The organism is Sphingomonas sp. 320_CC (assembly GCF_059691795.1).
The window spans coordinates 169,661-224,865 of sequence record NZ_JCAWAE010000003.1 but is presented as its reverse complement, the minus strand read 5'-3'; the positions used below and the strand labels follow the sequence as shown (position 1 = coordinate 224,865).

The following is a 55,205-nucleotide window of genomic DNA, read 5'->3' as shown; positions in this document are numbered from 1 at the left end:
CCTCGCCAAGGAGATGAACGACAGTTTGAAGGACTCGCCCGAGGTGGCGAAGGTGCTGCTGGTGGATCGTAATGCGCGCTGGGCTGAATGGGTGAAGACTCGCCTCGGGACGCCGGGGACTGTGTTTGTCGCGGTCGGTGCTGGGCATCTCGCGGGCAAGGACAGCGTTCAGGCGCAGTTGGCTAAGCTTGGGGTGCAGGCTGAGCGGGTTCGGTATTGAGCCATCGAGTCCCTCTCCCCTCGGGGAGAGGGAGGGAGGAGCCCTTGCGACGGAAGGGTGAGGGGGAGTTGGGATAAAACGTCCCGAGCCTCACCGCCCCTCACCCTCCCACGTGCAAGCGCACGCGGGCCCCTCCCTCTCCCCGGAGGGGCGAGGGTTTAGTTGATTCTGACCTCGCTTTCCGCTATGCGCCCGCGCTTCCGGTCCATGGTCATCCCTGGAGGCGTGGGCGGGAAGGACAACAAACGAGTTTCGGAGAATACAGATGAGCGACCAGTTGACGCTCGCAGCCGAGACGCGTGACCGGGTTGGCAAGGGAGCCTCCCGGGCGCTGCGTCGTGATGGCCGCGTGCCTGCCGTGATATACGGCCTGAACCAGGAACCAACCTCGGTTCACCTCGAGGAAAAGGCGCTGATGAAGGCGCTGATGACCGGCCACTTCATGAATTCCGTCGTGATGGTCAACGGCGTGCGCACGCTGCCGAAGGACGTGTCGTTCCACCCGGTTTCGGACCGCCCGATCCATGTCGACTTCCTGCGCATCGGCGAGCATTCGACCGTCACCGTCGCGGTGCCGATCGCGTTCACCGACGAGGACGACGCACCGGGCATCAAGAAGGGCAAGGGCGTCCTCAACATCACGCGTCACGAGATCGAGCTGGTCGTCGACGCTTCGGACATCCCGAGCGAGATCACGATTTCGCTCGCCGGTCTGGAGATCGGTGATTCGATCCACATCAGCGACGTGAAGCTGCCCAAGGGCGCCACGCCCGCGATCGACGACCGCGACTTCGCGATCGCCACGATCGTGCCGCCGACCGTGCCGACCGTCGAGGACGAAGAGCTCGAGGCTGAAGTCGCCGAAGCTCAGGCTGCCGAGGCTGCTTCGGACGAAGAGCCGGTCGTTGAGCCTAACGACGATGACAACGACGACGACAAGATCACGCCGCAGAAGAAGGACTGAGGGTTCAGCCCTTCGTGTTAGGATGATCTGGCGGGCGGGAAAGCTAGGGCTTTCCCGCCCGTTTCGTTTTGCAAGCCGTTCGCCTACCCAAAAAACCGTCATCCCCGCGCAGGCAGGGATCCAGACCCTCGGACCTTTCCTGTTGAATCGAGGGGTTTGCCAGTATGGGTTCCCGCCTCCGCGGGAATGACGGTTTGGGGCGCGGACAACGATCGTTTTTGGAGAATCACACGTGCAGATCTGGGCGGGACTCGGCAATCCGGGGGCGCAATATGCGATGCACCGGCACAATGTCGGGTTCATGGTCGCCGACGCGATCGCCGAGGTGCACGGCTTCGGCGCGGTCAAGAAGCAGTTCCAGGGCTGGACGCAGGAGGGGCGGATCGGCTCGACCAGGATCCTGCTGCTGAAACCCGCGACCTTCATGAACGAGAGCGGCCGCGCGATCGGCGAGGCGCTGCGCTTCTACAAGCTTGGCGTCGAGGCGCTGACGGTGTTTCACGACGAACTCGACATCGCACCGTTCCGTGTGAAGGTGAAGACCGGCGGCGGGACTGCGGGGCATAACGGGCTGCGCTCGACCGACCAGCATCTGGGACCCGAGTTTCGCCGCGTGCGGCTGGGGATCGGGCATCCGGGGCACAAGGATCGCGTGACCGGATACGTGCTCGGCAATTATGCGAAGGCCGAGATCGAGCCGCTGTCCGGCATGCTCGGCGCGGTGGCGGCGGAGGCCAAGTGGCTGGCGGAAGGCGACGACGTCCGCTTCATGAACGATGTCGCATTGAGGATGCAGCCATGACCACCCGTTCCCTGTTTGCCACGCGGTTCTACGAGGCCGATCTCGGTGACGACGATCTGGTCGAGGAGCTGGAGGACGCCGCGCTCGAACTGGCGAAGGCGGATCGCGCCGGGGTCGCGTGGTCGAAGGCGCATGGGTATCGCGGGTACACGTCGTATGCGTCGTTGAACGACCTGCCACTCCGCGATCCGCGGTTCGGGGATCTGGTTCGGGTGTTGAACAAGCACGTCGCGCAGTTCGCGAAGGATTGTGCGTTCGATCTGGGCGGGCGGAAGTTGAAGCTGGATAGTCTTTGGGTGAACGTCCTGAAGCCCGGTGGCGCGCATTCGGGGCATATCCATCCGCATAGCGTCGTGTCGGGGACTATGTATGTGGCGATTCCGGACGGGGCTGGGGCGTTGAAGCTGGAGGATCCGCGGTTGCCGATGATGATGGCGGCGCCGACCCGGCTGGAGGATGCGGCGGAGGATCTTCGGACGTTCGTGTATGCCGAGCCTAAGCCGGGGAGTGTTTTTCTGTGGGAGAGCTGGTTGCGGCATGAGGTCGTGCCGAATGCTGCCAAGGGTGAGCGGATTAGTATTAGTTTTAACTATCGGTGGTGATGGGGGCGGCTGAGACAGCTCGGCACGCAGAGTACCACCCCGGCGCAGGCCGGGGCCCAATTGGGGAACGTCGCTAACTGAGGACTGCCCTTCATCAGCTTAGCCTTCCCACTTGGGCCCCGGCCTTCGCCGGGGTGGTAGTGTTTGGGGGAGCGTTCGGCACCTTCTTACCCCCTCCCCTTCAGGGGAGGGTTGGGGTGGGGCTTGGCCGCATAGGTTAGCCTTCGTGGCACTGCCCCACCCCGACCCTCCCCTGAAGGGGAGGGAGTTTGAGGCGGCGCTCGTTGAGCACCGCCCCTGCCCGATTACGCCGTCTTCATTGTCGCCATGTCGATGACGAAGCGGTATTTCACGTCGCTCTTCACCATGCGCTGATAGGACGGCTCGATCTCGTCCATGCGGATCATTTCGATGTCCGACACCAGGCCGTGCTCGTTGCAGAAATCGAGCATCTCCTGCGTCTCGGCGATGCCGCCGATCAGCGAGCCGGCGATCGCGCGGCGCTTGAAGATGAGGTTGCCGACCGAGGGCGACGGATGCGCGTGCTCGGGGACGCCGACCAGCGTCATCGTGCCGTCGCGCTTCAGCAGTGCGGTGAAGGTGTCGAGGTTGTGGCTCGCTGCGACGGTGTTCAGGATGAAGTCGAAGCTGTTGGCGTGCTCGGCCATCGCGGCTTCGTCCTTCGACACGATCAGGTCCTTTGCGCCGAGACGCTTGGCGTCCTCGCGCTTGTTCGGCGAGGTCGAGAAGACATAGACCTCGGCGCCCATCGCGTTGGCGATCTTGACGCCCATGTGGCCGAGACCGCCGAGACCGACGATGCCGACCTTCTGGCCGGGGCCGACCTTCCAGTGCTTGAGCGGCGAATACGTCGTGATGCCGGCGCAGAGCAGCGGCGCGACCGCGGCGAGGTCGGCTTCGGGATGCGAGACCTTCAGCACGAAGCCTTCGTCGACGACGATCTTGTCCGAATAGCCGCCGAAGGTGTGGCCACCGAGCACGGGATCGGGGCCGTTATAGGTGCCGACGAAGCCGGTGGTCTCGCAATATTGCTCCTCGCCGTCCTTGCACGATGGGCACTCGCCGCAGCTGTCGACCATGCAGCCGACGCCGACGACATCGCCGACCTTGAACTTGGTAACATCGCTGCCGACGGCGGTGACGTGACCGACGATCTCGTGGCCGGGGACGCAGGGGTAGAGCGTGCCTTCCCACTCGCCCTTAGCGGTGTGGAGGTCGGAATGGCAGACACCGCAGAACGCGATATCGATCGCGACGTCGGTCTTGCCGGGTTCGCGGCGCTCGAAGCTGAACGGTGCGAGCGGTGTTTCGGGGGATTGCGCGGCGTAGCTGTGGGCGGTCGTGGTCATGAAATTCCTGATCTATCTCAAGCTGGGATCGGGATATAAGCGTCGACCATATGATAACTACCGACCGGTATGATTATTTTGCTGCACTGCGGCAATCGAGTGGTTCGATCAGCGCATGCGCCAGTCTGATCCTCCCCCGCCAGGGGGAGGTGGCGCGAAGCGACGGAGGGGGAGGAACATGCCACGCCGGTTGCGCGGGCCTCCCCCTCCGTCAGGCAAGTGCCTGCCACCTCCCCCTTGCGGGGGAGGATCAAGGGAATGGCGTCCTTGCTGGCCTTCCGGACCGCCCTGCCCTAAAGCGCCCGCACATTCTTATACCAAGGGCATATCATGGGTTTTCGCTGCGGCATCGTGGGGCTGCCGAACGTCGGCAAGTCCACTCTCTTCAACGCGCTGACCGAGACGGCCGCGGCGCAGGCGGCGAACTATCCGTTCTGCACGATCGAGCCGAACGTCGGTAACGTCGGCGTGCCCGACAAGCGGCTCGACGCGCTCGCGAAGATCGCCGGATCGCAGAAGATCATCGAGACGCAGTTGGGCTTCGTCGACATCGCCGGCCTCGTGCGCGGCGCGTCGAAGGGCGAAGGGCTCGGCAACCAGTTCCTCGGCAACATCCGCGAGGTCGACGCGATCGTCCACGTGCTGCGCTGCTTCGAGGACGGCGACGTGACGCATGTCGACAACAAGGTCGATCCGATCGCCGACGCCGAGACGGTCGACACCGAGCTGATGCTGAGCGATCTCGAAAGCCTCGAGAAGCGCGTGCCGAACCTCGCCAAGAAGGGCATGCAGGGCGACAAGGAAGCCAAGATCGGTGCCGCCGTGCTCGGCCAGGCGCTCGAACTGCTCCGCGAAGGCAAGCCCGCGCGGCTGACCGTGCCGAAGGACGAGGACGAGGCGCGCGTGTTCGCGCAGGCGCAGTTGCTGACCGCGAAACCGGTGCTGTACGTGTGCAACGTCGACGAGGGCGATGCGGCGAACGGCAATGCGCTGTCGGCACGGGTGTTCGAGAAGGCGAAGGCCGAGGGCGCCGAGGCGGTCGTGGTGTCGGCGGCGATCGAAGCGGAAATCGCGACGATGCCCGCCGAGGATCGCGGCGAGTTTCTTGGCGAGCTGGGGCTGGAGGAGACTGGCCTCGCCCGCGTCATTACCGCCGGGTACAAGCTGCTGCATCTGCTGACGTTCTTCACGGTCGGCCCGAAGGAGGCACGCGCCTGGACCGTCCACGAGGGCGCGACCGCACCGCAGGCCGCGGGCGAGATCCACGGCGATTTTGAAAAGGGCTTCATCCGCGCCGAGACGATCGCGTTCGACGACTTCATCGCGCTGGGTGGCGAGTCGAAGGCGCGCGAGGCGGGCAAGCTGCGCGCGGAAGGCAAGGCGTACGTCGTCCACGACGGCGACGTGATGCACTTCCTGCATAGCTGACGGCTTGGCGGCGGGTCAGCGATAGTTTTCGCAGGCTATTCCGTCGCCGTCGCCGTCCATGCCGGCGCGGTAGCCCGGCTGGCCGCGGTGGAGCGGCGCGGCCCCCGCCGCCCGCACTTCGCCACACCCGCTGTAGAATACCGAGCTTTCTGACTGAGAACTGGTTGAAGGGCGGGCCGGTGGCGATGATCCCAAAGCCGGCCGAACGACGTTGTAGGGCTCGGCGTCAGCGACTCGTCGTACAGGCGCGACAACGTGTCGCCGCACCACCGGCGGCGCGACAATCGCCATATTGGGGACCGCCTTGGTATCGACGATAGTCGGGGCAGGAACGGGCTGCGGCTCGGTGGCTTTCCAGACACCGGCAAACATCAATGTCGAGGCGATCGCCGTGACCGCGATAAAGGAACGCTCCATGACGCCACTATACGGGCGTACTAGTTGACGAATATTATCGATGGTTGCTGCCTTAACTGCCGAGACAGTAGATTACACGATTTCCATTGCGGCAGATTAGCCCCGGTTCAGCACGGACCATGCCAGAACACACCGCGGCTTGGTTCCGAGTAGCAAGCTGCGGGCATCGGAAGGTTCGCTTTGCTGACCGGCACATCGTAGCCATAGCCACCATCGAAATATGCTTTGGTCGTGATATCCACGCCCCAGGTGTGGACCGTTACATCTTCAGGGTAGAGGTCGGCGATAGCCGCAGGCCATTTTCCCTTCGAGATTTTTCTCCAGTTTTTTGGTCGTTCCGCCGGGTATTTTTTCATCAGCGCCTGAGCCCCGGCTCGAATCGCCTCAAGTTTGTTGGCATCGGAAATGGGCCGGTTGCAACCACTGAGAAGCGACATAACCGCCAACATGGTAAGCATAGTTGTCGCGGATCTCGATCTGTCCATCAGGTATCCAAGCACATCCATCAACCGTCCACTATCAGCCGTTAGCCGTTGCTCTTGGTAAGATCAGGCAATGCCAATGGTCGTCTTGCGGCCTTGCGACTTGCTGCGGCGACTATGACGGCGCTGGACAGGAGGATGCTGGACACTAGCGCGCCGACTGACAGCAGGCCGACGGTTGTTACCGAGGCGTCGAAGGTGGTGCGCTTGCCGATCCGGATCGAGACTTTGGCGGCGGGAGTGCTCGGGGTTTTGGTTCGTTCGGGGTGCGTTGGGGTCTTCATGGGCGGAGGCTGAACCTTTCGCGGCTTTCGGGCAAGGCTGCGATTTGGCGCGACCGCGGCTTTGAGGGTTCGAGAAACCGTGAGGTTGTCGCGGGTCGTGCGTGGGGTTAGACCGGCGGCATGCTCGCGCGCCTGATCTTGGCCTTGCTCCTTGCTGCGTTTGTGTTTCCTGCGGTGGCGCCGGCGGCGTGTCATGATGCGTCTGCTTCGCGCGGGCATGCCGTTGTCATGGACATGGCGGCGATGGGCGGGACGCACGAGGCAATGTCGAGCCATCGGCCGGATCACGAGGCGCCCGACCGGAAGGCTACGCCGCTGCATGGATGCATCGGGTGCGTGCCGCCTTCGAACTGGAATACCGCCCGGGTGCTCGGCATGGCGTTGCGGGAGCCGGCTATGGTGACCGAGCGGGCGGCGGTGCTGGATCTTGGGGCTGGCGTCGCGCCGGCTTTGCGGCCTCCGCGAGAGGCTTGATCGTCGGGTGTTGAGGCACCGTGATTTTCAGGCTTTTCCAAGGATATAATTATGACTCGATCGAGGTTGCTCGCGGCTGGTGCCGTGAGGGCGATGCTGCTTGCGGGCGGTGTCGTAGCGGCGGTGGTGCCGGTTGGCGCGGTGGCGCAACATGCCATGGCCATGCCGGGCATGACGATGCCGGATACGGCTTCCACGAAGATGGTGAAGAAGACCAAGTCGCGGCCGATGGCTAAACGGTCGGGTGCGCGTTCGGCTGCTCCGGCGGCTCAACCATCGCAGTCTGGCGGTATTGTCGATCATTCGACGATGGACCATTCGGCGACGGGGCACCCTGCTCCGGTCACGCCGCCGGCTCCGGCCGCACCGGCTGCGATGCCGGACGCCATGCCGGGGATGGATCATGCGCAGATGGATCATTCCGCGATGCCTAAGATGGCGATGGATCATGGCGCGATGGGGCATGCGATGATCGCCGATCCCACCTACCGCGAGGCGTCCGATGCGGCGCTGGCGCAGATGCCGGCGGGCTCGGCGATGGCGGGGATGGCGATGGGGACGTCGGCCGGGTTCTACAGCCAGGGTAGCGGGACGTCGCGGCTGCCGGCGGCCGAGGGGCCGATGCGCGGGTATATGGCGCAGGTCGGCGAGTGGATGCTGATGGCGCATGGCTATGCGTGGGGCGTCGCGACCGACCAGGGGGGCCCGCGCGGGAAGACCGAGGCGTTCGTGCAGTCGATGGCGATGCTGATGGCGGATCGCGACCTGGGCGACCGGTTTCATATCCAGTTGCGGACGATGAACAGCCTCGAGCCGCTGATGGGCGCGCGCGGCTACACCAATCTGTTCGCGACGGGTGAGCTGGCGAACGACCAGCCGCTGGTCGATCGGCAGCATCCGCACGACCTGTTCATGGAGCTTGCCGCGAAGGTCGATTATCGGCTCGGGAACGGCAACACGGTGTTCCTGTATGGCGGGCCGGTCGGCGAGCCGGCGCTGGGGCCGAGCGCGTTCATGCACCGCGGGTCGGCGCGGTATCAGCCGATGTCGCCGACCACGCATCACTGGTTCGATTCGACGCACATCACCTACGGCGTGGTGACGGCGGGGTATGCGACGCCGGCGTTCCAGCTGGAGGCGTCGGCGTTCAAGGGTCGCGAGCCGGACGAGCATCGCTGGAATATCGAGACGCCGCGGCTCGATTCGTGGAGCGTGCGGGGGACGTGGTCGCCGTCGCCGTTCTGGGCGGTGCAGGTGAGCCATGGCCATCTGAAGGAACCCGAGGCGCAGCATCCGGGGGAGGACGAGAACCGCTCGACCGCGAGCGTGCAATATGCGCGGGCGGGGCTCGCGACGACGTTTGCGTATAGTCTCAAGGACCGGGTGCCGGGGGAGAAGCTGAGCGCGTTCCTGGCGGAGGCGACGTATGAGCTTTCGGCGCGGCATGCGGTGTTCGGGCGAGTCGAGAACGTGGCGAACGACGAGCTGTTTCCCGACGAGGGCGATCCTTTGCACGATCGGAAGTTCCGGGTGACCAAGGCGGAGGTCGGGTATGCGTACCGGGTGCCGATCGTCGGGCCGCTTGGGTTGGCGCTTGGCGGGACGGTGGCGGCGTATGCGAAGCCGGCGGCGCTGGAGGCGGCGTATGGGAAGACGCCGGTGAGTTGGACCTTGTTCAGCAAGCTGGCGGTGGGGTTGTAGGCTGCATAACATCGGACAGCACCTCTTGTTCTCCCGTGAAGGCGGGAGCCCAGTCTGGGTCCCCGCCTTCGCGGGGAAACAAGCGAGGATAAGTTCGCCCCGCACGGATCGCTTTCTCTCATCGTTCGTGCCGAGTAAGGACCGCGCGAAGTCGCCACCTGGTCGGGACGAACGGTTATGATGAAGAACGCGCTGGCTCTCCTCGGTTCTGCACTCGGGCTGACGCTCGCCGGGTGCGCCTATCCATACACGCCCCCTGCCCTTGCGCCGATTACCGCGCCTCCTCCGACCACGACGGCCGCCGCGGCGATGCCGGGCGAGGTCCGGGCGCCGGTCACGATCCTTGTGTCGATCGACGGGTTTCGGCCGGATTATCTCGATCGTGGCGTAACGCCCAACCTCAACCGGCTGCGTGCGGGCGGGGTGTTCGCGAGCATGCGGCCGTCGTTTCCGAGCATTACCTTTCCCAATCACTGGACGCTGGTGACGGGGCTTCGGCCCGACCGCAGCGGGATCGTCGGCAACAAGATGGAGGACCCGGCGCGGCCGGGGGAGACGTTCACGATGGCGACCGACGATCCGTTCTGGTGGAGCGAGAGCTCGCCGATCTGGGTCGATGCGGAGAAAGCCGGGATCCGGACCGCGACGATGTTCTGGCCGGGCGCGAATGTCGCCGTCGGGGGCAAGGTGAAGCCGGACAGCCACGGCGCGATCGACGGCGGCACGCGACCGGAGGACTGGCAGCAGTTCAATCAGCAGGTCTCGGGGACGCAGCGGGTCAACGCGGTGCTCGACTGGATGCGGCGGCCTGCGGCGATCCGGCCTAAACTGGTGACGCTGTATTTCGATACGGTCGACAGTGCGGGTCATGCGGGCGGGCCGGAAAGCGCTGGCGTGACGCAGGCGGTGGCGGATGTCGATGCGAGCATTGGCGCGCTGGTCGATGGGCTTGCCGCGCTGGGGCAGCGGGCGAACCTGGTGATCGTCGCCGATCACGGGATGGCGGCGACTAGCAGTACGCGGGTGGTGGCGCTCGACGCGATCGCGGACAAGGCGGACTATCGTACCGTCGAGACCGGGCCGTACGCGACTCTGTTCGCGGTGCCGGGGCATGAGGCGGCGCTGGAGGCGCGGTTGCTGACCCGCCACGATCATCTGCAATGCTGGCGCAAGGGGGAGATTCCGGCGCGCTTTCATTATGGACGCAACCCGCGCGTGCCGAGCTATCTGTGCCTTGCCGATGTCGGCTGGCGGGTCGATCCGAGCGCGCCGACCAAGGCTTCGGTCGGCGGGATGCACGGCTATGACAACATGGCGCCGGAGATGCGGGCGCTGTTCATCGCCAACGGGCCGGCGTTTGCGCGCGGCAAGACGATTGCGAGCTTCGACAACGTTGCAATCGAGCCTTTGCTGCGCGATCTGATCGGGTTGCCGGCCGAAGCGGGACTGGACGGCACCGACGCACCCTTCCAGAAGGTGCTGCAACGATAAGAGGAGAGGTTGTGCAGTATTTCGAGGATATCGAGGTCGGTCGGACCGCGTCGTTCGGTTCCTACGCGGTCACGCGCGAGGAGGTGATGGACTTCGCCGCGAAATACGATCCGCAGCCGTTTCATCTGTCCGACGAGGCGGCGGCGCAGACGCATTTCGGGCGGTTGTCGGCGAGCGGCTGGCATACGTGCGCGATGGTGATGTCTATGGTCGTCGCGAACCTCAAGGAGAACCAGCAGGCGGGGCTCGGGTCGCCGGGGATCGACGAACTGAAGTGGGTGAAGCCGGTGTATCCGGGCGACACTTTGCGGTGCGAGACCGAGATCCTGGAGAAGCGGGTGTCGGCAAGCCGGCCGGAGATGGGGATCTTCAAGAGCCGGATGCGGGTGTTCAATCAGGACGACGTGATGGTGATGACGTTCGTGTCTAATGGGTTAGTGGCTACCCGCCCTGCTGGCACGCCGACCGGTTGATTGGCGGTCGATCGCCCCTCACGTAATCCGGCTCTTCGTCTGACGTTGGTGTTTTTCACGCGAAGGCGCGAAGGCGCTAAGAGAAGATTTGTTCACGCGGAGACGCGGAGACGCGGAGGCGCGGAGAGATTTGGGATGGCAGAGCTTCGTCGTGGACTTCCCTGTCGCGATGAGTGGACCGTGCCGTTCCTGAGCTACTCTCCGCGTCTCCGCGCCTCCGCGTGAAAACTAGTCCTTCTCTTCGCGCCTTCGCGCCTTCGCGTGCACCAAACCTGCTCTAGTTACTGCGCCGGACGACCGCCGCCGCGGTTGCCGCCGCCCTGACGACCGCCGCCTTGCCGTCCGCCCCCGAAACGCTGGCCGCCGCCGCCGCGATTGCCTCGGAATGCGCCGTCGCCGCGATTGCCGCGGAAGCCGCCTTGCGCTTGTGGCTGCTGGGGGTTTGTGACCTGGCCGGGCTGAGCAGGCTGCCCGGGCTGACCGAACTGGCCGCGATCGGGACTACGGCCACGATCCCAGCCTTGGCCGGGACCTCGCCCGGGACGGCCGTTGCCGAACTGGCCCTGACCGGGGGTGCCGGGGTTGCCCTGGTAGCCCGGGCGATTGCCGCGCCAGCCGCCGTCTCGGCCGCCATTGCCGCGGTTGCCGAAGCCTCCCCAGTTGCCGCGACCGCCGTCGTTGTGGTTGCCGCGATACTGCTGGCGGCCCTGCCAATAGCGCTGCTGGTTGCCGTTCCAGCGGTGCGGACGACGGTAGCGGTCGTAGACGTACACGCCCGAGCCGGGATAATAATAATCGCCGCTCCAGCCGTAATAGGAGTTCAAGCCGCCATAGCCTGCGAAGCCGTCGTAGCCGCCGCCGTAGCCTGCGCCGTAATAGCCGTCGTAGCCGCCGCCGTAGCCTGCGCCGTAATAGCCGTCGCCGTAGCCACCACCGTAATAGGGATCGCTGGCATAGCCGACGCCCGCGCCGCCATAGCCGTACCCGTCGGTGCAGCCTGCGACGCCTAGTCCGAGACCCAAGGCTAGGCCGATAATGCCGAAGCGCTTCAAAAACATGGAAGTTCTCCCGTACGTGGAGAGCGGACACAACGCGCCGCCATTCATCGCATAACGGAGTCGGTATGTCGCAAGTTCCATGAATGGGGTCTGACGGGGTTTCGTTTGGTGGTGAGCGCCTGTGCGGGCTAGGCGCACTCCCCTTGCTGTTTCCTCGCGAGCGCGGGGGTCCAGGGTGACGGTATGCTACGGTATTTAGCTGGGCCCCCGCTTCCGCGGGGGAACGGCTATGTGGTTATGTCTTCCGAGCCGTCAGTGGCCGGGGAAGTGGATCAGGGCGGTTGCTTCGATGCCATCCGAGCGGAGCGCGTCTGTTCCGCCGAGGTCGGGAAGGTCGACCAGGAACTGGGCTTGCGTGACCACGGCGCCGGCCTTGTGGAGCAGGCGGACTGCCGCGCGGGCGGTGCCGCCGGTGGCGATCAGGTCGTCGACCAGCAGGACGCGTGCGCCAGGGGCGAAGGCGTCGGCGTGGATCGCGATGCGGTCGGTGCCGTATTCGAGCGCATAGTCCTCTGCGATGGTGGCGCCGGGCAGCTTGCCGTCCTTGCGGATCAGCAGGACGCCGGCCTTTAGCGGGGCGGCCAAGGCGGCGGCGAAGAGGAAGCCGCGGGCTTCGATTCCGGCGACTAGGTCGACGGTGCCGGAGACTGCTTCGACCATCCGTTCGATCGCGGTCGCCCAGCCTGCCGGGTCGAGCAACAGTGTGGTGATGTCGCGAAACTGGATGCCGGGCTTGGGGAAGTCCGGGATGGTGCGGATCAGGGCTTTCAGGTCGGCGTTGCGCGCGTCGGTATCGGACATGGGCGTTCCCTTCTCTCCGCACGGGGCGGTGGACGTGCCGACACGCGACGCTGCGCTACGGCCAAAACGAAAGCGGCGGATCAGGCTATTTGCCCGTCCGCCGCTCCCTTATCCGTGCGCCCTTACCGCGGGAGCCGGGCCGTCATCAATGCTTAACGTCGCGCCAGACGTTCTGGTAGGCGCCCCAGGCCAGGCCGCAGAAGATCAGGATGAAGATGATCGACGCGAACCCGGCGGCATGGCGCGCCTCGAGATTGGGCTCGGCGGTCCAGGTCAGGAACGCCGAGACGTCGGTCGACATCTGCTCCTTCGTCGCCTTGGTCCCGTCCGCGTAAGCGACCTGGCCATCCGACGTGAGCGGTGGCGGCATCGCGATGTTGAGGTTCGCGAAATACGGATTGTAGTGGAGCCCGGTCGGCGTCTTGATGTCCGGGAACTCCTTCAGCAGCGCGGCGGGCTGCGTCGTGTAGCCGGTCAGCAGCGAGTGGACATAGGCGGTGCCGTCCTCGCGCGCCTTGGTGATTAGCGACAGGTCGGGCGGCAGCGCGTTATTGTTCGCGGCGCGCGCGGCGATCTCGTTGGCGAACGGCGACGGGAAGCGATCCGACGGGATGTTCTTGCGCGTTGCCGGCTCGCCGGTCTCCGGGTTGATCGACGGCTGCTCGATCACCCACTGGTTGGCGATCGCCTTAACCTCGGGGTCGGTATAGCCGATCTTGGTCAGATCGCGGAACGACACGAGCCGCAGCGAGTGGCAGGCCGAGCAGACTTCCTTGTAGACCTGGAACCCGCGCTGCAGCTGGCGACGGTCGAACTTGCCGAACACGCCGTTAGAGGCGAGCTCGATTTCCTTGGGGTGCTTGTGCGCGACGCTCTCCGCGGTCGGCGCGACGGGGTCGGTGATGACTCCCGCCACGCTGCCGAAGAGCGCGATGCCGAGCACCAGCACGAAGGCCGCGCCGACGATGGAGGCGATGAGACGAACCATGTGTGTGTCCTCTAGTTCGTATCAGTGCGCGGCGTGCGGCGCGGAGGGCGCACCATGCGACGTGGGCGCCGTCGACAGCGCGGTTTTGGCCGGGCTGGTGCCGCCATGCTTGTTCAGCACCGCCTCGGTGATCGAGTTCGGCAGCGGCCGCGGACGCTCGGAGCGCGAGATGATCGGCAGGATGATCAGGAAGTGCGCGAAATAATAGGCCGCGCAGATCTGGCTGAGGATCACGTAGAACGCGTTGGCCGGCGCACCACCGCAATAGCCGAGCACGAAGATGTCCGCGACCAGCACCCAGAACGCGATCCGCGCCTTGGGACGGTAGTTCATCGAGCGAACCGGCGAGCTGTCGAGCCAGGGCAGGAAGAACAGCAGCAGGATCGAGCCGAACATCGCCAGCACGCCCCAGAGCTTGGCCGGCAGGATGAAGTCCGCGGTGAAGGCGCGCAGGATCGCGTAGAACGGCCAGAAATACCATTCGGGAACGATGTGCGCGGGCGTCGAGAGCGGGTTCGCCGGGATATAATTATCCGGGTGGCCGAGATAGTTCGGGAAGAAGAACAGCAGGCCAGCGAAGATCAGCATGAAGATGCCGAGCCCGAAGCCGTCCTTCGCCGTGTAATAGGGGTGGAACGGGACGGTGTCCTGCTCACCCTTGACGTCGACGCCGGTCGGGTTGTTCGAGCCCGGGATATGCAGCGCCCAGATGTGCAGGATGATGACGCCCGCGATCACGAACGGCAGCAGGTAATGCAGCGAGAAGAAGCGGTTGAGCGCGGCGTTGTCGGGCGCGAATCCGCCGAGCAGCCAGATGCGGATGGTGTCGCCGACCAGCGGGATCGCCGAGAAGAACCCGGTGATGACCTGCGCGCCCCAGAAGCTCATCTGGCCCCAGGGAAGCACGTAGCCCATGAACGCGGTCGCCATCATCAGCAGGAAGATGACGACGCCGAGCAGCCACACCATCTCGCGCGGCGCCTTGTACGAGCCGTAATAGAGCCCGCGGAAGATGTGCGTGTAGACGACGATGAAGAACATCGAGGCGCCGTTGGCGTGGGCGTAGCGCAGGAACCAGCCGGCGTTGACGTCGCGCATGATGCTCTCGACCGAGTCGAACGCGACCCCGCCGTTGGCGGCGTAGTGCATCGCCAGCACGATGCCGGTGACGATCTGGATCGCCAGCGCGGCGCCGGCGAGGACGCCGAAGTTCCAGAAGTAATTGAGGTTGCGCGGGACGGGATAGCCGCCGCCGAGTGAATTGTAGACGAGCCGGGGAACGGGAAGCCGCTCGTCCAACCACCGCGTCAGCGGCAGCTTCGGTTCGTATTGCTTGGCCCAGGGAAAGCTCATGTCGTTTTCCTCAGCCTACCGTGACGACGGTGTCGGAGTTGAAGGCGTAGTCCGGAACGTGGAGGTTCGACGGAGCGGGGCCTTTGCGGATGCGCGCGGCGGTGTCGTAGGCCGAGCCGTGGCACGGGCAGAAATAGCCACCGAACGGCCCTTTGTTTTCGCCCTCGCCCGCGCCGAGCGGAACGCAGCCGAGATGCGTGCAGACGCCCAACGTGATCAGCCAGTTCTTCTTGCCCGCCTTGGTGCGCTGCTCGAGCGTCTGCGGATCGCGCAAGGTCGAGATGTCGACCGCGTCGGCTTCCGAGATTTCCTTCGGCGTCAGGTTGCGCACGAAGAGCGGCTGCTTGCGGAATGACGTCTTGATCGCCTGGCCGGGGAGGATCTTCGAGAGGTCGATCTCGGTGGTCGACTGCGCGAGCACGTCGGCGCTCGGGTTCATCTGGTTGATCAGCGGCAGGACGATCGCGACCGCGCCGACACCGGCGAAGGAGACGGCTGCGATGTTGATGAAATCACGGCGGCGAGGATCATGGGCCTCTTCGTGAAACGGCTCTGGCGATTCGCCGGGGGGAACCATGTCGTCGACTATCGCCATTCATCTCGCCCTTGCACGTTATTTTTTTCGTGGCCTGGCGGGGTTTTCGGTTTCGACGAACCGTTGCCCACCCTGCCCGACCGTCCCCACGGAGGCTGGCCTTTGATAGACGGCGGGGTGCGGGTTTGCCAACTGCATTTTGCTTTGGGTTACCACCCGGCCCTCGGCACGCTAAGGGATCGGGCATGAGAATTGCCCTGTATCAGCCCGATATCGCCGGAAATGTCGGCGCGATCCTGCGGACCGCCGCGTGCATGGGGATCGGCGTCGACCTGATCGAACCGATGGGATTCACCTGGAGCGAGAAGGCGGTGGCGCGATCCGGGATGGATTATGTCGGCGCGGTCGACGTGGTGCGGCATGTCGATTGGGATGCGTTCCTGGCGCAGGTGCAGGGGCGGATCGTGTTGCTGACGACGAAGGGCGCGGTGCGGCTGGATGTGGCCGAGTTTCGTAGCGACGACGTGTTGTTGATGGGGAGCGAGGGGACTGGGGTGCCCGAGGACGTGCATGCGCGCGCCGATGTGCGGGTGCTGATCCCGATGCGGCCTGGGTTGCGGTCGATGAATATCTCGGTGGCGACGGGGATCGTCGCGGCGGAAGCGTTGCGGCAGACTGGCGGCTGGCCCGCCTAACGTCTGTGGGTGCGGGGCGCTCCGTCGCCAACGCCCGTCATCCTGACGAAAGTCAGGATCCAGAGCCACAAAAGGCCGCGTTCGTTACCCTGGATCCTGACTTTCGTCAGGATGACGGAAATTCGGGCACGGTCGCGCTTCCAGGCGGCCTGCCCCCTCCCCGTTCCGGGGAGGATTTGGTAGAGACCCGCGCATGACCGATCTCGACCCCCAACAAGCCGCCGCCCGAACCTGGTTCGAATCCCTGCGCGACCGTATCTGCGCGGAGTTCGAGGCGATCGAGCGGGAGGCGGGCTCCGACGCGTCGTTCGAATACACCCCCTGGGACCGGATCGATCCATCGGGCGAACCGGGTGGTGGTGGCGTGCGCGGCGTCATGAAGGGCAAGGTCTTCGAGAAGGTCGGCGTGAACGTCTCGACCGTCGGGGGCACGTTCGAAGGCGACTTCGCCAAGTCGATCCACGGTGCCGGCGACGACCCACGGTTCTTCGCGACCGGGATCAGCCTGGTCGCACATATGACCAACCCGCATGTGCCCGCGGTGCACATGAACTGCCGCTTCCTCAACACCACCAAGCGCTGGTTCGGTGGTGGCGGCGATCTCAATCCTCCCTTGCCGATCGAGGAGGATACGGCCGACTTTCACGCGACGATGAAGGCAGCGTGCGATGTGCACGACCCGGCCTATTACGAGCGGTTCAGGGAATGGGCGGAGACCTATTTCTACATCCCGCATCGGAAGGTGAGCCGCGGCGTCGGCGGGATTTTCTTCGATCATCTCGACGGTGATTTCGAGAGCAATTTCGCCTTCACGCGCGATGTCGGCGAGGCGTTCATCGACGCCTATCCGCGGATCGTGCGGCGGCGGATGGATACGCCATTCGATGCGGCCGAGGAGGCTCAGATGCTCGAATGGCGCGGGCGGTATGCCGAGTTCAATCTCGTCTATGACCGGGGGACGCTGTTCGGGCTGAAGACCGGCGGCAACATCGATGCGATCCTGATGAGCCTGCCCCCTCGCGCTACGTGGTCGTGATCCGGTGGCGCTGATCCCGGTTGCCGACGACGTCCTTGCGACGATCGTCACGACGCTGGAGATGCGGACGCGGCCACCGCTGCGGCCGAGCCCGGGATCGCGGTTGCGGCTGGTGAAGTGGGAGCGGCCGGCGCTGGAGAAGTATCGCGCGCTGTTTCGGCGGGTGGGGAGCCCGTGGCTGTGGTTCTCGCGGCTGGTGATGGCGGACGACGTGCTGGCGGGGATCGTCCATGATTCGGGGATCGCGGTGTATGCGGTGCTCGATCCGGCGGGGATCGAGGTCGGGATGCTCGAGCTCGATTTCCGCGAGGCGGGCGCGTGCGAGATTTCGTATTTCGGGTTGATCCCGGAGCTTGCGGGGCAAGGTCATGGGCGGTGGCTGATGGCCGAGGCTTGCGCGCGGGCCTGGGCGAAGGGGGTGGAGCGGGTCTGGCTGCACACCTGCACGCTCGATCATCCTAGCGCGCTGGGGTTTTATCGGGCGCAGGGGTTCGTGGCGGTGAAGCGGACGATCGAGACGTTTCCCGATCCGCGGGCTTCCGGGTTGTTGCCGCCGGAGACGGCGCCGCAGATTCCGTATTTGGCTAAGCGGGGGTAGGCAGAAAGACATGTTTCCCCGCGAAGGCGGGGACCCAGACTGGGCTCCCGCCTTCGCGGGAGAACAAGAGGCAGAGGGTTTACTGCCTTGGCAAACGCTGAGCCCTGCGCCTTACCTGGCCAAGCGGCGGTAGGCGGAGATCGCGATCAGGGCCATCGCTATACCGGCCGCCATCGCCGCCACCGCAGCGCCGGCATCGACGATCGCCAGCGCGACCGGGTTGGCCTGCCCGCCGTCGCGCAGCGCCTTGTCGGCCATCATGAACGGCGCGCCGACGAGCCAGCCGCTGATGTAGCTGAACGCTGCCAATCCCATGAGCGGGAGCCCCGAGCCTCGGCTAAGCGTGAAGCTGCGTCGGATCGCAGCCAGCGCACCAAGCGGGGCTTCGGCGAACATTGCCGGGCCGGTCAGCATCGTCCGGCCGAGGATGTAGAGGCCGGGGATCGCGTATAGCAGCAGCCCTGCGCCGGCCGGCAGCGACACGATCACCATCGCGAGCAGGAAGCGCGGGAAGATCCGCAGGCACCGCGTCAGGCTTGCACGCAGGTCGAGATGCTCGCGATCGAGATACAGCGCGTAGAACAAGGACGTGCCGAAGAAGCTCATTACATAGGCGAGCAGGTACCAGCCGCCATGCGCCGCCGCCCAGGTCTGCACCGCATCGGCCCAGACCATCGCCTGGGCTTCGTTGTTGCCCGCCGCCGCGTCGGGCATCGGCGGATCGGGCACGACCAGCGCGAGCGCGAACGCGGGCAGGAACAGGAACGGTGCGGCGATCCGTAGCAACAGGTCGCGGTCGCGCTTGAACAGCGTCCAGGCGTCGGTGAGAACAGTCGCGAAATCAAGCTTCATGGGACGGCGTGTTTCTCTCTGGTCGCGACATAGAGCTGCGCGGTGAAGACGGCGGCGAGCGCCGTGAAGGCGGTGGTGACGATCGAGCCTGCAACCCCCGCAAGGAAGGCCGCCGTCGCGACCGAATCCGCGCCTAGCACGAGTCGGAAGACGATACCCGTGACGGACTGCGCCGCACCGGTCGCGACCAGCAGCACGATGCAGAACAGCACCAAGACGCCGATGATCCGCCAGGTCATCCCCTTGGTCAGCTGGATCGACCGACGGATCGCGCCGACACCGAGGCGTTCGTTGAGAATGACCGGATTGAGCAGCACCAATCGCGCGCCGATCCAGAGCAGCACGAGTAGATAGGCCAGACCGTAGAGCGCGGTGAAGCTGGCGGCACCGACGCTAGGCGACGTCATCTGCGCGCTGGAGCCACTGGCGGCGGCAGCGAAGTCGAAACCGGACTGGACCAGAACGACGATCGGCGGCACCGCGAGGAGAGCCGCGACAATCGTCAACAGGACGGTGATGCCAAGCGCCGGCACGACGCGCGCGCTCCCTTGCCGACGTGCGGACGCGGCTTCAACCGCCGGATCGGTCGCGATCGCGACGATCGAGAGTTGCGCCCAGATCATCGCGACGAGCGCGCCGATCGTCAGGACTGCGCCAACCAGCATCGAAACCGGATTTGCGCGCGACGTGAACGCAACGAATCCGTCCCGCACGACCGTCGGCAGCAACATGCCGAGCACCGCGATCCGCGCGATCATGCCGGTGCGCCCGTTGAGCACCTCGACCGTGCGATCCCAGACCGTTCCCATCTTCACGCGTGCGTTGACTATGCCCGTCGTCGCGCCTGTCGTCGCCATGCCTGTGCTCCCGCCATTCCCGTTCCTGCGCGAGGTAGCCCAAGCCCTCGCGCTTGACCACATGGTTGAAACGCTCGCCGCGGTTGCAACTTCGGATGCGGGTGCGCAATTGGGATCGGTGACCACCCGTACCCTCTCCGATATCGAATGGCGGACCAGCGTCGGCCTTACCCCTTACGCGGACGCGCTGGCCCAGATGGAGGCGCGGGCGGTAGCCGTCGGCGTGAACGAGGCGCGCGAACTGCTGTGGATGCTCGAACATCCGCCGGTCTACACCGCGGGCACCAGCGCCGAGCCGGGCGACCTGATCGACGCGCGCTTTCCGGTGATTCCGACCGGGCGCGGCGGGAAATACACCTATCATGGGCCGGGGCAGCGGATCGGCTATGTCGTGCTCGACCTGACCAAGCGCGGGCGCGACGTGCGGTGCTACGTCCACGCGCTCGAATCCTGGGTGATCGCAGCGCTAGGCGAGCTGGGCGTCGAGGCGTTCGCGGTCGATGGCCGGGTCGGCATCTGGACGCTCGATCGGGGTCGCGAGGCCAAGATCGGGGCGATCGGGGTGCGGGTCAAACGCTGGGTGACGCTCCATGGCTTCTCGGTCAACGTCGACCCGGACCTGTCGCACTTTGGTGGTATCGTGCCCTGCGGCCTTCCGGAATACGGCGTTACCAGCCTGCAATCGCTCGGCATTCCGGCCGACCTTGCAACTTTCGACGCGGCCCTGGCGTTGACGGCCGATGCTTTCCTTGAAACAGTTTCTTGTCCTTGAGAAAACGAGGCTTGAGGGCAAAGCGTTATCGGATTAATGTCCACTACGATTTGGGTATTAAGGGCGAGCAGCCAGCCAAATCCTCTATCTAGGGAGCTTCCACATGCGTGCACTCATTTCCAAGGTTCTGACCGGTTCGCTGATCGCCAGCGCAGCACTCGCTGTTTCGGCTTGCGGTCCCAAGACCGAGACCACGACCGACAACACGATGGTCACCGACATGAACGCCACTGAGGGCATGGACACGATGTCCGACAACATGACCGCAGTCGACGGCGCGTCGAACGGTGGCATGATGGCCAACGACACCATGATGGCGAACGACACGATGATGTCGAACGACACCATGATGACGAACAACGCGATGACCACCAACGCAATGTAATTTCCGCAAGGAAACTACGACGTTGTGGAGGGCCGCCCGGGCAACCGGGCGGCCCTTTTCGTTATTGGTGGTGCGCGATGGGTTTCGGCGATCGAAGCACGTGCGGGAGCACCCCCACAGCTCCGCTGTCGAGCGATCGTTTCGGCGCCGACGGATTTCTGACGTTCCCACCCGGCAACGGCGTCGGACGACAGGTCGAAAAGGTTAAAATCGCTTGGGAGTTTCACGGAAACGCTTTAGATTCGATCACTTGGAATGCCCTGGGGAGGTTGGAATGAAGGTGTTGCGTACCGCGCTCGCGCTCTGCGTGGCGTCGAGTGGGCTCGCTGTGGCGCAGTCGGCGTCGGCGCAGTTCTTTTTACAGTCGCGCGATTTCTCGGGCGCAGCCGTCACCGGTGAAGAATCCGACCTTGGCCAGGCCCTGCCCGGCGCGACGTCGGCGGAGATGCGGGCGGCGTTGGTGTGGCACATGCGTGCGGCGCTCAACGTCGCGGCGTTGCAGTGCCAGTTCGAACCGACGCTGTTGACCGTGCCGAACTACAACTCGATCCTGGCCGATCACGGCGAAGAGCTGAAGGGGGCGTTCGATACGCTGACCAAGTACTTCGTGCGCGTGAACAAGGCGGCGGGCCCCAAGGCCGGCCAGACAGCGCTCGACCAGTTCGGGACGCGGACCTATTCGAGCTTTGCCACCGTGGCCGCGCAATACGGCTTTTGCCAGACCGCAGGGTCGATCGGGCGTGATGCGGTGTTCGCACCGCGCGGTCATTTCGCCGACGTCGCACTGGCGCGCTCGCGGGAGTTGCGCAACAGCCTGATCCCGTGGGGGGAGCAGCGCTTTCCCCGGTACATCGGTCGCGAACGGGGAGCACCGATGATGATCCGCCTCGATCCGATCTGCTGGAACAAGAAGGGCGAATGGGTCGTGAAGAAGTGCGGCGCGCAGAACTGGCCGCCGGTCGGTTTGGGTATGGCGACTCGCTGAGAGGGCTGGCTCGGGGGTTGAGTGATCTGGAGAAGTACCTCCCAGTCCTCACCCTTCGCACCTGGCAACCGGCCGCCGGGCCTTCCCTTTGTTCAACATCCTGATCACCTAGCGTTACGCAATACCCACGCGAGAGCTGGAGTGGTGCGTGAGGCTAGGGTTAGCGCAGACCGAGCAGCTTGTGCGTCTGGAGCGACAGTCGCCATTGCGGGCGTTCCATCACCAAATCTACGCACGCCTCGCGGTTCGCATCCGCCCGCGGATCGTCGAGCGGCTGGAGCAGGAAGTTCTCGAAGTCCCAGGTTTCGACTTCCTCAATGTCACTGCCCGGCTGCGGCCAGACGAGCTTCAGCTCGTGCCCGGCGCGCTGGACGACGATGCTGCCGGCCTTGGGGCTGATGCAGATCCAGTCGATTCCCGGATGCGCCGGGATCGTGCCGTTGCTCTCCATCGCGATGCGGAAGCCGTACGCATGCAGCGCATCGACGATCGCGTCTTCGATCTGGAGCATCGGCTCGCCACCGGTCAGGACGACGAATCGATCGTGCACCCCTTCTCCCCAGAAGCCCGCTACCGCTGAAGCCAAAGCTTGCGCGTCGGCGAACTTGCCGCCGCCAAGCCCGTCGGTACCGACAAACTCGGTATCGCAGAACTTGCACACCGCGGTCGCGCGGTCCTGTTCGCGGCCCGACCACAGGTTGCAGCCGGCGAACCGGACGAACACTGCGCGGCGACCGGCGTTGACGCCCTCCCCCTGCAACGTGAGGAACATTTCCTTGACGGCGTAGCTCATGTCAGGCCGGCTTGACGGCGTAGCGCGTCGGATCGGCGATCCCCGCCTCGTCGAAGCCGCGCGAACGCAGGCGGCAGCTGTCGCACTCGCCGCAATGCTCACCGGCGGGCGTCGGATCGTAGCACGACCAGCTGAGGCCCAGATCGAGCCCGAGGCGCGTGCCTTCGCGGACGATATCCGCCTTGGTCATCATCTGGAGCGGCGCCTGGATACGGAACGGTTCGCCTTCGACGCCGGCCTTTGTCGCGAGTTCGGCGAGCCCTTCGAACGCAGCGATGAACTCGGGACGGCAATCGGGATAGCCGGAATAATCGAGCGCGTTGACGCCGATATAGATGTCGCGCGCGCCGGCCGCCTCGGCCCAGCCGAGCGCGAGGCTGAGGAAGATCGTGTTGCGTGCAGGGACGTAGGTGACGGGAATGCCACCGCCGTCTTCGGTACCAGCGCCGTCCTTCGGCACGTCGATGTCGGCGGTCAGCGCGGATCCGCCGAACGCGGACAGGTCCATCGGCAGGACGATGTGGCGCTCGGCACCGAGTGCGCTGGCGACGCGGCGTGCGGCGTCGAGTTCGATCCGGTGACGCTGGTTATAGTCGAACGATAGCGCGAGCACGCGCTGGCCGGCTTCGCGCGCGAGCGCGGCGGATACCATCGAGTCGAGCCCGCCCGAGACGAGGGCGACCGCAAAGGGAGCAGGGGATGTCATGATGCGTGTTCGCTAGGCCAGCGAGCGCAAAAAAGAAAGGGGCCGCCCGGCGGAGCGGCCCCGAGTTTGGCGCGGACGCGCGCCACAAGGGAGAAACGTGCTGAATAAGAGCACGTGACCGGAAATAGGGGCGAGGCGTAAAAACGCCGTTAACGCCGCACTTCCCCTCTCCCCTGGGGGGAGAGGGAGGGAGGCGCCGTAGGCGACGGAAGGGTGGGGGGTAGTTGGGACTAGTGTCCTGAGCCTCACGCCCCTCACCCTCCCACGACTACGTCGCGGGCCCCTCCCTCTCCCCTGTAGGGAGAGGGCTTAGTCCTCCACCGCCACCGGGAACTTGGTCGCGCAGAACGCGCAGTCGACGATGATAAAGCCGGTTTCGTCCGCCATCGAGCGCCGTTCTTCGATAGGAAATTTCGAAATCACGCCCCGGATATAATCCGGATCGCAGCGGCAGCCGCGCATGATCGGGATGTCGGCGAGGATGCGGACGTCTTCCTCCTCGTTGAACAGGCGCCAGACGAGCGTTTCCAGCGGCAACGTCGCATCGGTGAGTTCATCGACGCCCATCGTGTTGCCGAGCGTGGCGACATGCTCCCATTCCGGATGATCGAGCTTGGTATGCAGGCGCTCGCGCCCGTCCTCGCCCTCCGGGAGGTGCTGGAGGAACAGCCCGCCCGAGATACAGCGGCCGTCGGGGCCTTTCGCCATCCCGGTGCGGATCATCGTCGGAATCTGCTCGGACTGCGTGAAATAGCTCTGCGCGGCCTGCGACAGTGTGTCGCCATCGAGCGGCACGATGCCCTGATAGCGCTCGTTGCTGGTCGCCATGTCGAACGTGATCGCGAGATAGCCGGCGCCGAACAGCGCGAACAGCGATGGTTCGGCAGGCGCTTCGGCGAGCTTGCCGGCATCATATTCGATGTAGCCGCGCACTTCGCCGCCGCGGTAGTCGCAGACGAGCAACTGGACGACGCCGTTGTCGGTGCGCGTCTGCATCGTCAACTGGCCGCTCGAATCCTTGAGCGTCGAACCGATCAGCGCGGCGAGCGTCAGCGCTTCGGAGAGCAGCTTCTCGATCGCGGGCGGATAGGCATGCGCGGCGAGCACTTCATCGAGCGCGGTGCCGAGCCGGACGATCCGACCGCGCGCACTGCGCGCGGGGATCGCGAAGGCCAGCGCGCGGTCGAGATCGGTCACATTGGGGTCGAATTTTGGCGTATCGTTCATCGTCCGCCAGATGGTGACCCTGCCCGTTCAGGTCAACCGATCTGCCCGAAGCACCAGCGCAGGACAGACTTCTGCGCGTGGAGGCGATTTTCGGCCTCCTGCCAGATCAGCGACTGCGGGCCATCGATCACGTCGGGCGTGACTTCCTCGCCGCGATGCGCGGGGAGGCAGTGGAGGAACTTCGCGTCGGGCTTGGCAAGCGCCATCAAGGCGGTGTCGACCTGGTACGGGGTCAGCGCCTTCAGCTTCGCTTCGGCATGCGCCTGCCCCATCGAGATCCAGGTGTCGGTGACGACGATATCCGCGCCTTCGACAGCCTCCCGCGGGTCGGCGACGACGCGTGCCCGGCCGGAGGCGCGGACGATCGCCTCCTCTTCGGGTTGGAACCCCTGCGGGCAGGCCGCGACGACGTCGAACTGCATCAGCCCGGCGGCCTCGACGATCGAGGCGAGCACGTTGTTGCCGTCGCCGAGCCATGCGACCTTGAGGCCGGGCAGCGTCTTGCCGCTCTCGATGATCGTCAGCAGGTCGGCCATGATCTGGCACGGATGCGACGCGTCGGTCAGGCCATTGATGACCGGGACGGAGGCGTAATGCGCCATCTCCTCGATCTTGGCATGATCGTCGGTACGGATCATGATCGCGTCGACATAGCCCGACAGGATGCGCGCGGTGTCGGCGATCGACTCGCCGCGGCCGAGCTGCATCGAGCCGCCGTCGGACACGATCGAAGTGCCGCCGAGCTGGCGGATCGCCATGTCGAACGAGAAGCGCGTGCGGGTGGAGCTCTTCTCGAAGACCATCGCGAGCGTGTGGCCGGCGAGCGGCGTGTCGGCATCGACGCGGCCCTTGGGGAAGCCGGCGCGCGCCGCCTTGCGGTCGAGTGCGTCGGCGAGCATCGCGGCGATGCCGTCGGCTCCGGCGTCGGTGAGATTCAGGAAATGGCGCATAATTCCTCCCCGGCACGGGGAGGGGGACCGCGCTCGCAGAGCGGGGTGGAGGGAGTTTCAGGCCGGATCACCCCCCGGGTGATCCTAGAACATGCGGGGCATATTCTACCTGAAACTCTCCACGGGCACTGCGTTGCGGGGAAGCCCCCCTCCACCATGCTTCGCATGGTCCCCCTCCCCGTATCGGGGAGGATTTAAATCAATCGTCGGCGGCGGGCACGTAGACGCGCGCGGCGGTCGACAGCTTGTCGATGCACTCGGCGATGTGGCTCTCGTCGATCACCAGCGGCGGCAGGATGCGAACGACGTTCTCGCCCGCCGACACCAGCAGCAGATTATGGTTGTCGCGCGCGAACGCGACGAACGCGCGGCTGTCGCTCTTGAGCTTCAGCCCAAGCATCAGCCCGGTGCCGCGGACGCTGTCGAACAAATGATCGTGGTTGGGGATCATCTGCTCGAGCCCCTGCCGCAACCGGTCGCCCATCGCGGTGACGTTGTCGAGGAACCCGTCCTCGAGCATCACGTCGAGGATCGCCTCGCCCGCCGCCATCGCCAGCGGATTGCCGCCATAAGTCGAGCCGTGCGTGCCGGCGACCATGCCCTTGGCCGCTTCCTCGGTCGCGAGGCAGGCGCCCAGCGGGAAGCCGCCGCCGATACCCTTGGCGACCGCCATGATGTCCGGCGTGATGCCGTACAGCTCGTGCGCGAAGAACTTGCCGGTGCGCCCATAGCCGCACTGGACCTCGTCGAGCACCAGCAGCAGGCCGTGCTCGTCGCAGGCTTTGCGCAAACCGGTGAGGAACTCGTGGCTCGCCTGGCGGATACCGCCCTCGCCCTGGATCGGCTCGACCAGGAAGCCCGCGGTGTTGTCGTCGATCAGCGCCAGCGCACCTTCGAGATCGTTGAACTTCGCATAGGCGAACCCCGGCAGCAGCGGCTCGAACCCGTCGCGCATCTTCGCCTGATTGGTCGCCGAGATCGCGCCGAGCGTGCGCCCGTGAAACGCGGTGTCGAACGTGATCAGCGTGTGACGCTGCGGATTGCCGTTGGCGAAGTGATAGCGCCGCGCAGTCTTGATCGCGCACTCGACCGCTTCCGCGCCCGAATTGGTGAAGAACACCGTGTCGGCGAAACTGTTGTCGACAAGGCGCTGCGCGAGGTGCTCGCCCTGCGGCGACCCGTACAGGTTCGACACGTGCATCAACGTGGCGGCCTGATTGGCGATCGCCTTGGTCAGATGCGGGTGGCCATGGCCGAGCGCGTTGACCGCGATGCCGCTAGCGAAATCGAGATACTGCTGGCCGTCCTCGCCGAAGAGGTACGCGCCCTCGCCTCGGACCGGACGCACGCCACACCGCGGGTAGACGGGCATGAGCGGGGTGATGGTCACGACGGCAAGCTCCTTCAAACAGAGAAGGCGACCCTTAGCGGCCGCCCGAACCGCCTGATACGAGCGCGCGACGCCGGGAGCAACACCGCTTGCATCACCCACCAAAGCTGACCGAGATTATATCGCCGTCACCCTGTCGCATCACCCTAAACAAGCGCATGCATCGGAAGACGCGGCGCCAGGATCCTGTGTGCTTTGATTCGATTCGAATGACCTCGTCGAAGTACAGGGGAGATAATCATGATCAAACTTACAATCGGCGTAGCATTGATATCGACCGCGATATCGCCGGTAGTCGCGCAAGACGTCCTGTCGGGTACTTGGAAGGGTGATATCAGTGCCAGTCAATTGTCCACCAAACCTTCCAGCACGTTGATAGACAAGGGACTATACATCTGCGCCACCTGCAAGCCGGTGGTGAAGGTCGCCGCCGACGGTGGCTGGCATGCGGTGGCTGGACAGCCCTACTACGACGAGATGTCGGTCACCGTCGTCGATCCGGCGGTCGTGAAATACGCGACGAAGAAGGGCGGCAAGATCGTCAGCGAAGCGACCGAGACGGTGTCTGCCGACGGAAAATCGATTGCGACGGCCTTCAGCGAGACGGTGGGCACGACCGGCGTTCCGATCACCGGCACGTCGGTCAGCGATCGCGTTGCCCCCGCCCCTGCCGGCGCGCATGCCACGTCGGGCTCTTGGCGCCAGACCAAGGATGCGCAGGTGTCCGACAGCGGGCTGACGTTCACGTTCGCGCAGGTCGGCAAGGTCGTGACCTACTCGACGCCGATCGGCATCTCGTTCGCCGCGACGATCGGCGGTCCGGCAGTGCCGGTGACGGGCGATCCAGGCTGGACGACCGTGTCCCTGACGCAGCCCAGTGCCCGCACGTTGCACGAGACCGATATGTTCGAAGGCAAGGTGACCGGCAAATTCCTCATGACGGTCTCGCCCGACGGCAAGACGATGACGATCGACGTCAACGATATCAAACGTGGGAAAACGTCGACGCTGGTCGCCTACAAGCAGTAGGTGATCGTTTGAGAGCCATGACGGTGCCCAGCTAGTGTACTCCCGCGAAGGCAGGAGCCCAGGCTGGGCACGAGCCTTCGCGGGTGAACACAGTGGCGGTGGCAAGCTTGGCGAACTCGGGCCGCCTCCGTGTCGTTTTCGGACGGGCGCGACATCGCCACCCGTTCCCTACACGCTCTACCGTTACGTCACGCGTCGATCGCTTCCTCGTCCATCCGACCCGCGTTCTCCTGGATGAACGCGAACCTGTGCGCGGGGTTGTTGCCCATCAGGCGGTCGACCAGGTCTTTCACCTGCGCGCGCTCCTCATATTCCTGCGGGAGCGTGATGCGGAGCATGCCGCGGGTGGCGGGGTCCATCGTGGTTTCGCGGAGCTGGCTCGGGTTCATCTCGCCGAGGCCCTTGAAGCGGCCGACATCGACCTTCTTGCCCTTGAAGACGGTGCGTTCGAGTTCGGCGCGATGCGCGTCGTCTCTCGCATAGACGCTCTTGGTGCCGACAGTCAGGCGGTAGAGCGGCGGTTGCGCGAGGTAGAGGTGCCCGCGGCGGACGAGTTCGGGCATCTCCTGGAAGAAGAACGTCATCAGCAGCGTCGCGATGTGCGCGCCGTCGACGTCTGCGTCGGTCATGATGACGATGCGTTCGTAGCGGAGCGTGTCCGGCGTACAGTCCTTCCGGGTGCCGCAGCCGAGCGCGAGCGTCAGGTCGGCGATTTCCTGGTTGGCGAAGATCTTGGCGCTGGTGGCCGACGCCACGTTGAGGATCTTCCCACGGATCGGGAGGATCGCCTGCGTCTTCCGATCACGCGCCTGCTTCGCCGAGCCGCCAGCCGAGTCGCCCTCGACGATGAAGAGTTCGGTGCCTTCGGGCGAGTTAGCCGAGCAGTCGGTGAGCTTGCCGGGGAGGCGGAGCTTCCGCGCGGACGTCGCTGTCTTGCGCTTGACGTCGCGTTCCTGCTTGCGGCGCAGGCGTTCGTCCATCCGCTCCAGCACATAGTTCAGCAGCGCCTTGCCGCGCTCCATGTTGTGGCTGAGGAAATGGTCGAAGTGATCGCGTACCGCCTTCTCGACGAGGCCGGCGGCTTCGGGGCTGGTGAGGCGATCCTTGGTCTGGCTTTGGAATTGCGGTTCGCGGATGAAGACCGACAGCATCAGTTCGCTGCCGACCATGACGTCGTCGGCGCTGATATCCTTCGTTTTCTTGTTGCCGACGAGATCGCCGAACGCGCGCAAGCCCCGGACCAGCGCCTGGCGGAGGCCCTGTTCGTGCGTGCCGCCATCGGGGGTCGGGATGGTGTTGCAATACCAGCTGTACGAGCCGTCGCTCCACAGCGGCCATGCGACCGCCCATTCGACGCGACCCTGCGTTTCGCCGTTCGCGCTCGGGAAATCCTGCGAGCCCGAAAAGAAGTCCGAGGTCGCGCATTCGCGGCCGGCGATCTGGTCGCGCAGGTGATCGGCGAGTCCGCCGGGGAACTGGAACACGGCCTGGGCGGGGGTATCGTCGCCGATCAGATCCGGTGCGCAGTGCCAGCGGATCTCGACGCCGGCGAACAGATACGCCTTCGAGCGGACCAGCTTGTAGAGACGCTGCGGCTTGAAGTTCAGTTCGGTGCCGAAGATCTCGGTGTCGGGCGTGAACGCGACGCTGGTGCCGCGACGGTTGGGCGTGGCCCCGAGATGCTCGATCGGGCCGAGCGTCAGGCCTTTGGCGAAGCGCTGGCGGTACAGCTGCCGATCGCGCGCAACCTCGACGACGGTGTCGGACGATAGCGCGTTGACGACGCTGATGCCGACGCCGTGCAGACCGCCCGATGTCGCATAGGCCTTTCCCGCAAACTTGCCGCCCGAGTGGAGCGTCGAGAGGATCACCTCGAGCGCGGACTTGTCGGGAAACTTCGGATGCGGATCGACCGGGATGCCGCGGCCGTTGTCGACGATCGTCAGGCGGTTGTTCGCTTCGAGCGTGACTTCGATGCGCGTCGCGTGACCGGCGACCGCCTCGTCCATCGCGTTGTCGAGCACTTCGGCGGCGAGGTGATGCAGCGCGCGCTCGTCGGTACCGCCGACGTACATGCCGGGGCGGCGACGTACGGGTTCGAGGCCTTCGAGCACCTCGATCGAGGACGCGTCATAGGTGTTGGCGGCGGTTTTGCCGGCGCCGGGCGTCGAGGGGGACGCGAACAGATCTTCAGCCATGGCGGGAACGTAGCCGCAGGCGTCGGACAAAGCCACAGGCTCCGTTTGTTCTCCCTGTGATGCAAAAGTCACATTGATATAGATTGTTGCTTTGGGGGGATAACTTTCGCGGAACCGGCCGTTTATGAAAAACCTGTCATGAAGTTTCCGGGAGTGAATATGACTAAGACGATGATGGTGGCGCTTGCCGGCGCCGCTACGCTGGGTTTTGCCGCAATGCCTGTCGCGGCACAGGAGATCACCGAAGACGCACCGTTCAGCGGCATCTATTTCGGTGCGGCCGGTGGCTATGACGTGCAGCCGAACGACGAAGGTTCGTCGATCCTGTTTGATCGCAACCTCGACGGCCGCTTCGGCGATGCCGTCACGACCGCGGCTGGCGCCAACGCGTTCTCGCCCGGCTTCTGCAACGGCGCCGCGCGGAGCAGCACGGCTCCTGCCGTCGGTGGCCGTGGCTGCCGCAACGACAAGGACAACACCGCCTATTATGCGCGCGTCGGCATCGACCAGCAGCGTGGTAACATCGTCGTCGGCGTCGTCGGCGAGTTCGGCAAGTCGAACATCCGCGACAGCGTCACCGCCTTCTCGACCACCCCCGCCTTCTACACGATGACGCGCGACCTCGACTGGGAGGCCTCGATCCGCGGCCGCGCCGGCTATGCGGTCAACACGACGCTGTTCTACGGCACGTTCGGTGCGGGCTATGCGCGCATCAACCGCGATTTCTATTCGAGCAACACCGCCAACGCCTATGCCCAGAGCGGCAAGAAGAACCAGTTCGGCATCACCGGCGGCGGTGGCATCGAGCAGAAGCTCGGCAAGAACATCTCGGTCGGCATGGAATACATGTTCCACCAGTATCAGGACGACGACGCCCGCGTTCTCGTGACGCGCGGCACGCAGCCTGCGAACAACCCGTTCGTGCTCGCGCCGAACACGGCTGGTACCGCGTTCAAGCGTTCGGATGACAACTTCCGCTGGCACAGCCTGCGCGGCACGGTGGCGTTCCGGTTCTGAGGCGAAGGGCGGCCTGCACCAAGCTGGTGCAGGACTCGCCCAAGCCCGGCCGGCGCGGCTAGCCGCGGCCGACGACGTGGGCTTTGCCCATGGCTAGCGTAATATGAAAAAGGCCGCTTCCCAACACGGGGGGGCGGCCTTTTTTGGTTCCATGCAAAGTTTGTTTTCCCGCGAAGGCGGGGATCCAGTCTGGGCTCCCGCCTTCGCGGGAGAACAAGGTGGGGATGCTCGCCCTCAACCTCGTCCACCACCCCGGCGAAGGCCGGGGCCCAATTGGGCAACGTAGTCAACTGAGCGAAACCCGTCATCACCATGACCTTCCCAATTGGGCCCCGGCCTTCGCCGGGGTGGTGTAACAGTCAGAAAAAAAGGCCGCTTCCTCACCCGAGGAAACGGCCTTTTCTACATCACGCTAGCCATGGGCAAAGCCCATGTCGTCGGCCGCGGCTAGCCGCGCCGGCCGCGCTTGGGCGAGTCCTGCGCCAGGTTGGCGCAGGCCGCCCTGCGCCTCACCTGGGCCGCGGTCCGCCGAACGGCAGTGGCGGGGTCGGACGCCGATCGCGACGGGGCAACTGCGCCTGGTAGGCATGCCCGCAATGATCGACGCAATACGGGAAGCCCGGGTTCACCGCCTTGCCGCAGAAATGGAAGTCCGGCTCGCCAGGATGGCCGAGCGGCCATTTGCAGATGCGGTCGTTCAGTTCGAGCAGGCTCGTCTTGTTGGCCATCTCAGCCGACGGCTTGGCGGGAACCAGACGACGCGGCGGGGCTGGCGTGCTCGGAGGCTGCTGCTCACCGGGTGCCTGGCGGAGGAAGCCGCCTGGGCCGACCGAGCGCAGAATTGGCTGCGGCGCGCGGACGGGCGCGGCCACAGCCGGAGCCTCGTCCTCGTCTTCGTCCTCTTCGTCCTCAGGCTCTTCAGCGACCGGCTCCGGCTCGACCGGTGCAGCAGGCTTGGCCGCTGCCACGACGGGCTCTGCGACCGGGGCGGGCTTGGGGGCCTCGACCTCGACCGCCTCCGGTGCCACGACCGGCTCGGGGGCAGCCGCCGCGGCCGACGCCGACGCTTCTGCCGCAGCAGCCGCCTTCGCCTCGGGATCGTTCGGCTTCACCGGCGACGGGCGCGCCTGTAGCTCGAGGCGATGCGCCTTGCCGATGACGGCGTTGCGGCTGACGCCACCCAGTGCTTCGGCGATCTGGCTGGCGGTCTGGCCGGCCTCCCACATCGTCTTGAGCGTCGCGATGCGCTCGTCGGTCCAGGACATGTTCGTTCCTTAGTCTTGCTCAGCCGGGTTGCGGGCGGCAGCGGCAGCGATTACCCGCAACGCCTATGAGCAGCCAGCCCCCAATCGGTGAAATCCATTCGGCGGTGCATTCCGCCCCCGGCGTTCCCGTCATAAAGAGCGTGAACTGGGAGGGATTGCGAACCCTCTATATCAAGGAGGTGCGCCGGTTCTTCAAGGTGCAGCTTCAGACGGTGTGGGCGCCGGCGATCACGACGCTGCTGTTTCTGATCGTGTTCACCATCGCGACGGGCGCGAAAAGCCCGGTTCCGGTCGATGGCCAGATCGTCGCGTTCGCCGATTTCATCGCGCCGGGGCTGATCATTGCGCAGGGGATGATGGGGCCGGCGTTCGCCAATGCGAGCTTCTCGCTGCTGGTCGGCAAGATGCAGGGCACGATCGTCGATTACCTCCAGCCGCCCTTGTCGACGGGTGAACTGCTGGGCGCGCTGGTCGGTGGAGCGGTGACGCGCGCGGTGATCGTCGGGATCGTCGTGTGGGCGGCGATGGCGCTGTATCCGGGCGTGCACGTGACCCCGCATGCGCCGCTTGCGATCATCTGGTTCGGGTTGCTGGGTGCGACGTTCCTCGCGCTGCTGGGCGTGCTGACGTCGATCTGGGCGGACAAGTTCGATCATGCCGCCGCGGTCACCAACTTCGTGATCGCGCCGTTGTCGCTGTTGTCGGGCACGTTCTATTCGGTCGACAAGCTGGCGCCGGCGTTCCGCGCGTTCAGCCATGCGAACCCGTTCTTCTACATCATCTCGGGGTTCCGATACGGGTTCCTGGGGATCGCCGACTCGCCGGTGATGATCGGCGGGATCGTGATTCTGGTGATCGATCTGGTGCTGGCGACGCTGTGCTACCGGTTGCTGAAGAGCGGTTGGAAGCTGAAGAACTGATGCGGGGCCTCGCGCTTTGGCTGGTGGCGTTGGCGGTGGCCTTGCTGCCGGTCGGGGCGGTGGCGCAGGGCGCGGTGGCGGACCCGGCTTTGCGGGCTAGGGCGGATGCGCTGGTCGCGATCCTCGACGGTCGCGGCGCCTACGACACGTATTTCGCGGCGAGTTTCCGCGAGAAGGTGCCGAAAGCGCAGTTTTCGGCGATCACCGCGAAGCTGAAGACGACGCTGGGCGTGCCCCAGAAGATTGAGTCGTTGACGGCGACGTCGGCATGGTCCGCGGATCTGGTCGTTGGCTATGCGCGGGGTACGGCGAGTGTTCGGCTGGTGATCGACCCCGCGGCGCCGCATGCTGCGACCGGGTTGCTGATCACCGGCACGGGGGCGCGCGACGATAGCCTGGCGAAGGTCGAGGCGGAGTTTCGTGCGCTGCCGGGGGCTAGCGGGTTCGGGCTGTATGCGCTCGGCGAGGGTAAGCCCGAGCCGATCCTGGAATACCGCGCGGACGTGGCGGCGCCGCTCGGATCGGCGTTCAAGCTCTGGGTGTTGGCGGAACTGGCCCGGCAGGTGGCGAGCGGCGAGCGGCGTTGGGAGGACGTCGTGAACGTCGGGGCGCCGTCCTTGCCGTCGGGCGTGTTGCAGACCTGGCCCGCCGGGTCGCCGGTGACGGTACAGACGCTCGCGACGATGATGATCTCGATCAGCGACAATACCGCGACGGATACGCTGCTGACGACGCTCGGGCGCGCGAAGGTCGATGCGATCGCGGCGGCGGCTGGCGGGAGCGTGCCGGTGATGACGACGCGGGAGATGTTTGCGCTGAAGGGGGATGCGGCGCTGACCAAGACTTGGGCAGCGGGGTCTGTGGACGAGCGACGGGCGCTGCTGGTCGACAATGCGGTGAAGATTTTGACTGCCAAGCTGGATCCTACCGTGTTCGCCGGGAAGCCTGTGGCGATCGACAGCGTCGAGTGGTTTGCGAGTCCGGCGGCGATGGCAGGCGTGCTCGATCGGTTGCGCAGGGCGGATGCTACGACTCGGGCAGTGCTGGCGGTGAATGCAGGGATCGATCCGGCGATTGCCAAGCGGTTTGGGTATGTCGGGTTCAAGGGTGGCGGCGAGCCTGGGGTGCTGGCCTTGAACTATGTGGTGCAGGCGAAGGACGGGCGCTGGTATGCGGCGACTGGGAACTGGCACCGGGCTGATGATGGCGTGAACGAGGTTCGGTTTGCGGGGTTGATGGGGCGGGCGCTGGCTTTGCTCGCGGCGCGGTAGGTTAGCTGCCGTTTCAGACAGACAGAGAGAGAGAGAGAGAGAGAGAGAGAGAGAGAGAGAGAGCGCGCTCGACTTTTTTGCCACCACCCCGGCGAAGGCCGGGGCCCAGTTGGTGAACGTTGCTAATTGAGGGCGGCGCGCCGTTACGACCACCTTTCCAACTGGGCCCCGGCCTCCGCCGGGGTGGTGTAATCTGGGGAAGGGCGGCGGCTAAGCCCGCCCAGCCGCCTGCCAGCTATCCGCGCAGAGCCCGTAGATCAGGCTGTCGCGTAACCCCAGATGCGTTTCCCACTCGTCGCGCAACAGGCGTTCGCGACGAAAGCCCAGGCGTTCCAACAGGACGATCGAGGCGGCGTTCTCGGTATCGGCATCCGCGAAAACCCGACTCCGGCCTTCTGCGAACAGGCGATCGATCACCGCCGACACAGCCTCCCGCGCGATCCCCCGCCCCCAAGCTTCTCGTGCCAGGATAAAGCCGATCTCCGTAACCCCTGCCCCATCGGCCTCGCTCCCCGAGACCCAGCCGATCGCGCGGTCGTCGCCGGTGCGGGTGATCGCCCAGGTACGCTGGTTGCCCGGCGCGGCTTCCTCGGCGAGATAGGTGCGCACGTCGTCGACCGAGCCCAAGGGGCCGTCGGCGGAATAGGCCATCAGCTCCGCATCGGCGAGCATCGGGTGCAGCGCGGTCGCGTCGCCCTCGACGAGCGGCCGCAGGCGCAGCCGACGCGTCTTCAGCACCGGTGATACGCCGGCGCGCCGTGGTCTGCGTCCGGGTTGCCTCACGCGGTCAGGGCATCCACGAGCGCGCGGACTTTCTTCTGACGCCACTGCGGGAGCGGGGCGACCAGCCAATACCCCCCCTGCGACGGCTGCGACTCGCCGATCAGCCGGACGCGGGCCTGCGCAAGGTCGCGGCGGGCGAGCAGTTCCGGCACCGTTGCGCGGCCAAGCCCCGCCGCCGCCGCGTCAATCGCGAGCCCGGCATCGGTGACGCGGACCAGCGCGACGCCGTCTTCTCCGGACCAGGCAATTGCCGACTCGGTGTCCGTACCGGGCTTGGCGATCGTCACCATGCCTTCGGATTCGAGCGCCTCGCCCTCATGCTCGCCGGGACCATCGCCCCAGCGGATCGCGAGGTCGAGATTGGCTTCGGTGAAGTCGACATTCTCGTCGGCCGTGATCAGCACGAAGCGCAGTTCGGGATCGGCCTCGGCAATCTGCGCAAGCCGTGGCATCAGCCACTTCTCGGTAAGGTCGCGCGGTGCCGCGATCGTCAGCGATTTCGACGACTGCCCGGCTTGCATCGCGCGGACAGCTTCCTCGAACTGGAGGAACCCGCCGCGGAGCGCGCCTAGCCCCGCTTCCGCTTCGGGAGTGAGTTCGAGCCCGCGCGTGGTGCGGCGGAACAGCACGACGCCGAGCGTATCCTCCAGCGCGCGGATCTGCTGCCCGACCGCCGCCGGCGTTACCGCCAACTCGTCCGCGGCACGCGTGAACGACAGATGCCGCGCCGCCGCGTCCAGCACGCGCAAGCCGTTGAGCGGGAGATGCGTGCGCTTCAATTGAGCACCGCGGGGGCGAACAGCGAAAAGCGGGGAATCTCGACCGCGAACACGGCGCCGTCTTCGCGGACCATCTGGTAGCTCCCCTGCATCGCACCCGACGGGGTCGCGAGCGGGCATCCGGAGACGTAGTCGAAGCTGGCGCCCGGTTCGATCACCGGCTGTTCACCGACCACGCCTTCGCCCTCGACCGAGTGGCGCGCGCCGCGACCGTCGGTGATCACCCAGTGGCGGGTGAGCAACTGGACGGTCTCAGTGCCCTCGTTCTCGAGACGGATGTGATACGCCCAGAACCAGCGGCCCCGCTCGGGCTCGGACTGTTCGGGCAAATAGCTGACCGAGACGCGCACCGTCACCCCATCGGTCGTCGCCGCGTTGGGGAACAGCGCCTTCACAGGCCCGCCTGGCGCAGCGCCTGGTCGAGGTCGTCAATCACGTCCTGCACGTCCTCGAGCCCGACGTTGATCCGCAACAGCCCCTCGGTCACGCCCATCTCGATCTGCTTGTCGGGCGATACGCTCGCGTGCGTGGTCGAGGCGGGATGCGTCATCAGCGAGCGTGAGTCGCCGATATTGTTCGAGATGTCGACCAGCTCCAGCGCGTCGAGCAACGCATGCGCCTGCTCGCGTCCCTCGACCTCGAACGCGAAGATCGGTCCGCAGGCGTCCATCTGGCGCTTTGCCAGTTCGTGCTGCGGATGGCTCGGCAGGAAGGGATGCAGCACGCGGGGTACACGGCCTTCGAGAAATTCGCCGACCTTCATCGCGTTTTCGGACTGGCGGTGGATGCGCAGGTCGAGCGTTTCGAGGCCCTTGAGCACCACCCACGCATTGAACGGCGACAGCGTCGGGCCGGTGTTGCGCGTGAACGGCAACAGCGTGTTGGTGATGAAATCCTCGGTGCCACAGACTGCACCGGCGAGCACGCGGCCCTGCCCGTCCATCATCTTGGTTGCGCTGTAGGCCGTGACGTCAGCGCCGAACTCCATCGGCCGTTGCAAGGCTGCCGTCGCGAAGGCGTTGTCGACCACCGTCGTGATGCCGCGTTCGCGCGCGATGTCGCAGATCGCCTTCAGGTCGGCGATGTCCATCGTCGGGTTGGCGGGCGTCTCGAAGAAGAATACCTTCGTCTCGGGACGGACCGCGTCGAGGAACGCCTGCGGATCGCGCGCATCGACGATCGTCGTGGCGATGCCGAATTTCGGGAGCAACGTGTCGGTGAGCCAGCGGCACGACCCGAACGCCGCGCGGCCGCCGACGAGGTGATCGCCGGTCTGGAGCTGGCACAGGAGCGACGCGGTCATCGCCGCCATGCCCGTCGCCATCGTCCGGCACGCCTCGGCGCCCTCCAGCAGCGCGATCCGCTCCTCGAGCATCTGCACGGTCGGGTTCTGCAGGCGGGAGTATGTCATCCCCTCCTGCTCGCCGGCAAAGCGCGCCGCGGCGTCGCCTGCCTTGTCGTAGCAATAGCCCGATGTGAGGAACAACGCCTCCGACGTCTCGCCATACTCGCTGCGGGCGGTGCCGCCGCGGATGGCGCGCGTCGCGGGACGCCAATTCTGAGTGATCGAACGATCCTGGCCGGTCTTGCGCTTCATGCGCGCCGCTTTGCCGGGGGGGAGCCGCGATGACAACCCCGGGGACAAGCGTTGCGGGCGTGAAGAGGCTGGGCCGAGCGTCTCGATCCTCCCCCGCAAGGGGGAGGTGGCGCCGAAGGCGACGGAGGGGGAGGACCACGCAACCAAGGTTACCCTTTCCTCCCCCTCCGTCTGGCGAAAGGCCAGCCACCTCCCCCTGGCGGGGGAGGATCGAGGGTTCGATTAATACCGCCCCCAGGTGAATTTCGACGACAGCGCGTAGTTCCAGACCGCGCCGACCAGCACGCCGATCAGCGCCGAGGCCGCCCAGGCACCGTCCCGCATCTCGTACAGGAACGCTGCGATGCCGACATTGGCGACCGCGCCGACCGAGCAGATCACCGCGAACGACACCCAGCCGTCGACCAATTGCCGCCACCCCTTCAACCGCCGATCACGATACGTCAGCGCGTTGTTGAGGAAGAAGTTGAACGTCAGCGCGGCCAATGTCGCGACGATCTCGCCGACCAGGAAGTGCGTGCCGAACCCGACGAACAACGCGGTCAGCACGGCCATGTGGATGCCGACGCCGAGCACGCCGATCGCCGAGAACATCGCGAACCGCACCGGCACGACCCGCCCGAACATCCGGTCGTAGATCGCGATCAGATATTCCATCGCGACGACGTGATCGAGCTTGCTCTCGCCCTCGGTCCGGCAGCGGAAGGTGTACGGCACCTCGACGAAGCGCAGCGGCGTCGGCGACGCGGTGAGCAGGTCGAGCAGGATCTTGAAGCCGATCGCCGACAGCGACGGCGAGAGGTGGCGGACGATGTCGGTGCGGATCATGAAGAAACCGCTCATCGGATCGTTGAGATCGCATTTCAGCACGCGGCGCGACAGCTTTGTGGCAAGCGCCGACTTGGCGACGCGGTCGCTGTCCCACTCGCCGGTGCCGCCGCCGCTGACGAAACGCGAACCGATTACCACGTCGGTCTCGCCGTCCTTCAATAGATCAAGCATCGCCGGCAACAATGTCTCGTCATGCTGGAGATCGCCGTCGATCACCGCGACGATCGGGGCAGCGGTGGCGCACATGCCCTCGATGCATGCCGACGACAGCCCGCGCCGGCCGATCCGCTGGATCACGCGGACGCGCTTGTCGAGCCGGGCGATCTCACGCGCGGCGTCGGCGGTGCCGTCGGGACTGTCGTCGTCGACGAAGATCGCTTCCCAGTTCAGCCCGACCAGTGCCTGGTCGAGCTTGGCGATCAACGTCGCGACATTGGCCTTCTCATTGAACGTCGGGATGACGACCGCGAGTTGCAGCAGGTCACCGATCACTGGGCGGTCAAACGAGGTTAGCCCGCACTGCATCGCCCATGTCGCGGGTCGACAGCGTGCCGCCGAGATCGGGCGTGCGCGCGCCGCCGAGAATCGCGGCAGCGACGGCCGCTTCGATCCGATCCGCCGCTTCTGGGAGGTCGAGTGAATGGCGCAGCATCATCGCGGCGGACAGGATCGCCGCGCAGGGGTTGGCCTTGCCCTGCCCTGCGATGTCGGGCGCGCTGCCGTGGATCGGCTCGTACATGCCCTTGTTCGAGCCGTTGAGCGCGGCGGACGGCAGCATGCCGATCGAGCCGGCGCACATCGACGCTTCGTCCGAGAGGATGTCGCCGAAAAGGTTGCCGGTGACGATCACGTCGAACTGGCCGGGGTTCCGAACCATCTGCATCGCCGCGTTGTCGACGTACATGTGGCTGAGCGCGACGTCGGGATAGTCGGCCGAGATCTCGATGACGACGTCGCGCCAGAGCTGAGAGGTCTCCAGGACGTTGGCCTTGTCGACCGAGAGCAGCTTGCCCTTCCGGGTACGCGCGGTCTCGAAGCCGACGCGAGCGATGCGCGCGATCTCGGTCTCGTCGTAGCGCATCTCGTCATGGCCTTCGCGCAGGCCGTCGGCGGTCGTGCGGATGCCCTTCGCGCCGAAATACACGTCGCCGGTCAGTTCGCGGACGATGACCATGTCGATCGACCGGGCGATCTCGGGGCGGAGCGCGGAGGCGTCCTCCAGGCCGGCGAACAGCTTGGCGGGACGCAGGTTCGCGAACAGGCCGAGGTCCTTGCGCAGGCCGAGAATGGCTTGTTCGGGGCGGAACTGGCGTTCGAGCGCATCGCAGTCGGGATCGCCGACTGCACCGAACAGGATCGCATCGGCACGGCGGGCGAGCTCGAGCGTCTCGGGTGGCAGCGGATGACCGACCGCCTTGTACGCGGCACCGCCGACCAGGCCTTCCTCATAGGTCAGGTCGAGGCCGAGCGTATCGAGCACGCGACGGGCCTCCGCCGTGACTTCGGGTCCGATGCCGTCGCCGGCCAGTATCGCGATCAAGGGCATGTGCGTTTCTCCTGCGCGGCCCCTTGCCGGGCGGTGCGCGCTCACGCAACCGCCCTTTTGAGGCGATCGACCAGCCGGTCGCGCGCCGCCAACGGATCGGCGCGACGGTCGACGAGGATGTCGCGGGCGAGGAAGTGACCGGTCAACCGCAGGCCGTCGAAGATGTCCGGCCATGCCGCTTCACCGCCTGCCAGCAGGAAATCGGGTAATCGCAGGAGCTTGCCTTCATACCCGAACGCCGCCCCGCGCGAGACGGCTGCGCCACTCTTGGGCGACACGAAGCCGAGATCGTCCTCCGCTCCGGTCGCGACGCAGCGGTCGAGATCGAGTCCGAACCCCAGTTCCGCCAGCACCAGCAATTCGTACCGGACCAGCGCCGCCGCCCAGCCGCGGGCGGATGGAGCGCTCTCGATCGCACCCAGCACGCCGTCGAGCGCGTCGTGGATCTGCGGATAGGGCTGTGCTTCGGGAAGAGCGGCGGCGGCCAGCGCAGTCGCCCATTCGAGCGCACCGGCGGCGAGCGGCTCGCCGTGAAGCGTCGCGCGGCTGTGGATCAGCTCGGCGGTCAGCGAGGCCAGTTGCTCGCCGGTCCGCGCACGCCACTCGCCTTGGATGACGTTCGCCTGCAGCAGCACCGGCCGCATCGCGCGCGACCGCCCGCCGCGAACGTAGCCGGGCTGGACGCCGTCGTTCCGGGTCAGCGCGCGCACGATCGCGCCATGCTCGCCATGCTGGCGAACGGCGACGACGATGGCGGAGGCGCGGAGGTGCATGGGTTACCTTGTACCGCTCTGGCTCGAAGGAGAGGAGAGATTTAGCCGCAGATCGTCTCGGCCATGGCAAGCGTTCGCAAGCCGAACCGAACCCTCTGTGCCACGACCAAGGCGTATCAGGTGCGCCGCGACCGGGGGCGTTCCGAAATCCAGTTCGACCACAGCTGTTCGGCCTGTCGCCAGCGCGTGCGCACCGGATCGGGGCCTAGCGGCACGTCGACGCGATCGAGTTCGAGCACGGGGCGATCGGTGAAGTGCGTGGTCGGCAGCACGTCGCGCATCTCCGCAAGCATCGTGCATAATGCCTGGAAGCGGCGGACATGGACCGCATTGGCGCGCGTGCCGCGGCGGTTGGCGAGTTCGAAGCCGTGGCTGACGATCGTCACCGCGGCATGGTGCGACACCGCCGCATGTTCGAGCGCGTCGTAGCTTTCGCCTGCGGACAAGGCGCAGAGCTGGAAGGTGCGGATCCGGCCGCGCAGGTCCTCGATCACGGTTACCGGGACTTCCGTGATGCCGGTGTCGCCGGCACGGCGGACTGGGGCGATCTGCCGTGCGGGGAGCGAAATGCGGCTGGTGTGCGGCGCCTCCGACCCGTTGTGGCTGCTGTCATAGGCGAAGCCCAGGCCTTCGAGCGCGGTGAGCGTGTCGTCGTTCGCGGCGTAGCTCCCTGCGCGAAACGCGATCGGGTGCGGCGCGCCGGCCTCGACCAGCAATTCCGTAGCGCGAACGAGCAGGTCGGTCTGTTCGGCAAGGCTGTACATGTAAAGTTGGAACCGCTCGTGCGCGACGCCGCGATCGCCCGCTCGCGCGCTGGTCCAGTTGGGGTGGAGGTGGAGCTGGACCTCTTGCCCGGCCTCAAGGATCGTATCGATCATCCGACGGATCGGAGCCGGTCCGAACGTGATCGCGGGCATCGGATCGACGAAGAAACACGCCTTCAGATTGTGCCGGGCCAACTCGGCCAGTTGATAGCCCAGCCCTACCCCGGCCGGCTCCAGCGACCGGGCATAGATCGCGTCGCAATCCAGACCGGCGGCATGGTGGCGCCACGCGAACTCGGTGTCGATGGTCAGGAAGACAGGCGTAGTCACGGATTAGTATGTAACAATCAGTAGTGAAAATGGCGTTGTGATTTTATACAAATCAACTTGATTTGGGTTATAATTTTTTCCCGATCCGGGACGTCATCATCTTCAGGCCCGCATGACGATCTGTGCGTTCTCGATTGGCGGCCAAGTCCATGCGGCTACCGTGAATGATAGAAGTCGTAGACCTGTTGCGCGACGCCTGCGGACACGCCGGGTGCTTGTTGCAGGTCCTGCAAGCTCGCGTTGCGCACTGCGCGGCCGGTGCCGAAGTGCATCAGCAGCGCCTTTTTCCGCGCCGGGCCGATGCCGGGGACTTCGTCGAGCGGGCTGGCGCCGATGGCCTTGCTGCGCTTGTCGCGGTGGACGCCGATCGCGAACCGGTGGACCTCGTCGCGCAGCCGCTGGAGGTAGAACAGGACCGGGGCGTTGACGGGGAGCTGGAACTCGCGGCCGTCGAGCATGTGGAACACCTCGCGACCATCGCGACCGTGTTCGGGGCCCTTGGCGATCCCGACCAGGCACACGTCCTCGACGCCGATCTCCTCGAGCGCGGCCTTCACCGTGTTCAGTTGGCCCTTGCCGCCGTCGATCAGCACGAGGTCTGGCCAATCGCCCGAATCGCGATCGGGGTCCTCGGCCTGCGCGCGCGAGAACCGCCGCGTGAAGACCTCGCGCATCATCGCGAAATCATCACCCGGCGCGGTATCCTTGTTCTTGATGTTGAACTTTCGATACTGGCCCTTGCGGAAGCCCTCGGGCCCCGCGACGACCATCGCGCCGGTCGCGGCGGTGCCTTGGATGTGGCTGTTGTCGTAGATCTCGATGCGCTCGGGCGGCTCGGCGAGGTCGAACAGGTCGGCGACTTCGCGCAGCAGCTTGGCCTGCGTGGTCGATTCGGCCTGCCGCCGCTCGATCGCCTCGATCGCGTTGCGCTTGGCCTGGTCCATCAGGCGGCGGCGATCGCCACGCTGCGGGACCTGCAAAGCGATCTTGTAGCCGGCGCGTTCGCCTAGTGCTTCGGCGAGCAGTGCACCTTCCGTCAGTTCGCGGTCGAGCAGGATCTGCTTGGGGGGCGGGACCTCTTCGTAGAACTGGCCGAGGAAGCTGGTCAGCACCTCGTCCTCGGGGACGTCGTTGGTGTGTTGCGGGAAGAAGCTGCGATGCCCCCAGTTTTGACCGCCGCGGATGAAGAACGCCTGGATGCCGATGAGGCCGTCCTTGCACGCCATCGCGAAGATATCGGCGTCGCCCACGCCCTCCGCGTTGATCGCCTGCGTGCCCTGGATGAAGGTGAGCGCGCGGAGGCGATCGCGGAGCAGCGCCGCGAGTTCGAAGTCCATGTTCTCGGCGGCGGCCTGCATCTGCGCGCCGAGCTTCGCCTGCACCCCGGTCGACTTGCCGCCGAGGAACGCCTTCGCATCTTCGGTCAGTTCCCGGTACGCGGCCTCGTCGATCCGTCCCACGCAAGGCGCGGAGCAGCGCTTGATCTGGTAGAGCAGGCATGGCCGGTCGCGCGTCTTGAAGAAGCTGTCGGTGCAGCTGCGCAGAAGGAACAGCTTCTGGAGCGCGTTGAGCGTGTTGTTGACCGACCCGGCGCTCGCGAAAGGCCCGTAGTAATTGCCCTTCGCCCGGCGCGCGCCGCGGTGCTTCTGGACGCGCGGGAAGGCGTGGTCGTCGCGCAGGAGGATGAACGGAAAGCTCTTATCGTCGCGCAGCAGCACGTTGTAGGCGGGGCGATAGCGCTTGATGAGCTGCGATTCGAGCAGCAGCGCCTCGGCTTCGTTGTTGGTCGTGACGATCGTCATCGACCGGGTCTGCGATACCATCCGCTGCAGGCGCTTGGTGAGGCGCTCGACCTGGACGTAGTTCGCGACGCGGTTTCGGAGCGCGCGCGCCTTGCCGACGTAGAGCACGTCGCCGCGAGCGTCCTGCATGCGGTAGACGCCGGGGCGGATCGGCAGCGTGTCGAGCACATTGCGGATCGCCGCCACGCCGGCCGCGAGGTCGGGCGCTTCACCGCCACCGCGGACGGCGAACGTGGACTTGTCTTCGTTGAACCGGTCGGGGGAATTGGGGGAGGACATCGTTGGGGAATCTAGGGAGTGCGAGGGGGTTATGCCAGCTTAAGACAGTGATGTTCACGCGAAGGCGCAAAGACGCGAAGAGAAGGGAGGAGTTGGTTCACGCGGAGACGCGGAGACGCGGAGACGCGGAGAGAAGATACGAGCACTCAGCGTTCGTTCTCAACCTGCCGAAGGCTTACATCCACTCGTGGCGGCTCGGTACATCATCCCGAGCCGCAACACCTCCGCGGCTCCGCGTCTCCGCGTGAACCAACCTTCTGTTCCTCTTCGCGCCTTTGCGCCTTCGCGTGAATCAATCTTCTAAGCCCTGCGGGCGAAGAGGGGCGGTCAGGTTTGGGCGAAGACCTTGGTACCGACGATGCCGACCACGGTCAGGGCCATGAAGCAGGCCTGGATGCCGCTGACCTTGTCGCCGAACAGGATGACGCCGCCGATGATGACGCCGATCGCGCCCGCGCCGGTCCAGATCGCATAGGCGGTGCCGGCGGGGAGGCCGCGCATCGCGAGGGCGAGCAGACCCATGTTGACGAAGCTGAGGATGATCGGGACGCTGGAGGCTTGCCACGTGGCGACGGTGGCTGCCCATTTGAGGCTGAGCGCCCAGCAGATTTCGGTGACGACGGCGACCGCGAGGATGAGCCAGGACATAGGTGTTCTCCAACGGGCTCAGATTGGAGACTCAGCCGCCGGAAACCCGGGAAGAGACGGCCGTCTGTGCAAAACAGGAAAAGCGCCAAGCGAACTACCGTTCCCTCGCGGAGGCGGGGGTCCAGGGTTGCAGGCGCTGTCTTATGAGATCCTGGGCCCCCGCCTCCGCGGGGGAACGGCAGCGCTTCGAGCGCTGCCCCCGGTTAGTTGAGGCGGCTGAGACCGGAGATCGAACGGTCTATCATCATGCGGTCGGCGGTTGCGTCGTGGTGCTCGGCGATGAGGATGCCGGCAGCCTTCGCCGCAGCATCCGCCGCCCGCGCGCGAACTTCGGCAATCGCAGCGCGTTCGGCCGCGGCGATCTTGTCCTCGGCCATCTTCGCGCGACGGGTCATGAGGTCTTCGGCGCCCGCTTTCGCCTTGGCGATGATCGCCGCGGCTTCGTGGTGTGCGTGGGCCTTCATGGCTTCGGCTTCGACGTGCGTGGTCTTGGCCTTGGCCTCGTACTCGGTGCGGATCGCTTCAGCTTCGGCACGGAGCGCCTTGGCCTCGTCGAGCTGCGTACGGATGCCGGCGATGCGCGTGTCGAGCATCTTGCCGATCATCCCTGGAACCTTCTTCCAGATCATCAGCAGGATGACGACGATCATCGCCACCGCGACCCAACCGGTCGAGGTCAGGCCGAGCGCGGTCGGATCGGGCACATGCTCGACGCCGCCGGGTGCGGCCGTGTGACCCTGGATGCCCTGGTTGTCGACCGCACCCTCGGGCGCCATGCCCTCGCCGTGGATGACCTTTGCGGCCGAATCTGGATTAGCCATGCGCCGTCGTCCTGCGTACCGCGTCGGTCGCCGCGTCCAGGCTGACCTGGAGGCCGGCGACCTTGGCGGCCAATTGCTGTGCTGCTTCGGCGGCGACACCCTGCAAGTTCGAGAGCGCCTCGGCCTTCGCGTTCGCGACCGCCAGATCGTGATGACCCAGACGCTCGGCGAGTTCGGCGTCGGCCGCGTGGACCTGTTGCTCGAACGCGGTCGCCGCACGCTTGGCTGCTGCCGCGGTCTCGGCCTGCGCCGCGACGCGGGCCGCGTCCATTTCGGCCTGCCAGTTCGCCTGGACCGTATCGGCCTGCGTACGGGCAGCGACCGCTGCCGCCAGATCGCCCGCGATTCGGCCTTCGCGCGAGTCCACGTTGGACACGATCTTTGGCACCATTCCCTTGCCGATCCCGAAATACAGGATGCCGAAGGTGAGGAGCAGCCAGAAGATCTGCGAGGCGTAGGTAGCGGCTATCTGGGAAATCTGGGGCATGTCGGTCCTTCGTGAAACGGCCGGGCGCGGTCGCCCGGCCAATTCAGCGAGTTGTTAGGCGACGAACACGAGAATGATCATCGTGACGAAGGCGAGCAGACCGAGAAGCTCGGCTGCTGCGAAACCGATGAACAGACGGCCCTGCTGGCTGTCGGCTGCGCCCGGGTTGCGCAGAGCGCCGGCGAGGAACTGGGCGAACACGTTGCCCACGCCGAGTGCCGCGAGGCCCATGCCGATCGCTGCGAGGCCGGCACCGATCATCTTTGCTGCTTGTGCGTCCATGGTAAATTCCCTTTGAAAATCAGTTGGTAATGGAAAACTTAGTGGAGATTGACGGCGTCGTTCAGATAGACCGACGTCAGCAACGCGAACACGTAGGCCTGGATCGCAGCAACCAGCAGCTCGAGCAGCGTGATGCCGATCATCAGCAGCATGCTCGGCGCGCTGACCAGACCGATATACATCCCACCGAGGTTCAGACCGTTGATCACGAACGCGGCCAGCACCTTGAGCAGGATATGCCCCGCGGTCATCGCCACGAACAGTCGCAGACCGAGCGAGAACGGACGCACCAGGAACGACATCAGCTCGACCACGAAGATCAGCGGAATCATCAGCGCCGGCGTGCCGCTCGGCACGAACAGCGAGAAGAAGTGGAAGCCGTGCTTGCCGAAACCGACGAGCAGCACGATCGCGAAGCTGATCAGCGCCAGCACGCCAGTGACGGTCATGTGGCTGGTCACGGTGAACGGGTGCACGCCGGGGACGATGCCGAATGGCAGGAGCCCGATGATGTTCGCGAACAGGATGAACATGAACAGCGAGAAGACGTACGGCACAAAGCGCTTGCCGCCGGGGCCGACATTCTGCTCGAGCATGCCCGAGATGAAGCCGGTAAAGCCCTCGACCGCCATCTGCCAGCGACCGGGCACGAGCTCACGCTTCATGCCACCGATCATGAACGCCCAAAGCGCGACCAGCGTCACCACCATCCACAATGCGGAATTGGTGAACGACAGGTCATAGCCACCTACGATCCAGTGCGAGCCGAACGCCGGCTCGATCAGGAACTGGTGCATCGGATCGATCTTGCCGCCCTGTTCTGCCGCCACGTGGAATCCCTGCCGTCTTGATACGACAAACGCCCGGTTACTCCGGGCGTTCGCCTGAAATTCGAATGATCTGCCTGAACGCGACCGCTATCCCGAGGAACAGCAACACGATCAGCCCCCAAGGGCCAGTGCCGAACCAATGGTCTATCAACCAGCCGATCAGCGCACTGCCGACAAGACTCCCGATTAGAGCGGAAATGACGCGATTGCCTTGCGAGTACCCCCGCTCGGCATCCGCCCCCTTCTGCCCCTTTGCGAGCGTTTCCCGATGCTGCGCCTCTCGCAATCGCTCATCGAGCGCGGAAAGTCGCGGATCTTCAACACCCTGGGGGTCCTGTCCGGGTTCGATCTCCGCCACGCACGTTCCTCCACCTGATTACGCATCGGGGAGGAAGCAAGCAGCGACGAGCGATCCCGCCAAGGCGCGGTCCGTTTAGAAAAGGGGGGGGTGCAAGTCAACCGGTGTGACACGGGCGTCATTAATGGGGCGGCGGATGGGATTGGCGATAACGTTCGGTGCGATCAGTAGAGAAGCTCGGAAGGACGCTCGCTCTTCGTCATCCCGGCGAAAGCCGGGACCTCGCGCCACGAGGGGAAGCTCCCTTCTTCGTCACCCCGGACTCGTTCCGGGGTCCACCGTTCCGCACGCTCACTACTATCGAGTACGCGGAACCGTGGATGCCGGAACGAGCCCGGCATGACGGGAGGTCAAACGCAGCGCGAATCGCGTTCGGGCGCACCGGCGGTGCGGGTCTTCCAGACACCGTTCGGCGTCTTGTACTTCTCACCAGGGTTGGTCTGCATGATCAGGTTGCAGCCGCTAGTGAAGGCGAGTTGCTCGACCGTCGCACCGCTCGCCTGCGCCTTTACCGTGTAAGCCGACTTGCGCTGGATGTTGATGTTGTTGACCAGCGCGCGCAAATCGCCGCTCGCCGCGCCGACCAGGCCGAGATAGCCGTCGGGCTGCTCGCCGACCTCGCCCCCGGCACGCGCCGCGGCATAGGCCGGATCGCGCTGCGCGGTTGCCGCGACAGACAGGCCACCGAGAGCCGCCGCTGCGGCAACCACCATAAGGACCTTGGTCTTCATCTTAGAATATCCCCGGATTCTGCTGGATCAACGATTTCGCCTCGCCATCGAGACGATAGACCACTTCCTGCGTGACGTTGATGTTGAGGTTGATCTCGATCGGCTTGTCGGGCGCCGACACGTTGATGCAGCCCGGCAAGGCCCCCGTCAGCCCGATAATCGCGATCGTCCTCGTCATCCTATGCAAGATCGGCCTTTGCTCCCGCTTCTTCAATCCTGTTTCGGTCATGGCACGATCCTGCTTGCGGGAGGCTGAATGGTCGGGGGTTTCGGAGGAGGCGGCGCAGCTTGCTGCTGCAGCAACGCCGGCAGGTTTCGCTGGATCAGCCGCTTCGGATCGTAGAAGCTCTGCGCCGAGTCGAGCAGGCCGCGGAACGGCGCCTTGATCCGGATATTGAACACGAACGGCAGCTTCTGCAGGCGGCGGACGATGAAGTTCGCCTTCGCCCCCTCGCCCTGGCTGATCCCGGCGAACCGCACGTCGGTGACCATCTCGCCCGCGAGCGGCCCGTTCAGGCCGACGCGCAACGACTGGTAGCGCAACGACTTCAGTGCGCCGAACGCGATGTTCGCCCAGACGCCGAGATCCTTCTGGGTGAGATCGCCGACATAGGCGAGCGTCCCACCGCCCGGCCGGACGCGCAAGTCGCCGCCTTCGATCCGGCCGCCGGTCTCGTCGAAGATCATTGGCAGCACGCCGTCGAAGATGCCGGTCGCGTCGAGATTCTTGAAATCGAACTGTTGCAAGAACTGGTCGGCCGCCATGTTGGCGACGTGGAACGTCATCCGCCGCTCGGATTGCGCGGAGAAATCGAGCAGCGTCGGGTCGAGCGTCAGCGATCCACCCGCGAACGGCCACGAGCCACCCTCAACCTGGACGCGCGCGCCCGGCAGCGTCTGGTAGCGGATCGTGCCGTCGCTGACCGGTATGCCGGGGTTGAGCGTGCGGATCGTCGCCACCTGCCCCGGCGCGCTCTGGAGATTGAGCAGGTCGGTGAAATGGATCTCGGTGGCGATTCCCGTGACCGGTCCGAACGCGGCGGCGAGATCGGTGCCGGCGGTACGGAACACGCCGGTGCTGGTCACCCCGTCGGGGTTCCAGGCGATATGCCCCTCGCCGCTGACCGATCCGTTGACGTCGGCGATCACGCCGAAGGTCAACGGGGTCAGCGCGTCGGGTTGCAGCTTGTCCTTGGCGAACGCGATCGCGGGTACGGCGAGGTCGGCCTTGCCTGCGCCGGCACCCAGAGCGTGGGTCAGCGTTACGTCGGCGACCTTGGTGTTGGTGGTCGGTTCGAACAGCGTGCCCGCCGCGGTAATCGTGCCGTTGACGAGCGCGAGTGTAACGCTGCGGGCAGCAAGCGGCTTGAAGCGCGGGGTCGGCGCGGCATCGGATACCCCCATCGCGCCGGTGAGGTTGAGCGCGCCTTTGACGAGCGTCCAGTCGCCGGCGGCGTCGCCGAGCAGCAGCGGCACGTTGGCGATCTGGCCAGAGCCGTCGGTGAACGCGCCCGCGACGCCCTGCCCGGTCATGCGACCGGTGACGGTGCCGAAATCGAGTCGCGTGATGCGTTCGGACGCGCCGATCCGGGTCTGCACGCCGTTGATCGCAAAGCCGCGATCCGCCAACCGCACGGTCGCACCCGCGGTCGTCAGCGTAATCGGGGTAGTGCCGAGTCGCCCACCCAGCTTGGCCGCGGCGATCTTCGCACCACCGCTGACCCGCGCGCCATCGACTTGGACCAGCGCGCCATTGAGCGGGCACAAGGTCAGCCGCGAGGGATCGAGCACGAGGCCGGAGATCGCAAAGCGCTGGACCGCCAAAGGCACGCAACCGGTGTTGACGACCAGCCGCCCGCGACCGTTCCACAGCGCCGCAACCGGCATCGACAGGCCATCGACCCGGTCGCCGGGACCGCCCGCACCGATCGGTCCCCCGAGCGTGACGCGCGTCGCGATCGAGGTTGCCCCGCCCGGCGTTGCGCTGAAGGTGACGGGGGTCAGCGCCAGGCTCGCGCCACCCGCCGCATAAGGAGCGATGGTGGCAACGCCGCGGATCGCCGCGCCCGGTTTCCCCTGCGCGAGCGACACGCGCGCCTCAGGCAGGCCGCCGCCACGCATCGCGAGGACCGTGTCGAGCCGCACGCCGCCGTTCGGCCAGCCGAACGCGACCCCGCTGCCGCCACCGAGCGCTACACGCGCACCACTGGCGGAGGCGAGGGCCAGACGCGACAGCACGGCCTTGCCGCGCCCGCCGTCGATCCGCACGCGAACGTCGGCGTCCGCGGCAAATCCGCGGCCGGCCTTATGGATCGCCTGCGTCACCGCGCTCGCCAACGGCGCAACGGGCGTGCCCGCGGCCGCACCGCCTATCCCCGCCAGCCCCGCGAGTCGCTTTTGCGCCACCGCGGCGCCGCTCGCCTGGACGCGCCCGTCGAACGCGATCTGCTGGCCGATCCGGTACGTGCCTGTGAGCGCAACCCGGCGCGCGCCGCCCTCAGTGGTGCGAACGGTATCGGCGGCGATGTTCGCCTTGCCGCCGGTCGCCGCCGCGGTTCCGGTGAAGTCGATCGTGCCTCCGACACCAGCCAAAGTCGCACCCGGCGTTCGTGCCGCGCCAGTCTTGAGCGTAGCCTTGCCCTGCCAGCGATCGAGCGCCGCAGAGAGGCCAACGTCCAGATCGGCCACGATCCGCGCCGCCTGCGTCGTGCCGCAGGCGAGCCGCGACACGCGCATCGGCCCGGTGATCGTCGGTTTGGCCGCGTCGATACGCAGCTTCACCGTTGCCGCCAGCCGGTCGATCACACATCCGCCGATATCGAGCCGCTCGCTGATCGCCGCCAACGTACCGCGGAACCCGTCGTCGAGCTTGCCGGAGCCTGCCAGCTTCAACCCGACGATCCCTTGCGGTGTCTCTAGTCGCATCCGACCGTCGGCGACCGATACGTCGAGCGCCGGTAATGCGAACGGCTTCCCCGACGGCGCGGGTAACAACCTGTCGATCGCGCCGAGCGACACTTTCCCGTCCACCAGTCTCCCGCGCAACCGGACCTTCCCCGCGCGCACGCCCTCCAGATACGGCCCGGACAGCCCGACGCCGGTCCGCGTCTCGACCCAGTCGGCGACCAGATCGGGATGCGCCGGATCGCCGATCACGACGTTGGTCAGTCGCTGGCCGCCCAGCGCGAGGTCGGCAATATCGTACCGCGCAGGTACGCCGGCCTTGGCGAGTTCTCGGTCGATGAACCCTTCGGCGATCGGTTTCCGCACCAGCCACAACACGACCAGCGCGGCGATCAGGAGCAGCGCGATCCCCAGCGCAACGCGGCGGGCGGTCACGGTACGGCGAGGATGGGCCCCGGGGTCGACCCCCGTCTCGCTCGTCTCGGTCACCCACTCACTCCGCTACGCTTTCGCGGCCTGCATAGGCGGGAGCGAGGGCGTCATGCAATTGCCCAGGGATGTGCTAGCATCGCAAAATGGCCGATCCGGACGAAGACGCTGACGTCCGGGGGGACGATCTGAAGGGCCATCGCGGCCGCCTCCGCAAACGCCTGTTCGAAGGCGGCAGCGACGCGCTGCTCGACCATGAACTCATCGAATACCTGCTCGCGATCGCCATACCCCGCGGCGATACCAAGGCGCTCGCCAAGGCCCTGATGCGTGAGTTCGGCGGGATTGGCGGGGTGCTTACCGCGGATGCCGAGGCGCTCGGCCGGGTGAAGGGCATGGGCGAAATCTCTACCGCGGCGATCAAGATCGCGCACGCCGCCGCGATCCGCCTGCTGCAATCGCACGTCAGCGACCGTCCGGTGCTCGCCAACTGGCAGGCGCTGCTCGACTATCTCCGGGCCGACATGGCGCACCACGCGATCGAGCGCTTTCGCGTGCTCCATCTCAACACCAAGAACATGCTGATTCGCGACGAGGTGATGAGCAAGGGGTCGATCGACCAAGCCGCGGTGTATGTCCGCGAAGTCATCCGCCGCGCGATCGACCTCGGATCCGCGTCGATCATCCTCGTCCACAATCACCCGAGCGGCGACCCCTCCCCCAGCCGCGCCGACATCGACATCACGCGAACGATCGCGGAGGCGGGCAAGCGGCTCGGCATCACCGTCCACGACCATATCGTGATGGGCACCGGCGGCCATGTTAGCCTGCGTGCGCAAGGGTTGATCTGACGCAATCAGATAAAGGAGAAACATCCGAAACTCCTCGTGCCTTTTCATCCGTATCTTCGTTGTCACGGCAAAGGAATTGCATGTGGATAACAAGTTGCACGACGAAGCCTCGGAGGTAACCGCCGAGCACGGTCAGGTCATGGTCGACGGGCCGGACGGGGTCGCGGTATCATTGACGCCCGACGCCGCGGCCGAAACTTCCGATCGGCTGCTCAACGCCGCCGTCGAGGCGCAGGGGCAGATCCTGGCGGAGACCCGCATTGCGCAAGATCGGGTGCGCAAAGCCGACTGATCTACCGCAAGTCGTAGCTCTCCGATCTATAGTAGCGATATGCGCAACTATCGACCGGAGACGCGATGCGCCAAATTCTATACATGAGTTCGAGCACCATAGCCGGCGACAAGGCCGATCTCGTGGGAATATTGCAGCAGTCCCGGCACAATAATGCGCTGCATGACATCACTGGATTGTTGTGGTCGGACGGCACGCATTTTCTTCAGGTGATCGAGGGACCAACAGCTTTCCTCGACGCGACGTTCGGCCGTATTACGCAGGACGATCGTCATTACGATCTGTCGCTCCAGCACAATATCCCGATCCACGAACGGCAGTTCGGTGCCTGGACGATGGCGCACAGGCGCGCGGACGATCCTGTCGATGCGTATGATGCGCGCATGCGGCGCTTGCTCAACGGCGCGTCGCAGCGGGTGCGCGATCCCTTCCTTGCGCTGATGGCGACGGGTTCGCTGGACGGCTGACGTGACGAAGGCCGCCGGGCGTAAACCCGACGACCTCGATCCGTGCGATGAGACTTTGCGGACGTGTCGTGGCCGTCAGCCCTGTGACAGGAAGCTGGTGACCTCGGTCTTGGTCAGCGACTTGCTCTTGTCGGTATCGGCCTGCGCGAAGGCGGCGGATACCCATTTCTTGGTCTCGGGCGCGTCGGGCTTCGTCGAGGGATCGGTCTTGCTCTTCAGTGCGACCATCCAGCCGCCGAATTCGGTCGCGCTGAGTTTGCCATCGCCGTTCTTGTCGTAGGTCGGGAACTCGGTGTCGACGACCTGCGCGACCTGGCTGCCGGTCGCGGGCTGCTCGCGCGTGGCGGGTTGCATCGGCACTGCATCGGTTGGCGCACCAGATGGAGCGGCCTGCCCGACAGCAGCACCGCCCGACGCCGAAGTCTGCGGGGATGTCGTGGTCGTCTGTGCCAGTACGGGTGCAGCAACCAGTACCGCGCCGGCCAGCATAGCATATTTCAACATTGCGTCTCTCCGGTGGTGTTCTACGCGTCTACTAAGCGACGTTGCGACCATGCCTGATATATACTCGACATAGCGAACCGCTTACCGACTCTATACGCGCCACATCACCGGATTTATACCTCGCGACGGGTGTTTGAACCTTCCCCTGCGTCCTGCTACCGCGTTTCGCGAGCAGCCGCGGGCCGAACGGCACGCGACGCGCCCTACCCTTCACGCTCCCGAGGAAACCCGATGGTCCCCCGCTATTCCCGCCCCGACATGGTCGCGATCTGGACGCCCGAAGCGCGCTTCAAGATCTGGTTCGAGATCGAGGCGCACGCCACCGACGCGCTCGCCGAACTGGGCGTGGTCCCCAAGGAAGCCGCCGCCGCGATCTGGGAAAAGGGGACGTTCGAGGTCGACCGGATCGACGAGATCGAGCGCGAGACCAAGCACGACGTCATCGCCTTCCTGACCAACGTTGCCGAGCATGTCGGCCCCGAGGCGCGCTTCATGCACCAGGGCATGACCTCGTCCGACGTGCTCGACACGTGCCTCGCGGTGCAGCTGGCCAAGGCAAGCGACATCCTGATCGCCGATCTCGACGCGCTGCTCGTGGTGCTCGAACGCCGTGCGCGCGAGCACAAGATGACGCCGACGATCGGTCGCAGCCACGGCATCCATGCCGAGCCGGTGACGTTCGGGCTCAAACTTGCGCAGGCGCATGCCGAGTTCGCGCGCAACCGCGCGCGGCTGGTCGCGGCGCGCGAGGACGTCGCGACCTGCGCGATCTCGGGCGCGGTGGGGACGTTCGCGAACATCGATCCGTTCGTCGAGGAGTATGTCGCCGGCAAGCTCGGGCTGTCGGTCGAGCCGGTTTCGACGCAGGTGATCCCGCGCGATCGCCACGCGATGTTCTTCGTGACGCTGGGCGTGATCGCCAGCTCGATCGAGCGGCTCGCGACCGAAGTGCGGCACTTGCAGCGCACCGAGGTGCTCGAGGTGGAAGAGTTTTTCTCGCCCGGCCAGAAGGGCTCGTCGGCGATGCCGCACAAGCGCAACCCGGTGCTGACCGAGAACCTCACCGGGCTCGCGCGGATGGTGCGCGGGTACGTGACGCCGGCGATGGAGAATGTCGCGCTGTGGCACGAGCGGGACATCTCGCACTCTTCGGTCGAGCGGTACATCGGGCCGGATGCTACGATTACGCTCGACTTCGCGCTCGCGCGGCTGACCGGGGTGATGGACAAGCTGGTCGTCTACCCCGAGCGGATGTTGAAGAACCTCAACAAGATGGGCGGCCTCGTCCATTCGCAGCGCGTGCTGCTGGCGCTGACGCAGGCGGGCGTGAGCCGAGAGGACGCGTATCGCCTGGTCCAGCGCAATGCGATGAAGGTGTGGGATTCGGACGGCGCGCTGTCGCTGCTGGAGTTGCTGAAGGCGGATCCGGAAGTGACGCTGAGCGATGCGGAGCTCGAAGACAAGTTCGACCTTGGCTATCACCTCAAGCACGTCGACACGATCTTCGCGCGGGTATTCGGCGCGGCCTGAGGACTAGGGCGAAGGTTGCTCCCCTCCCTGAAAGGGAGGGGTTGGGGGTGGGTCGGCTGGTTCGAGTTATCCCGTCTGGAATTTGCGGAAGCCGACCCACCCCCTGCCCCTCCCTTTCAGGGAGGGGAGAGCGTTGCGGATCGGGCAAATGTGACGCCCAAATCGCGCCGAATGCACGCAATGCAATTGCGATTACGC

Annotated in this window: 60 protein-coding genes (1 of these 60 cut by a window edge); 23 read left to right on the top strand and 37 right to left on the bottom strand. The window is 65.6% G+C overall.

Annotation, left to right across the window (positions count from 1 at the left end; genetic code table 11):
- The 4 genes from AC59GX_RS12620 to AC59GX_RS12605 form a co-directional block, all read left to right on the top strand.
- A protein-coding gene (locus tag AC59GX_RS12620) for a TraB/GumN family protein (protein WP_426281854.1) crosses the window boundary here: on the top strand, window positions 1-220 show its 3' portion. 647 nt of this gene lie to the left of the window's left edge; 220 of the gene's 867 nt are visible here — the last part of the coding sequence; its start codon lies beyond the left edge, outside the window; its stop codon occupies window positions 218-220.
- A 265-nt stretch (window positions 221-485) separates the two neighbouring features.
- Complete coding sequence (locus AC59GX_RS12615) at window positions 486-1,184, top strand: 50S ribosomal protein L25/general stress protein Ctc (protein ID WP_056488652.1); 699 nt, start codon at window positions 486-488, stop codon at window positions 1,182-1,184.
- A 232-nt stretch (window positions 1,185-1,416) separates the two neighbouring features.
- Window positions 1,417-1,986, top strand: a complete 570-nt coding sequence (pth, locus tag AC59GX_RS12610) for an aminoacyl-tRNA hydrolase (RefSeq protein ID WP_497301811.1) — start codon at window positions 1,417-1,419, stop codon at window positions 1,984-1,986.
- Window positions 1,983-2,588 carry a TIGR02466 family protein gene (locus AC59GX_RS12605; RefSeq protein WP_426281566.1) on the top strand — a complete coding sequence of 202 codons (606 nt, stop codon included), beginning with the start codon at window positions 1,983-1,985 and terminating at the stop codon, window positions 2,586-2,588. Before pth ends, AC59GX_RS12605 begins: the two co-directional genes overlap by 4 nt.
- Before the next feature lie 305 nt (window positions 2,589-2,893).
- Here AC59GX_RS12605 and AC59GX_RS12600 read toward each other — a convergent pair whose 3' ends face one another.
- Entirely contained in the window at window positions 2,894-3,958 is a 1,065-nt protein-coding gene (locus AC59GX_RS12600) for an NAD(P)-dependent alcohol dehydrogenase (protein WP_497301809.1), read from the bottom strand.
- Between the two features lie 330 nt (window positions 3,959-4,288).
- On the opposite strand from AC59GX_RS12600, the gene ychF reads away from it, so the two are divergent.
- Window positions 4,289-5,386, top strand: a complete 1,098-nt coding sequence (gene ychF, locus AC59GX_RS12595; protein WP_056047251.1) for a redox-regulated ATPase YchF — start codon at window positions 4,289-4,291, stop codon at window positions 5,384-5,386.
- A gap of 15 nt (window positions 5,387-5,401) precedes the next feature.
- Here ychF and AC59GX_RS12590 read toward each other — a convergent pair whose 3' ends face one another.
- From AC59GX_RS12590 to AC59GX_RS12580, 3 genes are all read right to left on the bottom strand, one after another.
- Window positions 5,402-5,803: an excalibur calcium-binding domain-containing protein gene (locus AC59GX_RS12590; RefSeq protein ID WP_426281569.1), complete on the bottom strand. Its 402-nt coding sequence runs from the start codon at window positions 5,801-5,803 to the stop codon at window positions 5,402-5,404.
- A gap of 107 nt (window positions 5,804-5,910) precedes the next feature.
- Window positions 5,911-6,252, bottom strand: coding sequence for a hypothetical protein (locus AC59GX_RS12585; RefSeq protein ID WP_497301807.1), 342 nt, complete (start codon window positions 6,250-6,252; stop codon window positions 5,911-5,913).
- A 77-nt stretch (window positions 6,253-6,329) separates the two neighbouring features.
- Window positions 6,330-6,569 (bottom strand): hypothetical protein, encoded by a 240-nt coding sequence (locus AC59GX_RS12580; RefSeq protein WP_156362362.1) that lies wholly within the window; start codon window positions 6,567-6,569, stop codon window positions 6,330-6,332.
- Between the two features lie 120 nt (window positions 6,570-6,689).
- Here AC59GX_RS12580 and AC59GX_RS12575 point away from each other — a divergent pair, with 120 nt between their 5' ends.
- From AC59GX_RS12575 to AC59GX_RS12560, 4 genes are all read left to right on the top strand, one after another.
- Window positions 6,690-7,043 (top strand): hypothetical protein, encoded by a 354-nt coding sequence (locus AC59GX_RS12575; protein WP_426281572.1) that lies wholly within the window; start codon window positions 6,690-6,692, stop codon window positions 7,041-7,043.
- Window positions 7,044-7,094: 51 nt separating this feature from the next.
- Window positions 7,095-8,744: a hypothetical protein gene (locus AC59GX_RS12570; RefSeq protein WP_426281573.1), complete on the top strand. Its 1,650-nt coding sequence runs from the start codon at window positions 7,095-7,097 to the stop codon at window positions 8,742-8,744.
- 180 nt (window positions 8,745-8,924) lie between these two features.
- Complete coding sequence (locus AC59GX_RS12565; protein WP_426281855.1) at window positions 8,925-10,235, top strand: alkaline phosphatase family protein; 1,311 nt, start codon at window positions 8,925-8,927, stop codon at window positions 10,233-10,235.
- 11 nt (window positions 10,236-10,246) lie between these two features.
- Complete coding sequence (locus AC59GX_RS12560) at window positions 10,247-10,708, top strand: MaoC family dehydratase (RefSeq protein WP_056488626.1); 462 nt, start codon at window positions 10,247-10,249, stop codon at window positions 10,706-10,708.
- Window positions 10,709-10,989: 281 nt separating this feature from the next.
- On the opposite strand, the gene AC59GX_RS12555 is transcribed toward AC59GX_RS12560, so the two are convergent.
- The 5 genes from AC59GX_RS12555 to petA all read right to left on the bottom strand — a co-directional run bounded on the left by AC59GX_RS12555 (window position 10,990) and on the right by petA (window position 15,485).
- The gene (locus tag AC59GX_RS12555) at window positions 10,990-11,766 is read right to left on the bottom strand and encodes a hypothetical protein (RefSeq protein WP_426281575.1); all 777 of its coding nucleotides are present in this window, start codon (window positions 11,764-11,766) and stop codon (window positions 10,990-10,992) included.
- Between the two features lie 252 nt (window positions 11,767-12,018).
- Window positions 12,019-12,567 carry an adenine phosphoribosyltransferase gene (locus AC59GX_RS12550; protein ID WP_426281578.1) on the bottom strand — a complete coding sequence of 183 codons (549 nt, stop codon included), beginning with the start codon at window positions 12,565-12,567 and terminating at the stop codon, window positions 12,019-12,021.
- Between the two features lie 145 nt (window positions 12,568-12,712).
- On the bottom strand, window positions 12,713-13,555 hold the full coding sequence (locus AC59GX_RS12545) for a cytochrome c1 (protein ID WP_426281580.1): 843 nt from the start codon (window positions 13,553-13,555) through the stop codon (window positions 12,713-12,715).
- Window positions 13,556-13,576: 21 nt separating this feature from the next.
- Window positions 13,577-14,908, bottom strand: a complete 1,332-nt coding sequence (locus AC59GX_RS12540; RefSeq protein ID WP_497301804.1) for a cytochrome b — start codon at window positions 14,906-14,908, stop codon at window positions 13,577-13,579.
- Window positions 14,909-14,918: 10 nt separating this feature from the next.
- Window positions 14,919-15,485 carry a ubiquinol-cytochrome c reductase iron-sulfur subunit gene (gene petA, locus AC59GX_RS12535; RefSeq protein ID WP_056489394.1) on the bottom strand — a complete coding sequence of 189 codons (567 nt, stop codon included), beginning with the start codon at window positions 15,483-15,485 and terminating at the stop codon, window positions 14,919-14,921.
- A gap of 203 nt (window positions 15,486-15,688) precedes the next feature.
- On the opposite strand from petA, the gene AC59GX_RS12530 reads away from it, so the two are divergent.
- From AC59GX_RS12530 to AC59GX_RS12520, 3 genes are all read left to right on the top strand, one after another.
- A complete protein-coding gene (locus AC59GX_RS12530) occupies window positions 15,689-16,138 on the top strand; it encodes a tRNA (cytidine(34)-2'-O)-methyltransferase (protein WP_426281583.1) in 450 nt (149 codons plus the stop codon).
- A gap of 193 nt (window positions 16,139-16,331) precedes the next feature.
- Window positions 16,332-17,174, top strand: coding sequence for an oxygen-dependent coproporphyrinogen oxidase (gene hemF, locus AC59GX_RS12525; protein WP_426281585.1), 843 nt, complete (start codon window positions 16,332-16,334; stop codon window positions 17,172-17,174).
- A 4-nt stretch (window positions 17,175-17,178) separates the two neighbouring features.
- On the top strand, window positions 17,179-17,772 hold the full coding sequence (locus tag AC59GX_RS12520) for a GNAT family N-acetyltransferase (protein WP_497301801.1): 594 nt from the start codon (window positions 17,179-17,181) through the stop codon (window positions 17,770-17,772).
- A 111-nt stretch (window positions 17,773-17,883) separates the two neighbouring features.
- Here the strand turns inward: AC59GX_RS12520 and AC59GX_RS12515 are convergent, their stop codons facing one another.
- Together AC59GX_RS12515 and AC59GX_RS12510 are read right to left on the bottom strand one after the other, a co-directional pair.
- Entirely contained in the window at window positions 17,884-18,624 is a 741-nt protein-coding gene (locus tag AC59GX_RS12515; RefSeq protein WP_426281588.1) for a hypothetical protein, read from the bottom strand.
- Entirely contained in the window at window positions 18,621-19,481 is an 861-nt protein-coding gene (locus AC59GX_RS12510) for a hypothetical protein (protein ID WP_426281590.1), read from the bottom strand. Before AC59GX_RS12510 ends, AC59GX_RS12515 begins: the two co-directional genes overlap by 4 nt.
- Between AC59GX_RS12510 and lipB the strand changes: the two genes are divergently transcribed.
- From lipB to AC59GX_RS12495, 3 genes are all read left to right on the top strand, one after another.
- Window positions 19,453-20,253: a lipoyl(octanoyl) transferase LipB gene (gene lipB, locus AC59GX_RS12505; protein WP_426281591.1), complete on the top strand. Its 801-nt coding sequence runs from the start codon at window positions 19,453-19,455 to the stop codon at window positions 20,251-20,253. The two genes, AC59GX_RS12510 and lipB, sit on opposite strands and share 29 nt — an antisense overlap.
- Before the next feature lie 103 nt (window positions 20,254-20,356).
- Window positions 20,357-20,638, top strand: coding sequence for a hypothetical protein (locus AC59GX_RS12500; protein ID WP_056065069.1), 282 nt, complete (start codon window positions 20,357-20,359; stop codon window positions 20,636-20,638).
- A gap of 274 nt (window positions 20,639-20,912) precedes the next feature.
- Window positions 20,913-21,623, top strand: a complete 711-nt coding sequence (locus AC59GX_RS12495) for a hypothetical protein (RefSeq protein ID WP_056488597.1) — start codon at window positions 20,913-20,915, stop codon at window positions 21,621-21,623.
- A 160-nt stretch (window positions 21,624-21,783) separates the two neighbouring features.
- On the opposite strand, the gene queE is transcribed toward AC59GX_RS12495, so the two are convergent.
- The 5 genes from queE to AC59GX_RS12470 all read right to left on the bottom strand — a co-directional run bounded on the left by queE (window position 21,784) and on the right by AC59GX_RS12470 (window position 26,689).
- Window positions 21,784-22,416: a 7-carboxy-7-deazaguanine synthase gene (gene queE / locus AC59GX_RS12490; protein ID WP_426281593.1), complete on the bottom strand. Its 633-nt coding sequence runs from the start codon at window positions 22,414-22,416 to the stop codon at window positions 21,784-21,786.
- 1 nt (window position 22,417) lies between these two features.
- Window positions 22,418-23,122 carry a 7-cyano-7-deazaguanine synthase QueC gene (gene queC, locus AC59GX_RS12485; RefSeq protein WP_107954448.1) on the bottom strand — a complete coding sequence of 235 codons (705 nt, stop codon included), beginning with the start codon at window positions 23,120-23,122 and terminating at the stop codon, window positions 22,418-22,420.
- A 309-nt stretch (window positions 23,123-23,431) separates the two neighbouring features.
- On the bottom strand, window positions 23,432-24,349 hold the full coding sequence (hslO, locus tag AC59GX_RS12480) for an Hsp33 family molecular chaperone HslO (RefSeq protein ID WP_497301799.1): 918 nt from the start codon (window positions 24,347-24,349) through the stop codon (window positions 23,432-23,434).
- Window positions 24,350-24,381: 32 nt separating this feature from the next.
- A complete protein-coding gene (gene argF / locus AC59GX_RS12475; RefSeq protein ID WP_426281597.1) occupies window positions 24,382-25,299 on the bottom strand; it encodes an ornithine carbamoyltransferase in 918 nt (305 codons plus the stop codon).
- A gap of 199 nt (window positions 25,300-25,498) precedes the next feature.
- Entirely contained in the window at window positions 25,499-26,689 is a 1,191-nt protein-coding gene (locus AC59GX_RS12470; RefSeq protein WP_426281599.1) for an aspartate aminotransferase family protein, read from the bottom strand.
- Between the two features lie 240 nt (window positions 26,690-26,929).
- On the opposite strand from AC59GX_RS12470, the gene AC59GX_RS12465 reads away from it, so the two are divergent.
- On the top strand, window positions 26,930-27,718 hold the full coding sequence (locus AC59GX_RS12465) for a hypothetical protein (protein ID WP_497301797.1): 789 nt from the start codon (window positions 26,930-26,932) through the stop codon (window positions 27,716-27,718).
- A gap of 188 nt (window positions 27,719-27,906) precedes the next feature.
- On the opposite strand, the gene parE is transcribed toward AC59GX_RS12465, so the two are convergent.
- Window positions 27,907-29,916, bottom strand: a complete 2,010-nt coding sequence (parE, locus tag AC59GX_RS12460) for a DNA topoisomerase IV subunit B (protein WP_497301795.1) — start codon at window positions 29,914-29,916, stop codon at window positions 27,907-27,909.
- A 159-nt stretch (window positions 29,917-30,075) separates the two neighbouring features.
- Between parE and AC59GX_RS12455 the strand changes: the two genes are divergently transcribed.
- On the top strand, window positions 30,076-30,933 hold the full coding sequence (locus AC59GX_RS12455; RefSeq protein ID WP_253071021.1) for an outer membrane protein: 858 nt from the start codon (window positions 30,076-30,078) through the stop codon (window positions 30,931-30,933).
- 509 nt (window positions 30,934-31,442) lie between these two features.
- Here the strand turns inward: AC59GX_RS12455 and AC59GX_RS12450 are convergent.
- A complete protein-coding gene (locus AC59GX_RS12450; RefSeq protein WP_426281606.1) occupies window positions 31,443-32,198 on the bottom strand; it encodes a GcrA family cell cycle regulator in 756 nt (251 codons plus the stop codon).
- Window positions 32,199-32,263: 65 nt separating this feature from the next.
- Here AC59GX_RS12450 and AC59GX_RS12445 point away from each other — a divergent pair, with 65 nt between their 5' ends.
- Window positions 32,264-33,118, top strand: coding sequence for an ABC transporter permease (locus tag AC59GX_RS12445; protein WP_120301080.1), 855 nt, complete (start codon window positions 32,264-32,266; stop codon window positions 33,116-33,118).
- A complete protein-coding gene (locus AC59GX_RS12440; protein WP_426281608.1) occupies window positions 33,118-34,389 on the top strand; it encodes a serine hydrolase in 1,272 nt (423 codons plus the stop codon). Before AC59GX_RS12445 ends, AC59GX_RS12440 begins: the two co-directional genes overlap by 1 nt.
- 210 nt (window positions 34,390-34,599) lie before the next feature.
- Here AC59GX_RS12440 and AC59GX_RS12435 read toward each other — a convergent pair whose 3' ends face one another.
- The 18 genes from AC59GX_RS12435 to AC59GX_RS12350 all read right to left on the bottom strand — a co-directional run bounded on the left by AC59GX_RS12435 (window position 34,600) and on the right by AC59GX_RS12350 (window position 51,423).
- Window positions 34,600-35,127 (bottom strand): GNAT family N-acetyltransferase, encoded by a 528-nt coding sequence (locus AC59GX_RS12435; protein WP_426281610.1) that lies wholly within the window; start codon window positions 35,125-35,127, stop codon window positions 34,600-34,602.
- Window positions 35,128-35,168: 41 nt separating this feature from the next.
- Entirely contained in the window at window positions 35,169-35,951 is a 783-nt protein-coding gene (locus AC59GX_RS12430) for a LysR family transcriptional regulator (protein WP_426281611.1), read from the bottom strand.
- Window positions 35,948-36,346 carry a Co2+/Mg2+ efflux facilitator ApaG/CorD gene (gene apaG / locus AC59GX_RS12425; protein WP_056488567.1) on the bottom strand — a complete coding sequence of 133 codons (399 nt, stop codon included), beginning with the start codon at window positions 36,344-36,346 and terminating at the stop codon, window positions 35,948-35,950. Before apaG ends, AC59GX_RS12430 begins: the two co-directional genes overlap by 4 nt.
- Window positions 36,343-37,548, bottom strand: a complete 1,206-nt coding sequence (locus AC59GX_RS12420) for a trans-sulfuration enzyme family protein (protein ID WP_497301792.1) — start codon at window positions 37,546-37,548, stop codon at window positions 36,343-36,345. The genes apaG and AC59GX_RS12420 overlap by 4 nt, the downstream gene beginning before the upstream one ends.
- Before the next feature lie 222 nt (window positions 37,549-37,770).
- Complete coding sequence (locus AC59GX_RS12415) at window positions 37,771-38,868, bottom strand: glycosyltransferase family 2 protein (protein ID WP_333961923.1); 1,098 nt, start codon at window positions 38,866-38,868, stop codon at window positions 37,771-37,773.
- A gap of 10 nt (window positions 38,869-38,878) precedes the next feature.
- Entirely contained in the window at window positions 38,879-39,925 is a 1,047-nt protein-coding gene (gene leuB / locus AC59GX_RS12410; RefSeq protein WP_426281615.1) for a 3-isopropylmalate dehydrogenase, read from the bottom strand.
- 41 nt (window positions 39,926-39,966) lie between these two features.
- On the bottom strand, window positions 39,967-40,698 hold the full coding sequence (gene recO / locus AC59GX_RS12405; protein WP_136190996.1) for a DNA repair protein RecO: 732 nt from the start codon (window positions 40,696-40,698) through the stop codon (window positions 39,967-39,969).
- Window positions 40,699-40,814: 116 nt separating this feature from the next.
- Window positions 40,815-41,792, bottom strand: a complete 978-nt coding sequence (locus tag AC59GX_RS12400; protein WP_426281617.1) for a polysaccharide deacetylase family protein — start codon at window positions 41,790-41,792, stop codon at window positions 40,815-40,817.
- 155 nt (window positions 41,793-41,947) lie between these two features.
- Window positions 41,948-43,873 (bottom strand): excinuclease ABC subunit UvrC, encoded by a 1,926-nt coding sequence (uvrC, locus tag AC59GX_RS12395; RefSeq protein WP_056055419.1) that lies wholly within the window; start codon window positions 43,871-43,873, stop codon window positions 41,948-41,950.
- A 327-nt stretch (window positions 43,874-44,200) separates the two neighbouring features.
- A complete protein-coding gene (locus AC59GX_RS12390; protein ID WP_056488555.1) occupies window positions 44,201-44,521 on the bottom strand; it encodes a DMT family transporter in 321 nt (106 codons plus the stop codon).
- A 203-nt stretch (window positions 44,522-44,724) separates the two neighbouring features.
- Complete coding sequence (locus tag AC59GX_RS12385; protein WP_426281618.1) at window positions 44,725-45,342, bottom strand: F0F1 ATP synthase subunit B family protein; 618 nt, start codon at window positions 45,340-45,342, stop codon at window positions 44,725-44,727.
- Window positions 45,335-45,829 carry a F0F1 ATP synthase subunit B family protein gene (locus tag AC59GX_RS12380; protein ID WP_056065115.1) on the bottom strand — a complete coding sequence of 165 codons (495 nt, stop codon included), beginning with the start codon at window positions 45,827-45,829 and terminating at the stop codon, window positions 45,335-45,337. The genes AC59GX_RS12385 and AC59GX_RS12380 overlap by 8 nt, the downstream gene beginning before the upstream one ends.
- Before the next feature lie 54 nt (window positions 45,830-45,883).
- A complete protein-coding gene (locus AC59GX_RS12375) occupies window positions 45,884-46,111 on the bottom strand; it encodes a F0F1 ATP synthase subunit C (protein WP_055873230.1) in 228 nt (75 codons plus the stop codon).
- Between the two features lie 38 nt (window positions 46,112-46,149).
- Complete coding sequence (locus AC59GX_RS12370; protein ID WP_056056028.1) at window positions 46,150-46,908, bottom strand: F0F1 ATP synthase subunit A; 759 nt, start codon at window positions 46,906-46,908, stop codon at window positions 46,150-46,152.
- Between the two features lie 70 nt (window positions 46,909-46,978).
- Window positions 46,979-47,299 carry an AtpZ/AtpI family protein gene (locus AC59GX_RS12365; RefSeq protein WP_056488546.1) on the bottom strand — a complete coding sequence of 107 codons (321 nt, stop codon included), beginning with the start codon at window positions 47,297-47,299 and terminating at the stop codon, window positions 46,979-46,981.
- Between the two features lie 350 nt (window positions 47,300-47,649).
- On the bottom strand, window positions 47,650-48,030 hold the full coding sequence (locus AC59GX_RS12360; RefSeq protein ID WP_426281619.1) for a YdbL family probable chaperone protein: 381 nt from the start codon (window positions 48,028-48,030) through the stop codon (window positions 47,650-47,652).
- A 1-nt stretch (window position 48,031) separates the two neighbouring features.
- A complete protein-coding gene (locus AC59GX_RS12355) occupies window positions 48,032-48,208 on the bottom strand; it encodes a YnbE family lipoprotein (RefSeq protein ID WP_426281620.1) in 177 nt (58 codons plus the stop codon).
- Between the two features lie 47 nt (window positions 48,209-48,255).
- Entirely contained in the window at window positions 48,256-51,423 is a 3,168-nt protein-coding gene (locus tag AC59GX_RS12350; protein WP_426281622.1) for an intermembrane phospholipid transport YdbH family protein, read from the bottom strand.
- An 86-nt stretch (window positions 51,424-51,509) separates the two neighbouring features.
- On the opposite strand from AC59GX_RS12350, the gene radC reads away from it, so the two are divergent.
- From radC to AC59GX_RS12335, 3 genes are all read left to right on the top strand, one after another.
- Entirely contained in the window at window positions 51,510-52,214 is a 705-nt protein-coding gene (gene radC / locus AC59GX_RS12345; protein WP_107961467.1) for a RadC family protein, read from the top strand.
- Window positions 52,215-52,296: 82 nt separating this feature from the next.
- Window positions 52,297-52,506 (top strand): hypothetical protein, encoded by a 210-nt coding sequence (locus AC59GX_RS12340; RefSeq protein WP_426281624.1) that lies wholly within the window; start codon window positions 52,297-52,299, stop codon window positions 52,504-52,506.
- A gap of 65 nt (window positions 52,507-52,571) precedes the next feature.
- A complete protein-coding gene (locus tag AC59GX_RS12335) occupies window positions 52,572-52,973 on the top strand; it encodes a BLUF domain-containing protein (RefSeq protein ID WP_426281626.1) in 402 nt (133 codons plus the stop codon).
- A 75-nt stretch (window positions 52,974-53,048) separates the two neighbouring features.
- On the opposite strand, the gene AC59GX_RS12330 is transcribed toward AC59GX_RS12335, so the two are convergent.
- The gene (locus tag AC59GX_RS12330; protein WP_426281628.1) at window positions 53,049-53,477 is read right to left on the bottom strand and encodes an EF-hand domain-containing protein; all 429 of its coding nucleotides are present in this window, start codon (window positions 53,475-53,477) and stop codon (window positions 53,049-53,051) included.
- 231 nt (window positions 53,478-53,708) lie between these two features.
- On the opposite strand from AC59GX_RS12330, the gene purB reads away from it, so the two are divergent.
- Window positions 53,709-55,007, top strand: coding sequence for an adenylosuccinate lyase (gene purB / locus AC59GX_RS12325; RefSeq protein ID WP_426281629.1), 1,299 nt, complete (start codon window positions 53,709-53,711; stop codon window positions 55,005-55,007).
- Window positions 55,008-55,205: the final 198 nt, after the last annotated feature.

Coding starts and splice junctions, on each gene's coding strand:
- AC59GX_RS12445 (WP_120301080.1), top strand. CDS start 32,264: ATGAGCAGCCAGCCCCCAATCGGTGAAATCCATTCGGCGGTGCATTCC.
- AC59GX_RS12375 (WP_055873230.1), bottom strand. CDS start 46,111: ATGGACGCACAAGCAGCAAAGATGATCGGTGCCGGCCTCGCAGCGATC.
- AC59GX_RS12500 (WP_056065069.1), top strand. CDS start 20,357: ATGCGTGCACTCATTTCCAAGGTTCTGACCGGTTCGCTGATCGCCAGC.
- AC59GX_RS12495 (WP_056488597.1), top strand. CDS start 20,913: ATGAAGGTGTTGCGTACCGCGCTCGCGCTCTGCGTGGCGTCGAGTGGG.
- AC59GX_RS12565 (WP_426281855.1), top strand. CDS start 8,925: ATGAAGAACGCGCTGGCTCTCCTCGGTTCTGCACTCGGGCTGACGCTC.
- AC59GX_RS12545 (WP_426281580.1), bottom strand. CDS start 13,555: ATGGTTCGTCTCATCGCCTCCATCGTCGGCGCGGCCTTCGTGCTGGTG.
- AC59GX_RS12330 (WP_426281628.1), bottom strand. CDS start 53,477: ATGTTGAAATATGCTATGCTGGCCGGCGCGGTACTGGTTGCTGCACCC.
- AC59GX_RS12465 (WP_497301797.1), top strand. CDS start 26,930: ATGATCAAACTTACAATCGGCGTAGCATTGATATCGACCGCGATATCG.
- AC59GX_RS12390 (WP_056488555.1), bottom strand. CDS start 44,521: ATGTCCTGGCTCATCCTCGCGGTCGCCGTCGTCACCGAAATCTGCTGG.
- AC59GX_RS12615 (WP_056488652.1), top strand. CDS start 486: ATGAGCGACCAGTTGACGCTCGCAGCCGAGACGCGTGACCGGGTTGGC.
- AC59GX_RS12420 (WP_497301792.1), bottom strand. CDS start 37,548: ATGAAGCGCAAGACCGGCCAGGATCGTTCGATCACTCAGAATTGGCGT.
- radC (WP_107961467.1), top strand. CDS start 51,510: ATGGCCGATCCGGACGAAGACGCTGACGTCCGGGGGGACGATCTGAAG.
- queE (WP_426281593.1), bottom strand. CDS start 22,416: ATGAGCTACGCCGTCAAGGAAATGTTCCTCACGTTGCAGGGGGAGGGC.
- recO (WP_136190996.1), bottom strand. CDS start 40,698: ATGCACCTCCGCGCCTCCGCCATCGTCGTCGCCGTTCGCCAGCATGGC.
- AC59GX_RS12450 (WP_426281606.1), bottom strand. CDS start 32,198: ATGTCCTGGACCGACGAGCGCATCGCGACGCTCAAGACGATGTGGGAG.
- AC59GX_RS12550 (WP_426281578.1), bottom strand. CDS start 12,567: ATGTCCGATACCGACGCGCGCAACGCCGACCTGAAAGCCCTGATCCGC.
- AC59GX_RS12605 (WP_426281566.1), top strand. CDS start 1,983: ATGACCACCCGTTCCCTGTTTGCCACGCGGTTCTACGAGGCCGATCTC.
- argF (WP_426281597.1), bottom strand. CDS start 25,299: ATGCGCCATTTCCTGAATCTCACCGACGCCGGAGCCGACGGCATCGCC.
- queC (WP_107954448.1), bottom strand. CDS start 23,122: ATGACATCCCCTGCTCCCTTTGCGGTCGCCCTCGTCTCGGGCGGGCTC.
- ychF (WP_056047251.1), top strand. CDS start 4,289: ATGGGTTTTCGCTGCGGCATCGTGGGGCTGCCGAACGTCGGCAAGTCC.
- AC59GX_RS12370 (WP_056056028.1), bottom strand. CDS start 46,908: ATGCACCAGTTCCTGATCGAGCCGGCGTTCGGCTCGCACTGGATCGTA.
- AC59GX_RS12385 (WP_426281618.1), bottom strand. CDS start 45,342: ATGGCTAATCCAGATTCGGCCGCAAAGGTCATCCACGGCGAGGGCATG.
- uvrC (WP_056055419.1), bottom strand. CDS start 43,873: ATGTCCTCCCCCAATTCCCCCGACCGGTTCAACGAAGACAAGTCCACG.
- hslO (WP_497301799.1), bottom strand. CDS start 24,349: ATGAACGATACGCCAAAATTCGACCCCAATGTGACCGATCTCGACCGC.
- AC59GX_RS12570 (WP_426281573.1), top strand. CDS start 7,095: ATGACTCGATCGAGGTTGCTCGCGGCTGGTGCCGTGAGGGCGATGCTG.
- AC59GX_RS12515 (WP_426281588.1), bottom strand. CDS start 18,624: ATGAAGCTTGATTTCGCGACTGTTCTCACCGACGCCTGGACGCTGTTC.
- AC59GX_RS12380 (WP_056065115.1), bottom strand. CDS start 45,829: ATGCCCCAGATTTCCCAGATAGCCGCTACCTACGCCTCGCAGATCTTC.
- AC59GX_RS12555 (WP_426281575.1), bottom strand. CDS start 11,766: ATGTTTTTGAAGCGCTTCGGCATTATCGGCCTAGCCTTGGGTCTCGGA.
- AC59GX_RS12575 (WP_426281572.1), top strand. CDS start 6,690: ATGCTCGCGCGCCTGATCTTGGCCTTGCTCCTTGCTGCGTTTGTGTTT.
- parE (WP_497301795.1), bottom strand. CDS start 29,916: ATGGCTGAAGATCTGTTCGCGTCCCCCTCGACGCCCGGCGCCGGCAAA.
- AC59GX_RS12540 (WP_497301804.1), bottom strand. CDS start 14,908: ATGAGCTTTCCCTGGGCCAAGCAATACGAACCGAAGCTGCCGCTGACG.
- AC59GX_RS12440 (WP_426281608.1), top strand. CDS start 33,118: ATGCGGGGCCTCGCGCTTTGGCTGGTGGCGTTGGCGGTGGCCTTGCTG.
- purB (WP_426281629.1), top strand. CDS start 53,709: ATGGTCCCCCGCTATTCCCGCCCCGACATGGTCGCGATCTGGACGCCC.
- hemF (WP_426281585.1), top strand. CDS start 16,332: ATGACCGATCTCGACCCCCAACAAGCCGCCGCCCGAACCTGGTTCGAA.
- leuB (WP_426281615.1), bottom strand. CDS start 39,925: ATGCCCTTGATCGCGATACTGGCCGGCGACGGCATCGGACCCGAAGTC.
- petA (WP_056489394.1), bottom strand. CDS start 15,485: ATGGTTCCCCCCGGCGAATCGCCAGAGCCGTTTCACGAAGAGGCCCAT.
- lipB (WP_426281591.1), top strand. CDS start 19,453: ATGCCCGTCGTCGCGCCTGTCGTCGCCATGCCTGTGCTCCCGCCATTC.
- AC59GX_RS12355 (WP_426281620.1), bottom strand. CDS start 48,208: ATGACGAGGACGATCGCGATTATCGGGCTGACGGGGGCCTTGCCGGGC.
- AC59GX_RS12510 (WP_426281590.1), bottom strand. CDS start 19,481: ATGGCGACGACAGGCGCGACGACGGGCATAGTCAACGCACGCGTGAAG.
- AC59GX_RS12360 (WP_426281619.1), bottom strand. CDS start 48,030: ATGAAGACCAAGGTCCTTATGGTGGTTGCCGCAGCGGCGGCTCTCGGT.
- AC59GX_RS12600 (WP_497301809.1), bottom strand. CDS start 3,958: ATGACCACGACCGCCCACAGCTACGCCGCGCAATCCCCCGAAACACCG.
- AC59GX_RS12590 (WP_426281569.1), bottom strand. CDS start 5,803: ATGGAGCGTTCCTTTATCGCGGTCACGGCGATCGCCTCGACATTGATG.
- AC59GX_RS12530 (WP_426281583.1), top strand. CDS start 15,689: ATGAGAATTGCCCTGTATCAGCCCGATATCGCCGGAAATGTCGGCGCG.
- AC59GX_RS12585 (WP_497301807.1), bottom strand. CDS start 6,252: ATGTTGGCGGTTATGTCGCTTCTCAGTGGTTGCAACCGGCCCATTTCC.
- AC59GX_RS12580 (WP_156362362.1), bottom strand. CDS start 6,569: ATGAAGACCCCAACGCACCCCGAACGAACCAAAACCCCGAGCACTCCC.
- AC59GX_RS12455 (WP_253071021.1), top strand. CDS start 30,076: ATGACTAAGACGATGATGGTGGCGCTTGCCGGCGCCGCTACGCTGGGT.
- AC59GX_RS12335 (WP_426281626.1), top strand. CDS start 52,572: ATGCGCCAAATTCTATACATGAGTTCGAGCACCATAGCCGGCGACAAG.